We start from the raw sequence: 55,384 nt of genomic DNA, 5'->3' as shown, positions 1-55,384 counted from the left end.
ATCGTGACATCGTTGGCAGCAATGACCCAGCCAACGACAGGAACCGCGCGCCCAACGAAAACCCCGATGTTTCTCACCAGAATGAACCTCAAGCGCTTAACGCTGGCGTTGGTCAGCGTTGGGAGGATCTTCTTCTTCAAATCGTAGTCCAGATACTTGCGACTCAATATCGACGCAACAGAAGTACCCGGCGTGGTACCAAAAGGCTTTGCTCGTGTTGGCATCCAATTTTGACCGGCCACAATGGCAACCACCGCTGCTACATCGTCAACACCAAGCTCCTTGCATGTCTCATCGACAAAGACAAGGAAAAACAGCTCCATCGGCGTGAGATCTCGATGTGTACCAAAGGCATAGGTATTGTTCATTATAGTATTCCTCTCTCAGGCTATCGACGAGGCTGAAACCTCGAAGAGAACGATCCCCTGCCTATCGTCTCGGGTGCTGCCTCCCAGCGAAGGCGGGGGATTTGATCACTTCTGCTTTGCCCGATCGCTGGATATTGGTGGCCACGTTGCCCCCAATCGTTCGCGCAACTTTCTCCGTGGAATTTATCGGCGCATAAATGCGCATTGCTGCTGCCCATGCGGCTGAAAAGCGTGGTCTAGGCATATCCCTCTCCGCAAACTGGATGAACGTGATGCTGTCGATGCCAATCGGGGTTCTGCGAGAAACGCGTCATTTCTCGCGTCGAACCGGGATGGCCGCATCACGGGGAGCGAAGGAAGTTACCGAGCCTGGGCAACTGCTGACAATTGGACTTGTTCGAAAATAGGGGCGTGTACGAACGTATGAGTCACGCGCAGCCCTCGGCAGACGGCATCGTCGATGCCTGCCGGGCCGCTGTGGTGCGGGGCGGTGCCGCACATGTGAAACACCCCGAACGCCGGGCTTGAATCCAGCATTCGGGGTGTCGTGTATCGACGGCGTTTCGCCGAAGCGTCAATCCCGCGCGACGTCCTTCGCCGCCGGTGACGCGCCGTGGCTCAGCCAGTCGAGCACGTCGGCCGTTTCGTCGTCGCTCGCCCGTGCGCGCGCCTGCGCGACGGCCTCCGGCAGCTCGCCGTTGGTCGACGCGCGACGGATCGCGACGCCGACCGCGAGGATGTCGATCATCAGCAGATGCAGGATTCGCGAGATCATCGACAGCTGAGATTCGCGCATCTCGATGTGATCGGTCTCGAGCGCGACGGTCGCGCGCTTCGCGAGCGGCGTGTTGCTCGACGTGATCGCGATCACCTTCGCGCCGGCCTGCATCGCGACCTCCAGCACACGCAGCAGCTCCGGCGCGCGTCCCGACTTCGACACCGCGACGATCACGTCGCCCTTGCCGAGCAGCGCGGCCGATGCGGCCTGCATGTACAGGTCGCCGTACGCGATCGTCGGGATTCCGAAGCGGAAGAACTTGTAGTGCGCGTCCTGCGCGACGATGTTCGAGTTGCCGAGCCCATAGAACTCGATGCGGCGCGCACCGTTCAGGATCTCGATCGCGTTCTCGACGTGCTCGAAGTTCAGGTGTTCGCGCAGCTGCAGGATCGCGGACACCGTGTTGTCGAGCACCTTCGCGCCGAAGTCGGTGGCCGTGTCGCCGAGATGGACCTGGCTGTGGCTCATCGGAATCGTGCCGGTGAGGCCGGTCGCGAGCTTCAGCTTGAAGTCCGACAGCCCCTGGCAGCCGAGCGAGCGGCAGAAGCGGATCACCGTCGGCTGGCTCACGTCCGCCTTGCGCGCGATGTCGACGATCGGGTCGTTGATGATCGAGCGCGGATGGTTCAGCGCGAGATCGGCGACGCGGCGCTCGGCCGGCGTCAGCGCGTCGCGCATCTGGCGGATCCGCTCGAACACGGCCGACGACGCGCCGCCCGAACGGTTCGACAGCTGCTCCGCGAGGATCGCCGATACCCCGAGGAACGCCGGATATTCGGCGGTGATCAGGTAGGTCGGGATGTTCTGGAGATACTGCGTGAAGCGGCCCTTCGCCTCGAAGCGTGCGCGGAACGACGAGCGCGTGAACAGTTCGCCGAGCTTCAGCGCGACGCCGCCGCCGATGTACACGCCGCCGAGCGCGCCGAGCGTCAGCGCGACGCTGCCCGCGAACGCGCCGAGGATCCCGCAGAAGCATTCGACCGTCTCGAGCGCGAGTGCGTCGCCCGCATGCGCACGCTCGACGATCTCGGCCGTGTCGACGGTCGCGGCGACGCGCTTCTTGTCGCGCGCGGCGAGCGCACGATAGATGATCTCGATGCCGGGCCCCGCGCACACGCGCTCGAACGACACGTGCGGAAACTTCTTGCGCGCGTACTGCAGCACGAGATCCTCGCGCTCGTCCTGCGGCGCGAACGACGCGTGACCGCCTTCGCTGCCGAGCGCGATCCAGCGGTCGTCCGCCGGAATCAGGCCGGACACGCCGAGCCCGGTGCCGGGCCCGAGCAGCCCGATCACGCTGTTCTGGCGGCGCGCGCCGCCGCCGATCTGCACGCGCTGCGCATCGGTCAGGCCCGGCAGCGCCATCGCGAGCGCGGTGAAGTCGTTGACGACGAGCAGCGTGTCGAAGCCGAGCGCGCGGCGCGTCGCCTCGATCGAGAAGCTCCAGTCGTGATTGGTCATCGTCACCTGGTCGCCGTCGACCGGGTTCGCGATCGCGATCGCCGCGTGGTTCACGCGGCTGATCTTCACGTCCTTCAGATACTTGCGGATCGCGTCGGTGAGCGTCGGGTAGTCGGCGCCGGGATAGACGCGGATCTGCGTGATCTCGCCGGGGCCGGTTTCCAGCGCGAATCGCGCGTTGGTGCCGCCGACGTCCGCGAGCAGGCGCGGGCCGTCGGCATGCTGGCCCGCGACGACAGCCTTACTTTGCGCACCAGTAGACATCGAGCTGGGTCCCCTTGTCGTTGGCCAGTTGGGAAATCGCGTTCTTCTGCAGCGTCGCGGCCGCGGCGTCGAGCACGTCGCGCTTGGCGGGGCCCGCGATCAACAGGAACAGCCGCTCGACGCGCTTCAGCGCATCGAGCGAAAAGCTCACGCGCGCATGCGGCGCGGCGCCGGGATGCACGGCGACGAAGCGCTCGGGCGTCGTGATCGCGTAGTCCCATTCGGGCGCGTCCGCGAAGATCGATGCCGTGTGGCCGTCCTCGCCCATGCCGAGCACCGCGACGTTCGGCACGCGGTAGTCGGCGTTGGCGTTGAGCGCGGCGACGTGCGCATCGAGCGATGCGCGCGTGTCGACGAGCGGCAGGAAGCGGGCAGGGGCCGCCGCGTGCTGCAGCAGCGTGTCGCGCACGAGCTGCGCGTTGCTGGCCGCGTCGTTCTCCGGCACCCAGCGGTCGTCGACCAGCGTGACGTCGACGCCGGCCCAGTCGAGCGCTGCGTGCGACAGCGTGTGCAGGAACGGGCGCGGGCTCGTGCCGCCGGACACCGCGAGCGTCGGGCGCGCGGGGCCGGCGAGCGCGGCGCGCAGCGCATCGCCGACGGCGCGCGCGAGCGCTTCGCTTTGCGCTTCCTGGGTGTCGAAAGCGTGGATCTCGATCACATCTCCTCCGGACTGCTTTGTCTGTTCAATTCGTGCGAATCGTGGGGCACGTTGCCGCGCGCTGGCGCGCACGGCAACGGTTTGCATCAGTTTTCTTCTTCGAGCCAGCAGGTGCCGTGCTGCGCGAGCATCGCGCTCGCCGCGGCCGGCCCCCACGTGCCTGCCGCGTACGGCTTCGGCGGTTTCAGCGAGCGTGCCCATTCGTTCAGGATCGGCTCGACCCAGCGCCACGCGGCTTCCTGCTCGTCGCGACGCACGAACAGCGCGAGGCGGCCGTTGATCACGTCGAGCAGCAGGCGCTGGTACGCCTCCATCTGCCCTTCCTTGAAGAACTGGTCGAACGCGAGGTCGAGGTGCACGCTCGCGAGGTTCATCCCTTCGCCGGGCTGCTTCGCGAGGCAGTACAGGCGAATCGTCTCGTTCGGCTGCAGCCGGATCACGAGGCGGTTCGAACCGGGGCGCAGCGCGGTCGGGCCCAGCGCCGAGTGCGGCACCGGCCGGAAGTTCACGACGATCTCCGCGACGCGGTCGGCCAGACGCTTGCCGGTGCGCAGGAAGAACGGCACGCCGGCCCAGCGCCAGTTCTCGATCTCGACCTTCAGCGCGACGAAGGTTTCGGTCGGGCTGTCGGGTTTCACGCCGGGCTCGGTGGCATAGGCCGGCACCTGTGCGCCCTTGATCACGCCCGCATGATACTGGCCGCGCACCGCGACCTTGCCGATGTCGCGCGGATCGATGGGCTTCAGCGCACGCAGCACGCGCAGCTTTTCGTCGCGCACCGCGTCGGAATCCATCGAGTGCGGCGGCTCCATCGCGACGATCGACAGCAGCTGCAGCAGGTGGTTCTGCACCATGTCGCGCAGTGCGCCCGTATTGTCGTAGAAATCGCCGCGCGCCTCGACGCCGAGCTCCTCGGCGATCGTGATCTGGATGCTCTCGACCCATTCGCGGCGCCACAGCGGCTCGAACAGCGCATTGCCGAAGCGCAGCGCGAGCAGGTTCTGTACCGGCTCCTTCCCGAGATAGTGGTCGATCCGGTAGATCTGGTCTTCCGCGAAGATCTCGCCGACCGCGTCGTTGATCGCGTTCGACGATTTCAGGTCGTAGCCGAGCGGCTTCTCGAGCACGATGCGCGCGCCCTCGTTCAGGCCGACCGACGCGAGCGCCTTGCAGATCGGCACGAACAGCGACGGCCCTGTGGCGAGATAGAACACGCGGATGCCGGACAGCTGCGCGACCGCGTCGCGCAGCACGACGTAGTCCTCCGCACGGCCGAGGTCGAGCTTCACGTATTCGATGCGCTCGAGGAAGGATTTCCACACGCTTTCGTCGAATGCCTTGCCGGCCGCCTTCGCCGCATGCGGCTTCACATGCGTGTCGACCCACTCGAGATAGCCGGCCCGATCCGATTCGTGCCGCGCGACGGCAACGATCCGGCCGCTTTCCGCAAGCATGTTGCCGCGGTGCGCTTCGAACAGCGCGGGCAGGATCTTGCGCATCGACAGGTCGCCGGTGCCGCCGAAAAGTACGAAGGTAAAGCTGGAATCGGTATGCATGTGTCTCCGCCGATTGGGGTGCTGGGAAGCGATCCGTAGTGCGATAAAAATATTTTTGACACTGAATTGTAGTTTAACTACAATCCGCCGCAAGGGGTAGCACCTGGGCGAAGAAAAAAAGAAGCGCGGTCGATGAACTGCGCGAGCTTCGCCTTCGGGAGCGCCTTGTGCCGAATGTTATCGGACATTGACGGTGCGCATCGTCCGCGCATCGTCGCCCCCGGGCTCGCGCCGCGGCATCGCGGCGGGCCAGAAACACAAAGAGGAGACACGCCGTTGAATCTCGATTCACGCTTTCTGTAAGAGCCCGGCCGGTCATCGGCCCCGTACGCTGCAATGCGTCCCGCGGCTCGATTTCCCCGTCGTTTATCAAGAAGCCGGTTCCCCGTCAGGGAACCTCACGAGTTGATTCAGTCTGGAGGAGATAAGTAATGAAAGTTCGCTCGATCATGGGCGCGCTCTGCGCCGCGGGTCTGATGGCTGGCGCCGTGGCGGCGCAGGCGGCCGAGAACGTAACCGTGCTGCACTGGTGGACCTCGGGCGGCGAGTCGAAGGCCGTCGGCGTGCTGAAGGACGACGTGCAGAAGCAGGGCTACGTGTGGAAGGACTTCGCGGTCGCGGGCGGCGCCGGCGCCGCGGCGATGACCGCGCTGAAGACCAAGGTGATCAGCGGCGACGCACCGTCGGCCGCGCAGATCAAGGGCCCGCTGATCCAGGACTGGGCCGACCAGGGCGTGCTCGTCAACATCGATTCCGCCGCCGGCGACTGGAAGCAGAACCTGCCGCCGGAAATCGACAAGATCATCAAGTACAAGGGCCACACCGTCGCCGCGCCGTTCTCGGTGCACCGCGTGAACTGGCTCTATATCAACAAGGCCGCGCTCGACAAGGTCGGCGCGAAGGTGCCGACCACCTGGCCCGAATTCTTCGCGGTGGCCGACAAGCTGAAGGCTGCCGGCATCCAGCCGGTCGCGATGGGCGGCCAGCCGTGGCAGGACCTGACGCTGTGGGAAGACGTCGTGCTGTCGCAGGGTCCGGCGTTCTACAAGAAGGCGCTCGTCGATCTCGACCAGGCCACGCTGACGTCGCCGCAGATGCTGTCGGTGTTCGACACGGTGCGCAAGATCCAGGGCTACTTCGACACGGGCCGCAACGGCCGCGACTGGAACCTCGCGACCGCGATGGTGATCAACGGCAAGGCCGGCATGCAGTTCATGGGCGACTGGGCGAAGGGCGAGTTCGAGAACGCCGGCAAGAAGGCGGGCAAGGACTACATCTGCGCGGCGGTGCCGGGTACGGCGAATTCGTACACGTTCAACGTCGACTCGTTCGTGTTCTTCCAGCAGAAGGGGCAGAAGGACGCGACGCCGGGCCAGGTCGCACTCGCGAAGACGATCATGACGCCGGACTTCCAGGAGCAGTTCAGCCTGCTGAAGGGCTCGGTGCCGGTGCGCCTCGGCGTGAAGATGGACAAGTTCGACGACTGCGCGAAGAAGTCGTATGCCGACGAGCAGACCGCGATCAAGTCGGGCGGCTTCGTGCCGTCGCTCGCGCACGGGATGGCGCAGGGCGATGCAACGGCCGGCGCGATCACCGACGTCGTGACGAAGTTCATGAACTCGCAGCAGGATTCGAAGAGCGCGGTCGCCGCGCTCGCGAAGGCCGCGAAGGTGAAGTAAAGCGCGACAGGCGCCCGGCCGGAAGCGCAGGATCGGCCGGGCGTTCCTGCATGTGCAGCAAACGGGCTCGCTCGCGGGCCCGTGTCGTACCCGGCGCCGGCCCGGCCTGCGTCACCCTCGTTCCAGGAGTCGAATCAAGTGGCTGCCCCTCTTAGCGGAAACGGATCCGGCGCTGCCGCCGCACGGCGCACGTCGCCGATGTCGGCCTTCGCCGATCGCTGGATTCCGAAGCTCGTGCTCGCGCCGAGCCTCGCGATCGCCGTGGTGTTCATCTACGGCTTCATCCTGATTACCGGCTATCTGTCGCTGACCAATTCGCGGCTGTTGCCGAACTACGAATTCGACGGCTTCGGCCGTTATTCGGATCTGTTCCAGAACGACGTGTGGTGGACATCCGCCGCGAACCTCGGCTGGTTCGGGATTCCGTTCATCGCGATCTGCGTCGCGCTCGGGCTGTTCCTCGCGATCCTGCTCGACCAGCGGATCCGCAACGAAGGCGCGCTGCGCGCGATCTTCCTGTATCCGATGGCGCTGTCGTTCATCGTCACGGGCACCGCATGGCAGTGGATCCTGAACCCGGGCCTCGGCCTGGAGAAGGTGATGCACGACTGGGGCTGGACGAGCTTCTCGTTCGGCTGGCTCGACGATCCGGACAAGGCGATCTTCTGTATCGTGATCGCCGCCGTGTGGCAGTCGACCGGCTTCGTGATGGCGCTGTTCCTCGCCGGGCTGCGCGGCGTCGATGCGGAGATCTTCAAGGCCGCGCAGGTCGACGGCGCGACGCTGCCGACCATCTACCGCAAGATCGTGATCCCGAGCATGCGCCCGGTGTTCTTCTCGGTGCTGCTGATCCTCTGCCACATCACGATCAAGACCTTCGACCTGGTCGTCGCGCTGACGGCGGGCGGCCCCGGCACGTCGTCGTCGCTGCCGGCCATGTTCATGTACACGTTTTCGTTCAACCGCGGCCAGCTCGGGCTCGGCGCGGCGTCGTCGGTGATGATGCTCGCGACCGTGGTCGCGGTGCTGGTGCCGCTGATGTATATGGAATCGAGGAGCACCCGCAATGCAGCCTAAAGTGACGATCAGCCGGGCAGTGATCTATGCGGCGCTGATCCTGTTCGCGCTGTATTTCCTGTTCCCGATCTACGTGATGCTGTCGACGTCCTTCAAGGACCTCGACCAGCTGCGTACCGGCAACCTGTTGACGCCGCCGACGCACTGGACCTTCGATCCGTGGGTGAAGGCGTGGAGCGGCGCGTGTACCGGCGTGCGCTGCGACGGCATGAAGCCGTTCTTCCTGAACTCGCTGCAGATGGTGATTCCGGCCGTGCTGATCTCGTCGCTGATCGGCGCGTTCAACGGCTACGTGCTCACGCACTGGCGCTTTCGCGGCGCGGATGCGCTGTTCACGATGATGCTGGTCGGCTGCTTCATCCCGTTCCAGGTGATCCTGCTGCCGATGGCGCGCCTGCAGGGGATGCTCGGCCTCGCCAACACGATTCCGGGCCTGGTGTTCGTGCACGTCGTGTACGGCATCGCGTTCACGACGATGTTCTTCCGCAACTTCTACGTGAGCGTGCCGGCCGAGCTCGTGAAGGCCGCGCGCATCGACGGCGCGGGTTTCTTCACGATCTTCACGAAGATCCTGCTGCCGGTGTCGCTGCCGATCTTCATGGTGTGCCTGATCTGGCAATTCACGCAGATCTGGAACGACTTCCTGTTCGGGATCGTGTTCTCCGGCGTCGACTCGATGCCGATCACGGTTGCGCTGAACAACCTCGTCAACACGTCGACGGGCGTGAAGGAATACAACGTCGACATGGCCGGCGCGATCATCGCCGCGCTGCCGACGCTGCTCGTCTACGTGGTCGCCGGCCGCTACTTCGTGCGCGGGCTGACGGCGGGCGCGGTGAAGGGGTAAGCGCGGCTTCATCCGATACGAGGAACCGGCCGCGCACGACGCGCGGCGCATCGAAACGAACCCGACGCGGCGCCGTGGCGCCGCGCGAGACGAGACAGAGGATTCACAGCATGGCAAGCCTTTCCATCCGTGACGTGTACAAGACCTACCCGAACGGGGTGCCGGTCCTGAAGGGTGTCGACATCGAGATCGAGGACGGACAGTTCCTGATCCTGGTCGGCGGCTCGGGCTGCGGGAAGTCGACGCTGCTCAACATGATCGCCGGTCTCGAGACCGTGACGAGCGGCGAGATCTGCATCGACGGCAAGGTCGTCAACGACCTGTCGCCGAAGGATCGCGACATCGCGATGGTGTTCCAGTCGTACGCGCTGTACCCGTCGATGACGGTGCGCGAGAACATCTCGTTCGGCCTGAACATCCGCAAGGTGCCGAAGAGCGAGCAGCAGCAGATCGTCGAGCGCGTGTCGGCGATGCTGCAGATCCAGCATCTGCTCGACCGCAAGCCGGGCCAGCTGTCGGGCGGCCAGCGCCAGCGCGTCGCGATGGGCCGCGCACTGGCGCGCGATCCGTCGCTGTTCCTGTTCGACGAGCCGCTGTCGAACCTCGACGCGAAGCTGCGCATCGAGATGCGCGCGGAAATCAAGCTGCTGCACCAGCGCCTCGGCACGACGATCGTCTACGTGACGCACGACCAGATCGAGGCGATGACGCTCGGCGACCGGATCGCGGTGATGAAGGACGGCGTGGTCCAGCAGTTCGGCGCGCCGCAGGAAATCTACGATTCGCCGTCGAACCTGTTCGTCGCGGGCTTCATCGGCGCGCCGCCGATGAACTTCATCAACGGCCGCCTGGTCGAGCAGGGCAGCGGGGTCGCGCTCGAGATCGATACGGGCCTCGCGCGCAGCGCGCTGAACCTGCCGTTCGACGCGAAGCGGATGAACGGCCACGTGGGCCGCGAGGTGATCCTCGGCCTGCGTCCGGAGCGCATCACCGACGCGCGCAATGCGCACCACGGCGAGGCGTCGAAGCTGCAGCCGATCGACGTGCGCGTCGACGTGACCGAGCCGACCGGGCCGGACACGCACGTGTTCGCGCAGGTCAACGGCAAGCGGATCGTGAGCCGCGTGCACCCGGCCGCGAACCCGCAGCCGGGGCAGACGCAGTCGCTGCTGTTCGACGTGTCGAAGGCGGTGCTGTTCGATCCGGCATCGGAAGAGCGGATCGCGTGAGGCCGCGGTTGCGCTGAATGAAGAAGGGGCCGTCTCGAAGGAGCGGCCCCTTTTGTTTCTGGCGGTGCGTCCGGTGTTGCGGCGGCGATCAGTGCGGCAACCGCACGTCGAACTTGAAGGTCGCGAGCCGCGCGACGAGGATGAAGCCGGTCGCGAGCAGCACGCTGTACACCGAGTCGAACTGCAGCCACGCGAGCAGCAGGTAGAACCAGCAGCCGACGAACGCGCAGGTCGCGTACGGCCGCGAATCGCGCAGGATCAGCGGGATGTCGTTGCACAGCACGTCGCGGATGATCCCGCCGACCACGCCCGTGATCACGCCCATCATCACCGCGATGAAGCGCGGCATCTCGGCATCGAGCGCGATCGCGGTGCCCGAGATGCTGAAGATGCCGAGCCCGATCGCGTCGGCCACCAGCAGCAGTCGCTCGGCCGACAGCCGCGACAGCATCCGCAACACGAACGGCGCGAACAGCGCGAGCACGAAGATCGCGATCACGTAGTCGTCGTGCACGACCCAGTAGAACGGCCGGCGTTCGAGCAGGATGTCGCGCAGCGTGCCGCCGCCGAATGCGGTGGCGAGCGCGACGACGAACGTGCCGACCGAGTCGAGACGGTTCTTGCGCGCCTCGATGAAGCCCGAGATCGCGAACGCCAGCGTCGCGATCGCCTCCAGTACCGCGATCGCGAGCGTCAGCCTAGGATGCGGCACGCGGCCCCCGATCGGCGGGCGCCGCGAGCGGCTGCAGCAGCACGAGCACCGCGCCCGCGCCGCCGTCGTGGCTGCGCGCCTCGCAGAACGCGATCACTTCTTCCTTCTGCACGAGCCACGCGCGCACCTTGCCTTTCAGCACGGGTTCCTTGCCGATCGAGCCGAGCCCCTTGCCATGGATCACGCGCAGGCAGCGCAGCCCCTTCTTGCCGGCTTCGCGGATGAATTCGGCGAGCGCATCGCGCGCCTCGTCGCGCCGCATCCCGTGCAGGTCGATCTGCGCCTGCACGATCCACGCGCCGCTCCTCAGCTTGCGCACGACGTCGCGACTGATGCCGGGGCGGTGGTAGTACAGCGATTCGTCGCTGTCGAGCAGCGTCTCGGGATCGAATTCGTCGGACAGCGTCGCGTTCAGCACGGCTTCCTCGTCGCGCTGCGTCTGCTTCGGCACCGGGTCGGGCAGCGTACGGCCGGATTTCGCGCGCGGCGGCGCGTTCAGCGGCTGGATCGCGCCGATTTCGTTGCGGAACAGGTTCGCGTCGGCTTCCGCCTTGCGTTCGGCCTTCGCGGTTTCGATGCGCTCGCGGTCGCGGCGATCGGCTTCGCCTTGCAGCGACTTGCGCAACGCGCCGAGGCCGGCCAGGCCCTGGCCGCGCAATGCGGCGGCGTCGGGCGCGGGCGGCGGCGCCGCGGGCGCCGGGTTTGCGGGACGGGCGGCGATCTTCCGCTTCGCGGGATCGCTCGGATGGGGCTGGTTCTTCGCCATGATTCGGTAACCGGGCAGGCGCGTTCGGGCGCGCGGGCACAAAAAAAGCCGCTGCGCGACGGCAGCGGCTTTCCGGTCAAGCCCGCTTCGCGGCAGCGGACGCCATTGTAGCGCCCGGCGCGCGAAGGCTCGACGCTTACTTCTTGTCGTGCAGGCTTTCGAGGTAGCGCTGCGCGTCGAGCGCGGCCATGCAGCCCGTGCCGGCGCTCGTGATCGCCTGGCGGTACACGTTGTCCTGTACGTCGCCGGCGGCGAACACGCCCGGCACGCTGGTCGACGTCGCGTTGCCCTGCAGGCCGCTCTTCGTCAGGATGTAACCGTCCTTCATCTCGAGCTGGCCCTGGAACAGGTCGGTATTCGGCTTGTGGCCGATCGCGACGAACACGCCCTGCACGGTGAGGTCCTGCTTCTCGCCGGTCTTCACGTTCTTGATGCGCAGGCCCGTGACGCCCGAATCCTCGCCCGTCACTTCGTCGAGCACGTGATCCCACTTGATGTCGACGACGCCTTCCTTTTCCTTCTCCAGCAGGCGGTCGATCAGGATCGGCTCGGCGCGGAACTTGTCGCGGCGGTGGATCACCGTGACCTTCTTCGCGATGCCCGTCAGGTAGAGCGCTTCCTCGACCGCCGTGTTGCCGCCGCCGATCACCGCGACTTCCTGGTTGCGGTAGAAGAAGCCGTCGCAGGTCGCGCAGGCCGACACGCCCTTGCCCATGAACAATTCTTCGGACGGCAGGCCGAGATACTGTGCGGATGCGCCGGTCGCGATGATCAGCGAGTCGCACGTGTATTCACCCGAATCGCCGATCAGCCGGATCGGCTTTTCGTGCAGTTTCGCGGTGTGGATGTGGTCGAAGACGATTTCGGTGTTGAAACGCTCGGCGTGCTCGAGGAAGCGCGCCATCAGTTCCGGGCCTTGCACACCCTTCGCGTCCGCCGGCCAGTTTTCGACGTCGGTCGTGGTCATCAGCTGGCCGCCCTGCGCGATGCCGGTGATCAGCACCGGGGACAGGTTGGCGCGAGCCGCGTAGACGGCAGCCGTGTAGCCGGCGGGGCCGGAACCGAGAATCAGGACTTTGGCGTGTTTGGGCGTGGACATGTGCGAATCCGTAAAGGGCGGCCGCGGCGGGCGGGGTAAGGCTCGCCGGACGGTCTGGGTTGACCGGGATGCCGTCGTAGATGGGTATCAGACGCGCATTATAAAGGCCCCGTTGCTGCGCTGCCGAACGAGAGTTTCAATCGTGGCGATAGCGTTCGTCGGCGGATCGCCAGCAGTGGCGGGGCAGGTTGGGCGGGTCGGGTTGGGGGCGGGCGGCTGCGGCCCGTGGCGGCGCATTGCCGCGGCCGGGCGTCACGGGCCGACCGGCGGCCGGATCGCGTGCGCGGGTATCGGCTTCGGCCGCCCCGACCCTCTTATGTAACCGTCATTTACACTTGGCGCCCCGGTGCAGCGTTTACAATAAGCGCGATCGAACGACAGGCGGGCGCGCGGCCCGTCCTCTTTATACGGATTCATGGCAAAAGCTCCTTATTCCGCCCAGGCACAGGCGTTGCCGCACCGGATGTCGAAGCTCCTCACGGAGATCCGCTGGATTCTCCAGGTCGCGCTCTGCGCTTTTCTGGTGATGGCCCTGTTGAGCTACAGCCGGCGCGATCCGAGCTGGACGCACGCCGCGCAGGTCGACCACATCTCGAACTGGGCCGGCCGCGTCGGCGCGTGGACGGCCGACATCATCCTGCTGCTGTTCGGCCTGTCGGCCTACTGGCTGATCGTGCCGCTCGGGCGGCGCATCGCGGTCAACTACCGGCGCATCACGCGCCACGAGGCGGTCGCCGACGAACCCGAGCGGCCGATCGGCTGGCTCACCGAGATCCTGGCGTTCGTGCTCGTCGTGCTCGCGTGCGACGGCATCGAGGCGCTGCGCATGTGGTCGCTGAAGGTGCAGCTGCCGCGCGCACCGGGCGGCGTGATCGGCGAGGCCGTGGCGGGTGCGATGTCGCACGCGTTCGGCTTCACCGGCGGCACGCTGCTGCTGCTGATCCTGCTCGCGATCGGCCTGTCGCTGTATTTCCGCTTCTCGTGGCTGTCGGTCGCCGAGCGCGTGGGCGGGGCGATCCTGTCCGCCGTCAACGTCGCTAAGCTGCGCCGCGAGGCCGAGCGCGACCGCAAGCTCGGCGAGGCCGCGGCCGTGCGCCGCGAAGGCAAGGTCGAAGAGGAGCGTGTGCGCATCGAGGATCACGAACCCGTGACGATCGTGCCGCCGGTCGTCACGCCGGCGAAGTCCGAGCGCGTCGAGCGCGAGCGCCAGGTGCCGCTCTTCACCGACCTGCCGGGCGATTCGACGCTGCCGCCGGTGTCGCTGCTCGATCCCGCGCCGAAGACGCAGGAAGCGATTTCCGCCGATACGCTCGAATTCACGTCGCGCCTGATCGAGAAGAAGCTGAAGGACTTCGGTGTCGAGGCGAGCGTCGTCGCTGCGTATCCGGGCCCGGTCGTCACGCGCTACGAGATCGAGCCGGCCACCGGCGTGAAGGGCAGCCAGATCGTCAACCTCGCGAAGGATCTCGCGCGTTCGCTGTCGCTCGTGTCGATCCGCGTGGTCGAGACGATCCCCGGCAAGAACTACATGGCGCTCGAGCTGCCGAACCAGCGCCGCCAGACGGTCCACCTGTCCGAGATCATCGGCTCGGAAGTCTATGCGGCCGCGTCGTCGGCGCTGACGCTGAGCCTCGGCAAGGACATCGGCGGCAAGCCGGTCTGCGCGGACCTCGCGAAGATGCCGCACCTGCTGGTCGCCGGCACGACCGGTTCGGGCAAGTCGGTCGGGATCAACGCGATGATCCTGTCGCTGCTGTACAAGGCCACTGCCGAGCAGGTGCGCCTGATCCTGATCGATCCGAAGATGCTCGAAATGAGCGTCTACGAAGGCATTCCGCACCTGCTGTGCCCGGTCGTCACCGACATGCGCCAGGCCGGCCATGCGCTGAACTGGACGGTCGCGGAGATGGAGCGCCGCTACAAGCTGATGAGCAAGCTCGGCGTGCGCAACCTGGCGGGCTACAACAACAAGATCGACGAAGCGGCGAAGCGCGAGGAAAAGATTCCGAATCCGTTCAGCCTGACGCCGGACGATCCTGAACCGCTCGGCCGCCTGCCGAACATCGTCGTCGTGATCGACGAGCTGGCCGACCTGATGATGGTCGTCGGCAAGAAGGTCGAGGAACTGATCGCGCGGATCGCGCAGAAGGCGCGCGCGGCCGGCATCCACCTGATCCTCGCGACGCAGCGTCCGTCCGTCGACGTGATTACCGGCCTGATCAAGGCGAACGTGCCGACGCGGATCGCGTTCCAGGTGTCGTCGAAGATCGACTCGCGCACGATTCTCGACCAGATGGGCGCCGAATCCCTGCTCGGGATGGGCGACATGCTTTACCTGCCGCCGGGCACCGGGCTGCCGGTGCGCGTGCACGGCGCATTCGTCGCCGACGACGAAGTGCATCGCGTCGTCGAGAAGCTCAAGGAGCAGGGCGAGCCGAACTACGTCGAAGGGCTGCTCGAAGGCGGCACGGCCGACGGCGACGAGGGCTCGGCCGGCACGGGAACCGGCGAAGGCGGCGAGGAGTCTGATCCGCTGTACGACCAGGCGGTCGAGATCGTCATCAAGAACCGCCGCGCGTCGATTTCGCTCGTGCAGCGCCATCTGCGGATCGGCTACAACCGCGCGGCGCGGCTGCTCGAACAGATGGAACAGTCGGGGCTCGTGTCGGCGATGTCGTCGAGCGGCAACCGCGAAATTCTTGTGCCGGCGCGCGACGCGGAATGAGTCCGCGGCGCCCGCAGCGCCGGCCACCCAGGGAGAAAACCGCAATATGCAGCAACATTCGTTCGCAGTGTCCCTTCGTTCGACGCGGCGCTGGCTCGGCGCGGCGCTCGCCGGCGCATCGCTGATGCTCGCGGCGACGCACGCGTTCGCGGGCGGCACCGAGCAGCTGAAGGCCTTCGTGTCGCAGGTGCGCTCGGCGAAAGGCGATTTCACGCAGCAGATCGTCAAGGCGCCGGCGAAGGGCGCGAGCGCCGTGCAGGCCGCGCCGAAGCCGAACGACAACTCGAGCGGCACGTTCGTGTTCTCGCGTCCGGGCAAGTTCATCTGGACGTACCAGAAGCCGTACCAGCAGGTGCTGCAGGCCGACGGCGACAAGCTCTACGTGTACGACCGCGACCTGAACCAGGTCACCGAACGCAAGCTGAACGGCGCGCTGGGCGCGAGCCCGGCCGCGATCCTGTTCGGCAGCAACGATCTCGACAAGAACTACACGCTGCGCGATGCCGGCGAGAAGGGTGGCATCGAGTGGCTCGAGATGCTGCCGAAGGCGCAGGACACGCAATTCCAGCGGATCGGCATCGGCTTCCGCAACGGCACGCTCGCCGCGATGGAATTGCACGACGTGTTCGGCAACGTCACGCTGCTCACGTTCACGAACATCCAGACGAACCCGCCGCTGAAGAGCGATACGTTCAAGTTCGTCGTGCCGAAGGGCGCGGACGTGATCAACGGCTGATCGGCACCACGCCGTTTTCCCGACACGGGCCTGCCGGCGACGGCAGGCCCGTGTTGTTTTTTGGGGCGCGGGCATCGGGCGCGGGCATCGGGCGTCGGGATCGGGCGCAAGCACCAGGCGCGGCGGTGCAGTCGCGCGGCTGTCATAATGTCGGGTCCGGCGGCCCGTTCGGCCGCCATCGTTTGATCTGGAGCGAGGGTTCATGTCCGACCTGTTTCAAGTCGAGCCGCGCCGGCCGCTCGCCGAGGCGCTGCGGCCGAAGACGCTCGCCGAGGTGATCGGCCAGACGCATCTGCTGGGCGAAGGCAAGCCGCTGCGGCTCGCGTTCGAATCCGGCAAGCCGCATTCGATGATCCTGTGGGGGCCGCCCGGCGTCGGCAAGACGACGCTCGCGCGCCTCACCGCGCTCGCGTTCGACTGCGAGTTCATCGCGCTGTCCGCGGTGCTCGGCGGCGTGAAGGACATCCGCGAGTCGATGGAGCAGGCGAAGGACACGCTGAATCGCACCGGCCGCCACACGATCCTGTTCGTCGACGAAATCCACCGCTTCAACAAGGGGCAGCAGGATGCGCTGCTGCCGTTCGTCGAGTCGGGGCTCGTGACCTTCATCGGCGCGACGACCGAGAACCCGAGCTTCGAAGTCAACTCGGCGCTGCTGTCGCGGGCGCAGGTGTACGTGCTGCAGTCGCTGAACGACGACGAGATGCGTCAGCTGCTCAAGCGCGCGCAGGAAATCGCGCTCGACGGGCTCGCGTTCGACGACAAGGCGATCGATACGCTCATCGGTTATGCGGACGGCGACGCGCGGCGCTTCCTGAACCTGCTCGAGCAGGCGCAGACGGCCGCAGCCTCGGCCAAGGTCACGACCATCGATGCCGAGTTCGTCAGCAGCGCGATGACGCTGAACGCGCGGCGCTTCGACAAGGGCGGCGACAACTTCTACGACCAGATCTCGGCGCTGCACAAGTCGGTGCGCGGTTCGAGCCCGGACGGTGCGCTGTACTGGTTCTGCCGGATGATCGACGGCGGCGCGGATCCGAAATATCTCGCGCGGCGCATCGTGCGGATGGCGTGGGAAGACATCGGCCTCGCCGATCCGCGCGCACTGCAGGTGGCGAACGACGCGGCCGAGACCTACGAGCGGCTCGGCTCGCCCGAAGGCGAGCTGGCGCTCGGGCAGGCGGTGATCTATCTCGCGTGCGCGGCGAAGAGCAATGCGGGCTACAACGCGTTCAACCAGGCGATGGCGTTCGTGAAGCAGGACAAGTCGCGCGAGGTGCCCGTGCATCTGCGCAATGCGCCGACCAAGCTGATGAAGGAACTCGGCTACGGCCATGCGTATCGCTACGCACACGACGAGCCGAATGCCTATGCGGCCGGCGAGTCGTATCTTCCGGAAGGGATGCGCGAGCCGCGTTGGTACAAGCCGGTGCCGCGCGGGCTCGAATCGAAGATCGCCGACAAGCTCGCGTGGCTGCGCGAGCTCGACCGCGAGGCCGGCAAGAAGGACTGACCGGCTGCGCGCGGCCCGACGGCCGGCGCTGCCGGGGGGCGTGTCAGCGCCGGCGGCCCGGCTGCTTCTTCCAGTACTCGAACGGCTCCTCGTGGCAGTCGATGTCGAGCTCGGCGACCCGTGCGTGCAGGCGCGCCTGCGCATCGGCGATCGCGAGGTTGTAGATTGCCGGCGCGATTTCCTCGACGAAGAAATGCAGCAGCGCACCGGCCTGGATGTTGCCGATCGGCTCGTCCATGTTTTCTGTGAAATACCGTTGCAGCGACGCGATCGCGCGGTCGCGAACATCCTTGTCCAGTTCGATGGCCATCGGGTTCCCTCGGGTGATGGTGATGCGAAGACGGGTGCGTTGCCCGCCGCGTTGCGCCCGGCCGGGGCGGCTGTCGCGCGCTGCGCCGCGGCGTCGCGCAACGCGCTTCGCCGGCTGCGGGCGCGCAGGCCGGCAATGCGATACTGCCACGCCCGTCGCGCGTTTGCGGCACTGTCCATCCGGCCAATGCCGTGGCGGCCCCGCGGTGCGTTAGAATTCCCGTCTTACACAACGATTTTCCAAGTCCTCCCATGCTCGACATCCAGTTGCTGCGCAAAGACCTCGACGGCGTCGCGAAGCGCCTCGCCGATCGCGGCTACACCCTCGACGTCGCCGCGTTCTCCGCCCTCGAAGCGGAACGCCGTGCGATCCAGACCCGTACCGAAGAGCTTCAGGCGCGCCGCAACAGCCTGTCGAAGCAGATCGGCGCGATGAAGGGGAAGGGCGAGGACACGTCGGCCGTCATGGCCGAAGTCGGCGGGATCGGCGACGAAATGAAGGCGTCGGAGGCCAAGCTCGGCGAGATCCAGACGCGCCTGTCCGACCTGATGCTGGGCATGCCGAACATCGCGCACGAAAGCGTGCCGGTCGGCAAGGACGAAGCCGACAACGTCGAAGTGCGCCGCTGGGGCACGCCGCGCCAGTTCGACTTCGAGGTGAAGGATCACGTCGACGTCGGCACGCCGCTCGGCCTCGATTTCGAAACCGGCGCGAAGCTCGCCGGCGCACGCTTCACGATGCTGCGCGGCTCGATCGCACGCCTGCACCGCGCGCTCGCGCAGTTCATGATCGACACGCACACGCTGCAGCACGGCTACAGCGAGACGTACACGCCGTACATCGTGAATCCCGAGATCCTGTACGGCACGGGCCAGCTGCCGAAGTTCGCGGACGACATGTTCCGCGTCGAGAAGGGCGGCGCCGAAAACACGATCACGCAGTACCTGATCTCCACGTCCGAGATTTCGCTGACGAACACCGTGCGCGAGTCGATCGTCGAAGGCTCCGCGCTGCCGATCAAGCTGACCGCGCATTCGCCGTGCTTCCGCTCCGAAGCCGGCTCGTATGGCCGCGACACGCGCGGGATGATCCGCCAGCACCAGTTCGACAAGGTCGAGATGGTGCAGGTCGTCGCGCCGGACGCGTCGTATGCGGCACTCGACGAGATGGTCGGCCACGCGGAGGCGATCCTGCAGAAGCTCGGCCTGCCGTACCGCGTGATCACGCTGTGCACGGGCGACATGGGCTTCTCGGCCGCGAAGACGTTCGACCTCGAAGTGTGGCTGCCCGCGCAGAACACCTATCGCGAGATCTCGAGCTGCTCGAACACCGAAGCGTTCCAGGCGCGCCGGATGCAGGCGCGTTTCCGCAACGCGCAGGGCAAGCCGGAACTCGTGCATACGCTGAACGGCTCCGGCCTCGCGGTCGGCCGCACGCTCGTCGCAGTGCTGGAGAACTACCAGAATGCCGACGGTTCGGTCACGGTGCCCGAGGCGCTGCGTCCGTACATGGGCGGCATGGAGCGAATCGAAGCGCCGGCGCAGGCGTCGTGAGATCGCTGCGCGATCGGTCTTCGACGGGCTCGCAAAAAAATTTGCAAAAAACGCTTGTGAGTTACGAAGAGATCGTTCTATAATCTTTTCTTTCCCGGACACGACCAACCGGGAAATGAAGCAGCAAGGAAGGAGAGGTGGCAGAGTGGTCGAATGTACCTGACTCGAAATCAGGCGTACGGTTTCCCCGTACCGTGGGTTCGAATCCCACCCTCTCCGCCAAAATACGAAGCCCCGTGATCCGGAAGGATCACGGGGTTTTTCGTTTTGGTCGCCCGGTGGCGAGCGTGGATGCGATGTGCGGTACGCGCGCGCGTACCGATCGGCCGGCACCCGCTTGGGCGTTGTTGCCTCGGTTCCCGCCGCCCACGGATCGCCACGGGCTTCGTGCTCGACCCGCACGGTTCCCGCCGCCGCTTGCCCGCTTCAGCCTTGACCTCGCGCGCCGTTAACAGAGCGGTCGGCGGCTCGCGCTTTTTTGCGCGGTCGCCGTTCTCCGACGATCCAAGGTCCCATGAAGCTGAGCTACAAGATTCCCCTCGCATTCGCCATTGCGCTGCTGCTGATGTTCTGCGGCGCGCTGTACGGCATCCGCATTCTCAATCGCTCGATCGACACGTTCGCGAACGACGTGCAGACGCACGTTGCCGACGAGCGGCTCGTATCGGCCACGCTCGTGCAGTTCAAGCTGCAGGTGCAGGAATGGAAGGACACGCTGCTGCGCGGCAAGCAGCCCGACAAGCTCGACAAGTACTGGCAGGCATTCCAGACGCGCGAGCGCACGGTAGACACGCTCGCCGCGCAGCTCGTCGGCGAGCTGCCGCCCGGCGAGAGCCGGACGCTCGTCGAGCAGTTCATGCGCGCGCATGCGGCGATGGGCGACGGCTACCGGCGAGGGTTCGACGCGTTCAAGGCCGCGGGCTTCGAGCCGACGGCCGGGGACGCGGCCGTGGCGGGCGTCGACCGGGCGCCCGCCGCGCTGCTCGAGCGCGCGGCGAAGGCGATCGCCGACGAGAGTGCTGCCGTATCGTCGCAAGCGAGCCGCGATGCGCGCCACGCGACCGCGGCGAGCGTCGTGCTCATGCTGATCGTGCTCGGCATCGCGATGATCGGTGCGTTCCTGTTCAGCCGCGCGATCCTGCGGCCGCTCGATCGCGCCGTGGCCTGTGCACAGGCGGTGGCCGGCGGCGACCTGACGCGCGACGTCGACGCGGCCGGCCGCGACGAGATCGCCGATCTGCTGCGCGCATTGAAGACGATGCAGGCGAGCCTGTCGGGTGTCGTGCTCGAGGTGCGTACGCATGCCGAAGCCGTCGCGACCGCGAGCGCGCAGATCGCGGCGGGCAATCACGACCTGTCGTCGCGCACCGAGGCGCAGGCTGCTTCGCTCGAGGAAACCGCGGCCAGCATGACCGAACTGACGGGCATCGTGCGCCAGTCGGCCGAACACGCGCAGCATGCGGCGCAGCTCGCACGCGACGCATCGGACATCGCGTCCGCGGGCGGTGGCGTGATGACGGACGCGGTCGGCACGATGAGCGGGATTGCCGCCAGCGCGGCGAAGGTCGGCGAGATCATCGCGGTCATCGACGGCATCGCATTCCAGACCAACATCCTCGCGCTGAACGCGGCCGTCGAGGCGGCGCGCGCGGGCGAGCAGGGGCGCGGCTTTGCGGTCGTCGCGTCGGAGGTGCGCACGCTCGCGCAGCGCAGCGCGGCCGCCGCGAAGGAGATCAAGGCGCTGATCGAGCAATCGACGCGGCGGGTCGACGAGGGCGCCGTGCTGATCGCGCGCGCGGGCGAATCGATCCACGAGATCGTCGGCGCGGTGCAGCGGGTCACGTCGATCGTCGGCGAGATCTCGTCCGCTTCGCAGGAGCAAAGCGGCGGCATCCAGCAGGTGAACGTCGCGGTCACGCAGATGGATGAAGCGACGCAGCGCAATGCGGCGCTGGTCGAACAGGCGTCGGCGGCGACGCAGGCGCTGGCCGAGCAGGCGAGCGCGCTGCGGCACGCGGTCGCCGTGTTCAGGCTGCCGCAGGCCGCGTGACGATATTGCCGACCGCGACCGCGACCGCGACCGCGACCGCGACCGCGCCGTCCTGCGTCACCCCGCGGCCGAATACTGCGCGAGCACGCGAGCGCGGATCGATGGCTTGATGTTCGATTGCGCCATGTTGCCGCCATAGTGCGCGACGACACGCGGATTCATCACGCGATACCAGAGCGGCGGCACATAGGCGAACAGGATCATCGTCGCGTAGCCGGCCGGCAGTTGCGGCGAGTCGTCGAAGTGTCGCAGCGCCTGGTACGAGCGCGTCGGGTTCGCGTGATGGTCGGCGTGCCGCTGCAACTGGTACAGGAACAGGTTGGTGACGACGTGATTGCTGTTCCACGAATGCTGCGGCGTGCAGCGCTCGTAGCGGCCGCTCGGCAGCTTGAGGCGGCCGAGCCCGTAGTGCTCGACGTAGTTGACGACTTCGAGCAGCGACGCGCCGTACACGGCCTGGATCACGAGGAACGGGATCACGATCTTGCCGGCCATCGCGAGCGCGATGCCCCACACGACGACGGTCATCGCCCACGCGTGCAGCACCTCGTTGCGCCAGGTCCACGGCGAATGCCCGAGCCGCTCGAGGCGTGCCTTCTCGAGGCGCCACGCCGAGCGGATGCTGCCCGTCACCGTGCGCGGCAGGAAGGCCCAGAACGATTCGCCGTAGCGCGCGCTCGCCGGATCCTCGGCCGTCGCGACGCGCACGTGATGGCCGCGGTTGTGCTCGACGAAGAAGTGCCCGTACGCCACCGGCGCGAGCGTGACTTTCGCGAGCCAGCGCTCGAAGCGGCTGGTCTTGTGCCCGAGTTCGTGCGCGGTGTTGATCGAGATGCCCGTTGCGGCGCCGAGCGACAGCGCGAAGCCGACGTAGTCGTACCACGCGAGCGCATGCGTGCCGACGATCCGCACGCACATGAAGAACGCGATGTATTCGACCAGCGTCGCGAGATAGACGATGTAGCGGTAGTAGCGCTCGCGTTCGAGATGCGGGACGACGGCTTCGGGCGGATTGTCGCGATCGTCGCCGATCAGCGTGTCCAGGACCGGGATCACGCCGAACGCGAACAGCGGGCCGAACCACCAGAACACGTGGAGGCCCGTCGACAGCGCGAGCTGGGCCGAGAGGATCGGCAGCGTGATCGTCACCGCGCCGAGCAGCCACAGATAACGTTTGCCATCCGACCAGCCCGAGGCCGATGCGTCGGTCATTGCCATTGTCTCCCTCCTTTTCGGGGCCGGCTCCCGCGTGTGCGGGTGCGGCGGCCGAGTGACGCGCTTGTCGTCGTTCGAATCGTCGTGGGTCCGCGGCACGGCGCGCGGCACCGGATCGGTGGTCCGGTTGTGCCAGTTATACGACCGTCGCGCGCGCTTTCCAAACCCCGCCGCTAGGCGGGCGACTCCAAACGGCGGCCCGTGCAGGACGCGGGCCGGGAGGGGCCTGCGCCACGGTGATTGAAACAGGCCGGAGCGGGCCCGATCCGCTCGCGCAGCCGGTATTCTCGTCGGATGAATACGGCAGACCACACGCGCGAGTATGCGGCGGCGGGGTCCGCAACGAATGTTGCAATGCAATAAATGCGACGCGACATCGCGTGGCGGCGCGGCTTTTTGGGATACATATATTACGGATCATTACGGCGCCGCTGCGGGGTAACGTCGGACCTTGACCACATGAATGCCAAGCATGACAAGGCGAGCGGGGCGACGCGTCCGACTTCGCCGTTCGGACTGCCACGCGTCGCGGCCCGTCGACGCGTCGATGCTGCACCCGCACACCCGCGCGTGCGCGACGCGTGCTGCCTTTCGATCCGCGCTGTCATTTGAAAATTACGATTTGACTCATGCCCCGCTTTCGGTTGAAGCTAGTAACTTGCTGTCCGAAGGGGGCTGTGCCTGCATGAGTTCGACCTTGACCGTTCGTCGTATCGCTGCCGATCAGGGCGGCGTGTATCGCGAACTCCGCGCCGCATCGCTGCGTGAGCCCTACGCGCCCGGTGAAGCGCCGGAGGCCGAATTGCTGAACGTCGATTCCGACGCGGCGGCGGCCATCGCCGCGCTGCGTGCCGCGTCCGACGAGTCGACGACTTTCCTGCTGTACACCGAAGGCCATCCGGCCGGCATGATCGGCGCGTATTTCGACACGACGCCCGAGCGGCGCGCATTCGTCAGCGAGCTGTGGGTCGCGCACGCGGTCCGCCACCTGCGCGGCGGCGTGCTGTTGCTCGAAACGGCTACCGCGTGGCTGGCCGAACGCGGGGCGCGGGACGTCTACGCATGGATCGCCGATGCGAACCGCAACGCGATCCGTTTCTACGAACGGGCGGGCTTCGGCAACACGGGCGAGCATGCGCCGATCGCGCGGATGCCCGGCGCGATGAAGTCGTTGTTCGTGTCGCACTTCAACACACCCTGACGCATGAATGCGCGGGCCGCACGGCGTGATGAAGGCCCGGCCGCCCGCCCGACTGCCCGCCTGCCGGTTGCGCGCTCGCCGCGACCGTCGCCCCCTGGCTCCCCAAAAATAATGGCCGCACGCGTGGACGCCTGTAAAATACGCAAAAATTTTTTGCAGAGTGTCCATGTCGCTTAAAAAATCGCCATTCTTCGAGCTGCGCAGCGGATCGGTCGATACGTTGCTGTTCACCGTGAAGACGACCGATCTCGATGCGTTGCGTACCGAACTGGTCAAGCGCTTCGAAGCGACTCCCGAGTTTTTCGCCGATGATGTCGTCGCGATCGACGTCCGCCGCCTCGCGGACGGCGAACGCGTCGCGCTCGCCGACATCCGCCAGATGCTGAACGACGTGCGGATGCGCCCGGTGGGCGTCGTCGCGCTGGCGACGCAGGGCTGGGCGGGGGAAGCCGGCCTGCCGTTGCTCGAGGCGCGCGATCGCCGCGTGTCGGCCGCGAAGCCGGCCGACGAAGCGGAGGCGGCGCCGGCCGCTGCCGCGGCAGCCGAACCGGCGCCGGAACCTGAGCCGACGCCGGTTGCGGCGGGCGGCCAGACGCTGGTGATCGACCGGCCGCTGCGTTCGGGGCAGCAGATTTACGCGAAAGGAGACCTCGTGGTGCTGGCGCCGGTCAGTCACGGTGCCGAGATCATCGCGGAAGGCAACATCCACATCTACGCGCCGTTGCGCGGCCGCGCACTCGCGGGCGTGCACGGCAATCACGACGCGCGCATTTTCTGCACGTGTCTCGAGCCGGAACTGATTTCGATCGCGGGTATCTATCGAACGACCGAGAACCCGTTGCCCGCCGACATACTGGGCAAATCGGTGCAGATCCGGCTCGAAGAGGAAAAACTGATGATCGAACCGCTGCGCCTGACGTGATTCACGCGGCACGCTCCGGGTCGATCGGCTCTCATTGACGAACACAGGGTATTGGGTAAATGGCAAAAATCATCGTGGTGACTTCGGGCAAGGGCGGCGTGGGCAAGACGACGACCAGCGCGAGCTTCGCGTCCGGCCTCGCGCTGCGCGGCCACAAGACGGCCGTGATCGACTTCGACGTCGGCCTGCGCAACCTCGATCTCATCATGGGCTGCGAGCGTCGCGTGGTGTATGACCTCGTCAACGTGATCCAGGGCGAAGCGAACCTGAACCAGGCGCTGATCAAGGACAAGAAGTGCGAGAACCTGTTCATCCTGCCGGCATCGCAGACGCGCGACAAGGATGCGCTCACGCGTGACGGTGTCGAGAAGGTGCTGAACGACCTGGTCGCGATGGACTTCGAATACATCGTCTGCGACTCGCCGGCCGGTATCGAGGCGGGCGCGCTGCACGCGATGTACTTCGCGGACGAAGCGCTGATCGTCACGAACCCGGAAGTGTCGTCGGTGCGCGACTCGGACCGCATTCTCGGCATCCTGTCGTCGAAGACGAAGCGCGCGGCCGAAGGCAAGGATCCGATCAAGGAACACCTGCTGATCACGCGCTACAGCCCGAAGCGCGTGAGCGAAGGCGAAATGCTGTCGCTCGAGGACATCAGCGAGATCCTGCGCATCAAGCTGATCGGCGTGGTGCCGGAATCGGAAGCCGTGCTGCACGCCTCGAACCAGGGCCTGCCGGCCGTGCACATCGACGGCACCGACGTTGCGGAAGCGTACAAGGACGTCGTCGCGCGCTTCCTCGGCGAGGACAAGCCGCTGCGCTTCACCGATTATCAGAAGCCGGGCCTGCTGCAGCGCCTCTTCGGCAGCAAGTAACGGAGGCCGCCCATGTCCATCCTTTCGTTTCTCCTCGGCGAGAAGAAGAAGTCCGCATCGGTCGCGAAGGAGCGCCTGCAGCTCATCATCGCGCACGAGCGGGTCGGCGGCCGGCCGCCGGCCGATTACCTGCCGGCGCTGCAGAAGGAGCTGGTCGCGGTCATCTCGAAGTACGTCCATATTTCGAACGATGACATCCGCGTGAGCCTCGAGCGCCAGGACGATCTCGAAGTCCTCGAAGTGAAGATCGAGATTCCGCAAGCCTGACCGCTGTCTGTCCCCCCGCACGGTGGCGCCTGCCGCCGTGCGCGTCTTACGCCCTGTTGCACTTTCGGTCGCGCCGTAACACGGCGTCTGTCGGCCGTTGGTCGATCTCCCGCATTGAACGAATACGCTCGCGTCATTTGTCAATCAGGAGGTTGTGATGGCTGTCTCTACCGTTCAACGCCGTATCGTTTCGCTCGTACTGTTCGCCGCGGGCCTGTCAGCCGTCGCCGCGCCGCTCGCCGCACGCGCCGACGAAATCCTCGTCGGTACGCCCGTGATGGTGCAGTCGGGCCGGATGGTCGTCGCCGAACCGGTGGCCGCGCCCGCCGAGGAAATCGTCGTCGTCGCGCCGAACGCGCCGCCGCCGGTGCGCTACGAGGTCGTGCCCGACGCACGCGTCGGCTATGTGTGGGAGCGCGGTCACTGGCACTGGGATCATGGCCGCTACGTCTGGATCGGCGGTCGCTGGGAAACCGAGCGTATCGGCATGCACTGGGTGCCGGGCCACTGGGATCAGCGCGGCCCGAACTGGTTCTGGACGCGCGGCCACTGGGCCTGACGGAGGCGCGCGATGAAAAGAACCGCCCTTGCCATTGCGCTCGTCGCGATCACGCTCGCCGGCTGTATCGTCGTGCCGGCGCGGCCCGTCTACTATCGGCCCGCGCCGGTGGTGATCTACTGAGGGGTACGCGGGCCCGTCTGCGCCGGGCCGCTCGTGCCGGAAGGAGTCGTGCCGGAAGCGGTCGTGCCGGAAGCGGACGGTCCGTCGTCGTGCGACGTCGCGGGCGTGTGCGTGGCGGCGTTGCCGGCCGCCGGGGCCTCCGGCTCGCCACCGTCCCGTTCGCGCAGCGTGTCGAGCGGATCGGCGGGCGCGGTGGCCGCGTCCTGCGGCTCGACGACGCCGGCCGCAACCGCCGGCGCCGCGGCGGGTTCAGCGGCGGCCGCGGGCGGCGCGAGATAGCGCTGCGCGAGTGTTTCGTAGAGCGGCGGCGCGAAGAAGCGCGCCATCCGGCTCGACACCAGCGCGGTCGCCATCAGCGAAATCACGAGCGCGTGACCGTTGATCATCTCCATCACGATCACGAACGACGTGATCGGCGACTGCGTGACCGCCGCGAGGTAGCCGACCATCGCGAGCGCGATCAGCATCGGCAGGCTCATGTCGCCGAACACGAGGTGCAGCAGGTTGCCGAACCCGGCGCCGATCGACAGCGACGGCGCGAAGATCCCGCCCGGAATGCCCGGCAGGTACGACGCGACCATCGACACCATCTTCAGGAACGGATAGAGCACCGACAGCCGTTCATGGCCGTCGAGCAGGCCGCGCGCCTCGGCATAGCCGCTGCCGAACGTCGTCCCGCCCGACACGAGGCCGACGACGGCGATCACGAAACCGCACAGCGCCGCGAACGCGATCGGGCGCTCGCGATACAGGCCGAGCAGGCGCGCGGGCAGCCAGCGCCCGGTATTGAGCAGCAGCCAGCTGAAGAGGCCGCCCGCGACGCCGGTCACGAGCGCGGTGACGAGCACGGCGACGGCGAGCATCTTCGGGAAATGCTGGCCGGCGTCGATCGTGCCGAAGTACGTGTAGTTGCCGTTCAGGCCCAGCGCGACGACACCGGCGAGGATGATCGCGGTGATCAGCACGCCGCTTGCGCGGGCGGAGAAGCTGCGGGTCAGCTCCTCGATCGCGAACACGATCCCGGCGAGCGGCGTATTGAACGCGGCCGACAGGCCGGCCGCCGCGCCGGCGAGTACGAGCTGTCGTTCGATCTGCGCGTTCGAGCGCGGGTAGAAGCGCCGCAGGTTGAACATCAGCGACGCGCCGACCTGCACGGTGGGGCCTTCGCGTCCGATCGTGAAGCCGCCGAGGATGCCCATGAACGAGATCAGGACCTTGCCGAACAGGATGCGCAGGGTCAGCAGCCGCGCGCCGAACGCGCCCGGGCTCGCATGCAGCGTCGCAATGACCTGCGGGATCCCGCTGCCCTCGGCGCCGCGGAAGAAGCGGCGCGTGAGCCATGCCGACGCGGCGGCGATCGACGGCGTCAGCAGCAGCGGCAGCCACGCGGCGTGGTCGCGCATCGTGCGGAACGTGTCGTAGCCCCAGTCGATCAGCCGCGCGTACAGCACGGCCGCGAGGCCCACGGCGATCGCGCCGAGCCAGAACACGCCGTACTGGCGCCAGATCCGCAGCGAGCGGCGGGTGAGGGCGGGAAACAACCCGGAAAGCAGGGCAGGAAGGGCGGGGCGTTGCATCGGCGGAAGCCGGGAGGGCAAAGAGCGCATTATAAAAAGAACCTGATGCAGCCGGGGCTCGACAAATCCTCACAAAAGCGTCGCACTTTGTTGCAAATGTAATGTCGGCGTAATGTATCAACGCGGCAACCGTCGTTAGCATCACCAAATGGCCGGCCCACCCCATTCATCATAAGAAAAGTGAAACGCATCCTCATCGTGAAAGTGACGTCGCTCGGCGACGTCGTCCAGACGCTGCCTGTCGTCGCGGACCTCCACCGTGCCTTTCCGGGCGTAACGGTCGACTGGGCCGTCGACGAATCATGCGCCGAGGTCGTGCGCTGGCATCCGGGTGTGAGCAAGGTGCTTTGCGCGCCGTTGCGGCGGTTCAAGAAGCTCCGGAACGGCGGCGACCTGAAGGCGATCTCGGCGTCGATCGGCGCGCTGCGCGCGCACCGCTACGATGCGGTCATCGACCTGCACGGCGTCTACAAGAGCGCGATCATCTCGGCACTCGCGCGTGCCGCGCGCCGCGTCGGCTATCAGACGCAGGATCTCGGCGAGGCGGGTGCCCGCTTCGCCTACTCGCATCGCTTCGGCCCGCGGCCGGACTGCGACGCGTGGCACGGGATGCGCGTGAGCGCCGGCGAGGCGCTGGGCTATGTCCCCGAGGGCAGCGCCGCTTACGGGATCGTCCCGCCGCAGGATGCGAACCTGCCGCCCGCCGTGACCGACGGCGCGCCGTTCATGCTGCTGTTTCACGCCACGTCCAATCCGGACAAGCAATGGCCCGCCGACCACTGGGCCGCGCTGGCTACGCAGATGATGGCGCGCGGCGTGCGCGTGCTCGTGCCGTGGGGATCGGCAGCCGAACACGACGCTGCGCAGGACATTGCCGCGCGTGCGTCGGGCGCGATCGTGCTGCCGGCGATGTCGGTGCGCGAACTGGGTGCGGCCATCGGTCGGGCCGCGCTCGTGGTGGGAGTCGATACCGGGTTCGTGCATATGGCGCACGCGCTGCAGCGGCCGACCGTGATGATTTTCGTCGCGACGTCGCGTCACCATTGCGGCATCGGCGGCGCGCCGAACGCGCTGTCGATCGGCGAACCGGGCGCGCCGCCGTCGGTTGCGCAGGCACTCGATGCGATCGATGCGGTCGGGCCGGCCTATGGCGCGCTGCGTGACCGGCTGACGGCCTAGGGCCAGCGCGAGCCCGCTATCGGCATGAACCGGCCCGGGGGAAGCGGGCCGCGCGTTCTGGCGAGCAGCGCTGCGACCGTCATCACCGCGGCGACGGCGGCCAGGTTGGCGAGAAGCGTCTCGAACAGGACGCCGCGCCAGGTTTTCGGCCGGAAGCGCGCCGCGAGCAGCAGGGCGCCACCCGGCGCGAGCGCCAGGATCAGGACGAGGTCGGCGTTGTCGAGGCGGAGGTCCATTGCGGCGGCTCCTTCAGCGGAGGGAGCCCGGGGTGCGTGACGGCGCCCCCGGATCGAACGTAAGCGGCGGCCCCCGCCGCCCAACCCGGGGCGCCCCGAGGGCTCAGACGAGCGATGCGTCGCGGGTTTCGCGCATCAGCAGCACGCCGACCAGGCTGATTGCCGCCGCAACCGACACGTAGCCGCCGACCCACGACAGGCCGCCGCGCGCGGCGAGCAGCTGCGCGATGTACGGCGCGATCGACGCGCCGAGGATCCCGCCGAGGTTGTACGCGACCCCCGCGCCCGTATAGCGGACGTTGGTCGGGAACAATTCGGGCAGCAGCGCGCCCATCGGCGCGAACGTCACGCCCATCAGGAACAGCTCGATGGTCAGGAACAGCGCGACGAGCGGCATCGAGCCGCTGCCGAGCAGCGGCTCCATCGCGAAGCCGGACGACAGCGCGGCGATCGCGCCGACGACCAGCACCGGCTTGCGGCCGAAGCGGTCCGAGGCCCACGCCGACAGCGGCGTCGCAAGCCCCATGAACACGACCGCGAAGCACAGCAGGCCGAGGAAGCTCTGGCGCGGAATATGCAGCGTCGACACGCCGTACGACAGCGAGAACACCGTCGAGATATAGAACAGCGTGTAGCAGACCACCATCGCGAGCGCGCCGAGCAGCGTCGGCTGCCAGTGTTGCGAGACGAGCGTCGCGACCGGCACGCGCACGCGCTCGTTGCGGTCGAGTGCGGCCTGGAACGCCGGCGTCTCGGTGATTTTCAGCCGCACGTACAGGCCGAGCGCGACGAGCACCGCGCTGACGAGGAACGGGATGCGCCAGCCCCAGCTGCGGAATTGTTCGTCGGACAGCGACAGCGCGAGCGCGAAGAACAACCCGTTCGACATCAGGAAGCCCACCGACGGGCCCAGCTGCGGGAACATCCCGAACCAGCCGCGCTTGCCTTGCGGCGCGTGCTCGGTCGCGAGCAGCGCCGCACCGCCCCATTCGCCGCCGAGGCCGATCCCCTGGCCGAAGCGCAGCACGCACAGCAGCACCGGTGCGAGCGCACCGATCGTGTCGTAGCCGGGCACGAAGCCGATCGCGGTGGTGGACACGCCCATCACGAGCAGCGACGCGACGAGCGTCGATTTGCGGCCGATGCGGTCGCCGAAGTGGCCGAACAGGAACGAGCCGATCGGCCGCGCGATGAACGCGATGCCGAACGTGACGAATGCGGACAGCGCCTGGGCGGTCGCGGAGCCGTGCGGAAAGAACACGGGGCCGATGACGAGTGCCGCGGCGGTCGCGTACACGTAGAAGTCGTAGAACTCGATCGCGGTGCCGATGAAGCTCGCGAACACGATGCGCCGGTGGCTGACGGCGCCGGCCGAACCGGTTGCGTGTGCAACGGCCGGGGGAGATGCGGACATGGATGTCTCCGTTTTGTCGTTGGGCGGTCGGCCGGGTGAGCGCTCGGGCAGGCGGGCGCTTGCCGGGAGCGGCCGAGCGGATGAGGCGGCGGCGTGGACGCGCGGCGTGGCGCGGACGTCACCCGCCGGTCGACGATGGAGACGGATAGGTCGCCGCCGCCCGGTGCCGGCGTGGTCGGCTCGCATGCCGGGTGCGGCGCGCGAACGCGCGCGGGAGGGTGGCCGCGCGATTGCGGAAAATTATAGCCAGCGCCGCGACATGGCGGCAAACGCGGGCGGGCGCGGGCTCAGTCGATCGATTGCGCCTGCGCGGATGCGGTGCTTTGCAACTGGAAGTGGCCGTCGTCGTTGAACAGCCAGCCTTCCATCATCTCGAGCCGGCCATTGCCGTCCAGCAGTTTCGACGGCGGTGGCGGCAGTGGCGCCGAGCGGCGCAGCGACGCGAGCGCGAGCGCTTCCGCTTCACTGTCGCCGTTGCTGCGATAGACGGATGCGTTGACGAGCTGGCCACTGCGATCGACGGTGAACGCGACGACGACGAGCGAGCGCAGCATCGCCTGCGGCATCCCGTGCGACACGGCGGACGGATTGTGCTCGGCGACGCACTGCGCGACTTCCACGCGGTACTGGTCGCGATTCGCGCTGCGGATGACCGACGGAATCGTCAGGATCGAGCGCAGCGACGGGGGCGGCGTGATCGTGCAGGCGGCAAGCATGACGGCGGCGACCAGCGCGGCAATGCGCAGCCGGTCGACGCCCGGGCAGGGAAGAGAAGGCATGGGGGAGTGCCGGAGGGTGACGATAAAAAAATGATAGGCGTCTGCGCGCGGCGCGTTATCGGGACAAACGCATAGCACGCGAAGCGCGATGTGCCGATTCGCGGATGATGGCGATTCGGCGGGGCTTCCGGCGCGCATCGCGACGCGATGTGACATGACACGTGACCCTGCGGGCACGACGATTGCGCACGCGCGGCGCGTGCCGGACGCTACGGCAGCGGCGTGCTCGACCGGCTCAGTAGCCGTGTGTCACGAGCGATAGAACGGACAGGTCCGGATGCGTGCCGTCGATGATGGTCTTGCCGATGTGCACGGCTTCATGCACCGCTTCCTCGACGCTCGCGAAGCTTTCTTCGCCGTCCGCATGGAACGGCACGGCATGATCCGGCAGCGCGGGGTTCACGCCCGGATGGCAGACATAGCCTGTGTAGGTGTAGCGCGCATCGCTGCCGGGGACGAGGCCCGGCACCACATGGATCTCGAAGCCTTCGTAATCGACGTGATCGGGCGCTGTCGACAGTTCGGTCATGGCGGTCTCCGTGTGCCGCACGCACGGATGGTGCGGGCGGCATCGAATTGCGGCGGCGGTCGTGTCGCCGTGCTGATCGAATTCTAGGCGATGGCGGCCCGGCCCGTGAGGGCTGCGCGCGTCGCCTGCGGCAACGTCGAGCGTGCCGCAGGCGGTGCGTGTTACCGCGTGCAGCGCGCGTCCTTGCGCTGCACCACGAGGATCACCGGATACTTCTGGCCGTGCTCGAGTTCCACCGGTGCGACGACCGTCAGCGTCGCCGGGTCGGAATCGTCGTACACGCTGACCTGCTCGTTGCGGATGTAGGTCACGCCGGTGCAGTTCGTCGCGCGTCCGTCATCCGATACCTTGCACTGGAGCTCGTTTTCCTTCAGGTAGTTGTACGGCGTCGGGCTCGCGAGATATTCGCGCAGGCCGCGCGGCGAGCCGCCGACGCCCTTCACGTACGCGATCGCGCACGACGGTGTTTGCGCGTCGGTGCCGGAGGCGGAATCGGCGGCCGCTGCGTGCGTGCCGACGGCGGCCAGCAGGGCGACGAGCGACGAGGCGATGAAGGGCTTCATGACGTGGATTTCCCGTTTCGCGAATCGGAGCGCCGGATTGTAACGGCATCGGGCGAGATGCGTCGGCAGGCAGAGGCGGGCAGCGTGCGCGGCGCGCCGCGGACAAACAAAAACCCCGTCATTCGATGAATGGACGGGGTTGGGCGAACTTCCTGGCGGAAGCGGTGAGATTCGAACTCACGGACAGTTTCCCGTCGCCGGTTTTCAAGACCGGTGCCTTAAACCGCTCGGCCACGCTTCCACACGAGGCGGCATTGTAACCGAAATGCCGCCTCGTTCCGCTTCAATCGTCACGCAGGAACAATTCCTGCAAGTCGTTGAGGAAACGCTGGCCGAGCGGCGTCGGCGCGATCTGCGCGAAATCGCGCGTGATCAGCCCGCGCCGTTCCGCTTCCTTCAGTGCCGGCTCGATCGTGCTGATCGGCAAACCCGTGCGTTCGACGAAGCCGTGCACCGGGAAGCCCTCGACGAGCCGCAGCGTGTTCAGCATGAACTCGAACGGCAGGTCGCGCGCACCGACTTCGCGCTCTTCCTGCACCGGCGTGCCGGCCATCGCCTGTTCGATGAAGGTGGCCGGATGCTTGTAGCGCGCCTGCCGCAGGATCCGGTTGGGGAACGACAGCTTCGTGTGCGCGCCCGCGCCGATTCCGAGATAGTCGCCGAAGCGCCAGTAGTTCAGGTTGTGCTTGCACTGATGATTCGGCTTCGCGTACGCCGACACTTCGTAGCGGTCGTAGCCGGCCTCGGCCGTGCGCGCGTGGATCCATTCCTGCATGTCGGCCGACGCGTCGTCGTCGGGCACCGCGGGCGGAAACTTCGCGAACAGCGTGTTCGGCTCGAGCGTCAGGTGATACAGCGACAGATGCGGCGGCGCGTACGACAGCGCGGTCTCGATGTCGGCCCGGCATTCGTCGAGCGTCTGGTTCGGCAGCGCGAACATCAGGTCGAGGTTGAAGTTGTCGAACGTCTTCGCGGCGATCTCGACGGCCGCGCGCGCCTGCGCGGTGTCGTGAATACGGCCGAGCGCTTTCAGATGGCCTTCGTTGAAGCTCTGGATGCCGACCGACAGGCGGTTCACGCCGCTCGCGCGGAATTGCGCGAACTTCGCGGCCTCGAACGTGCCCGGGTTCGCCTCGAGCGTGATCTCGGCGTCGGCATCGAGCGGCAGCAGCGCGCGCAGGTCGGACAGCAGCCGGTCGAGGCCGGCCGCGGACAGCAGGCTCGGCGTGCCGCCGCCGATGAACACCGTATGCACCTGCCGGCCCCAGACGAGCGGCAGCGCCTGTTCGAGATCGGCGCGCAGCGCATCGAGGTACTCGGTTTCCGGAAACCGCTCGCCTTTCCACTCGTGCGAGTTGAAATCGCAGTAAGGGCACTTGCGCACGCACCACGGAAAATGCACGTACAGCGCGAGCGGCGGCAGCGACGTGAGCCGTACCTGCCCGGGCGACGTGAAGGTCGCGACGACGCGCGCGCCGGTTTCCGCCGCCTGGCTCATGCGGCCTCCGGTTGCAAATGTGTGACGAAGACGATCATGCCGGTTCCTCCGCGAGCCGCGCGAGCAGCGCCTTCAGCGCGAGCGCGCGATGGCTGTGCGTGTTCTTCACGGCCGGCTCGAGTTCGGCCGCCGTCGCGCCGAGCGACGGCAGGTGGAAATACGGGTCGTAGCCGAATCCGTGCTCGCCGCGCGGCGTGTCGACGATCTCGCCCACCCAGCGGCCTTCGGCGAACAGCGGTTCGGGATCGTCCGCGTGGCGCACCAGCGCGAGCACGCAGCAATAGTATGCGCGTCGGTCTGCGACGCCGCGCAGCTGCTCGACGAGGTACGCATTGTTGGCCGCGTCGCCCTTGGCGCCGCCCGCGCGCTGCGCGTAGCGCGCCGAATAGACGCCCGGTGCGCCGCGCAGCGCGCGCACGCACAGCCCCGAATCGTCGGCGATCGCCGGCAGGCCGGTGAGCCGCGACGCGTGCCGCGCTTTCGTCAGCGCATTCTCGATGAACGTGCCGAACGGTTCTTCCGCCTCGGGCACGGCCAGCTCGCCCTGCGGCACGATCTCGATGCCGACCGTCGAGAACAGCGCGGTGAATTCGCGCAGCTTGCCGGCGTTGTTCGACGCGAGCACGATGCGCGACAGCGGCGCGAGGGTGCGATCATCAGACATGGCCGGCGCCCAGCACGTCCTTCTGCAGCTGCACGAGCTGGCCGATCCCGTTTTGCGCGAGGTCGAGCAGCGCGTTCATCTCGGCGCGCGAGAACGGCACGCCTTCGGCGGTGCCCTGGACTTCGACGAAGCCGCCGGCGCCCGTCATCACGACGTTCATGTCGGTATCGCACTGCGAATCTTCGGCGTAGTCGAGATCGAGCACGGGCGCGCCTTCGTACACGCCGACCGAGATCGCGGCGACGTGGTCGGTGATCGGCGAGCGCGCGAGCTTGCCGGCCGCGATCAGCTTCGACACGGCGTCGTGCGCGGCGACGAAGGCGCCGGTGATGCTGGCCGTGCGCGTGCCGCCGTCGGCCTGGATCACGTCGCAGTCGATGTGGATCGTGCGCGGGCCGAGCGCCTCCAGATCGAACACCGCGCGCAGCGCACGGCCGATCAGGCGCTGAATTTCCTGCGTGCGGCCCGTCTGCTTGCCGCGCGCCGCTTCACGGTCGCTGCGCGTGTGCGTCGCGCGCGGCAGCATCCCGTATTCGGCCGTCAGCCAGCCCTGGCCGCGATCGCGCAGGAATTCGGGCACGCGCTCGGCGACGCTCGCGGTGCAGATCACCTTGGTATCGCCGAATTCGACGAGTACCGAGCCTTCGGCGTGTTTCGTGTAGTGGCGCGTGAGGGCGACCTTGCGCAGTTCGTCGGCGCGGCGGCCGCTCGGGCGGGACAGGGAAGACGTCATGGGGGAATCGTGGACGGAAGAGGAAACCCCGATTTTAGCGCCGAACGGCAGGCATGCCCGGCGGGGTGGGACGCAAAAATGGGATAATGCGCGCTTCCCGCCCCGCGCCTTGCAATGCGCCGGGCGCCTCGACATATTCCCGCCCGTGAAGGGCACCCAGACGGCGAGACGAACCATGATCTACAGCATGACGGGCTATGCGAGCGCGACGCGCGAACTCGCGACGGCCACCGGCAACGGCGGCACCAGCGTGTCGGTCGAACTGCGCACCGTGAACTCGCGCTTCCTCGACCTGAATTTCCGCATGCCGGACGACGTGCGCGCGTGCGAACCCGCGCTGCGCGAAATGCTGATGAACAAGCTGTCGCGCGGCAAGGTCGACGTGCGCATCAACCTGCAGCGCGGCGAGCAGAGCATCGGTGCGGGCGCGCTGAACCAGACGGCGCTCGGCCAGCTCGCCGAGCTCGAGCGTTCGGTGCTCGATTCGTTCCCGGGTGTCGGCCGCCTGCGCGCGGGCGAGATCCTGCGCTGGCCGGGGGTGCTCGCCGAGAGCGGCGTGTCGTCGGACGCGATCCGCGACGCGGTGCTCGCGTGCGGCAAGGAAGCGATCGGCGAGCTCGTCGTCGTGCGTTCGCGCGAAGGCGCGCAGCTGGCGACGATGCTGCTGTCGAACGTCACCGAAATGGAAGCGATCGTCGCGCGCATCACGCCGCTCGTGCCTGAGCTGATCGCGAAGCATCAGCAGAAGATCGTCGAGCGGCTGCAGGAAGCGCTCGGCATTGCGGCGCCCGAAGGCAGCGCGCCGATCGTCACGCGCGAGGAAGCCGCGGAACGCATTCGTCAGGAAGTGACGATGTACGGCATCCGGATCGACATCGCGGAAGAGCTGTCGCGACTCACCGCGCACCTGAACGAAACGCGTCACGTGATCGAGAAGGGCGGCCGCGTCGGCAAGCGTCTCGACTTCATGATGCAGGAACTGAATCGCGAAGCAAACACGCTCGGCTCGAAGGCGGCGGCGAAGGAACTCGCCGACGCATCGATGGCGCTCAAGCTGTTGATCGAGCAGATGCGTGAGCAAGTGCAAAACCTGGAGTAAAGCAACATGACCGACCTCAACCGCGACGGCCACGCGTCGCATGCGCTGCACGGCGGCGTCTATCCCGGCAACCTGTTCATGGTCGTCGCGCCGTCGGGTGCCGGCAAGTCGACGCTCGTGAACGCGTTGCTGTCGAAGGACAGCGACATCTGCCTGTCGATCTCGTACACGACGCGCAAGCCGCGCCCGGGCGAGCAGGACGGCCAGCACTACCACTTCACGACCGTCGAGGATTTCCGCGCGCGTCACGCCGCGCACGAATTCCTCGAGAGCGCGGAAGTGCACGGCAACTATTACGGCACGTCGCGCGTCTGGATCGAAGAGCAGATGATGAACGGCCACGACGTGCTGCTCGAGATCGACTGGCAGGGCGCACTGCAGGTGAAGAAGCAGTTCCGCAACGCGGTCGGCATCTTCATCCTGCCGCCGTCGCTCGACGCGCTCGAGGAACGTCTGAAGAAGCGCGGCCAGGACGAACCGAACGTGATCACGCGGCGCCTGCTGGCTGCCGGCAGCGAGATCGCGCACGCGTCGGAAGCGGAATACGTCGTGATCAACGAGAATTTCGATCGTGCACTCGCCGAACTCGAATGCATCGTCGCGGCCACGCGCCTGCGCTTTGCTTCGCAGTACGCGCGACACGCGGAGCTGTTCATCGAGCTCGGCATCCATCTGCCCCACGCGGAATGACGCGAGGGTAGAGGGACATAAGGTAGAATAACGACTATATTCAGAAGGAATTTCCAACATGGCTCGCATTACCGTCGAAGACTGCCTGAAGCAAATCCCCAACCGCTTCGAACTGGCGCTCGCCGCCACCTACCGCGCGCGGCAGCTCGCGCAAGGCCATACGCCGAAGATCGAGAGCCGCGACAAGCCGACCGTCGTCGCGCTGCGCGAGATCGCCTCCGGCCAGGTCGGCGTCGAGATGCTGAAGAAGGTGCCGGTGTAACGCGCATCCGGCCCGTTCCAGCCATGTAGTCCACGCGCGCAACGACTCGACCTGGAGGCGAATATGAGCACCACCCCATCGTCCGCCTCCGCGGATTCGACCACCGAAGCCACGGCCCAGTCGCCTGCGCGCCAGTACATCGACGCGGTCCTCGAACAGTCCTTTCGGCACCTGTTCGGGCCGACCGCCACGCCGGAGCAGCCGCGCAAGCACGGCGTCGTTTCGATCGCGAAACTGACGGGCGTGCTTGCCGAGTATCTCCCTCCGGAAGAAATCAAAGAGGTCAAGGCGGCGTTCCACTTCAGCGACGAAGCCCACCTCGGTCAATATCGCCAGAGCGGCGAACCCTACATCACCCATCCCGTCGCCGTCGCGGAAATCTGCGCCGGCTGGAAGCTCGACGCGCAAGCCGTCATGGCGGCGCTGCTGCACGACGTGATGGAAGACCAGGGCGTGACCAAGAGCGAGCTGGCCGAACGGTTCGGCCCGAAGGTCGCCGAACTGGTCGACGGCCTGTCGAAGCTCGACAAGATGGAGTTCCGCAGCCGCGAGGAAGCGCAGGCGGAAAACTTCCGCAAGATGCTACTCGCGATGGCGCGCGACGTGCGCGTCATCCTCGTCAAGCTCGCCGATCGTCTGCACAACATGCGCACGCTCGGTGCGGTGCCGATGGAAAAGCGCCGCCGCGTCGCCCGCGAGACGCTCGACATCTATGCGCCGATCGCGCACCGCCTCGGGTTGAACAACACGTATCGCGAGCTGCAGGACATGAGCTTCGCGAACTTCAACCCGCATCGCTACGCGACGCTCGAGAAGGCCGTGAAGGCCGCGCGCGGCAACCGCCGCGAAGTGATCAGCAAGATCCTCGAGGCCGCCCAGCGCGCGATGGGCGACGCGAAGCTCGACGCCGAGATCACCGGCCGCGAAAAGACGATCTACAGCATTTATCGCAAGATGCGCGACAAGCAGCTGTCGTTCTCGCAGGTGCTCGACGTGTACGGTTTTCGCGTCGTCGTCGACAGCCCGCTCGACTGCTACACGTGCATCGGCGCGCTGCACGCGCTGTACAAGCCCGTGCCCGGCAAGTTCAAGGACTACATCGCGATCCCGAAGATCAACGGCTATCAGTCGCTGCACACGACGCTCGTCGGCCCGTTCGGCGCGCCGATCGAGTTCCAGGTGCGCACGCGCAAGATGCACGAGATCGCCGAGGCCGGCGTGGCCGCGCACTGGCTGTACAAGAACGGCGGCGCGGACCTGAACGACGTGCAGAAGCGCGCGCACCAGTGGCTGAAGTCGCTGCTCGACATCCAGAGCGAAGCCGGCGATTCGAGCGAGTTCCTCGAACACGTGAAGATCGACCTGTTCCCGGATGCGGTCTACGTGTTCACGCCGAAGTCGAAGATCATGGCGCTGCCGCGCGGCGCGACGGCGCTCGATTTCGCGTATTCGATCCACAGCGATCTCGGCAACCAGTGCGTGGCCGTGAAGATCAACAACGAGTTGCTGCCGCTGCGTACCGAGCTGAAGAGCGGCGACATCGTCGAGGTGATCACCGCGCCGTATTCGAAGCCGAACCCCGCATGGCTCGGCTTCGTGCGCACCGGCAAGGCGCGTTCGGCGATTCGTCACTACCTGAAGACGATGCGCCTGAACGAGTCGGTGCAGCTCGGCGAGCGGCTCGTCGACCAGAGTCTGAAGGGTTACGGGCTCGCGCTGGCCGATGTGGGGCCGGAAGTGTGGGAGAAGCTCGTCCAGTGGACGGGCAACAAGAGCCGCCAGGAAATCTTCGCGGACATCGGCCTCGGCCGCCGCGTCGCCGCGGTGATGGCCAAGCGCATCGAGGTGCTGATGAGCGGCCGCGATGCGGACGACGATCTGCCGAAGTCCGAGCGGCACCCCGCGCATAATGCGCCGCCGGTCGTGATTACCGGCACCGAAGGGATGTCCGTGCAACTGTCGGCGTGCTGCCGGCCGATTCCGGGCGACGCGATCATGGGCTATATCGGCATCGGTCTCGGGATGGCGATTCATACGACGGATTGCCGCGTCGCGCAGCGCATCCATCGCCGCGATCCGGGCCGCTGGATCGACGTCGAATGGGCGCCGCAGCCGGGTCGTCTGTTCGACGTCGCGGTGAAGGCGCTCGTGAAGAACGCGAAGGGCATCTTCGCGCGCGTCGCGGCGGATATCACGTCGGCGGACGCGAACATCGTTCACATCGCGATGGACGAGGATCTGACGCACGAATCGACGGTGCTGCGCTTCGTGATCCAGGTGAGCGACCGCGTGCATCTGGCGAACGTGATGCGGCGCGTGCGGACCAATCCGGACGTGATGCGGATCATGCGCGAGCGCTCGACCGACGACAGCGTGCACGCGCGTCATGACGGCGGCATGCGCATCGAGCGCGAGCGGCAGGATTACTGACGCCGCGCGCGGGTTCGCGGCAGGCAGGATGCGACGGCGGCCACGGGCCGCCGTTTTCGTTCGTGCTGCGGGCCGGGCGGTGTTGTGCAGTGGCGATCCGGCTCGAGTCGAGCGGGGCGCGGGCCAAAGAGAAGCGGGGAGGCGGAAAAGAAAAAAGGGCCTTCCCGGAGGAAGGCCCTTCTGAGGTGGCGCGGCTGGCAGGATTCGAACCCACGACCCCTTGGTTCGTAGCCAAGTACTCTATCCAACTGAGCTACAGCCGCACGCAAAGCGGTACTACTTCAACTGTCGGAACCTTCTACGGTGGGAAGGTTCCCAAAAAGGTGGCGCGGCTGGCAGGATTCGAACCCACGACCCCTTGGTTCGTAGCCAAGTACTCTATCCAACTGAGCTACAGCCGCACGCAAAGCGGTACTACTTCAACTGTCGGAACCTTCTACGGTGGGAAGGTTCCCAAAAAGGTGGCGCGGCTGGCAGGATTCGAACCCACGACCCCTTGGTTCGTAGCCAAGTACTCTATCCAACTGAGCTACAGCCGCACGCAGAAGCGGAAGTATAGCAGGGTTGTATAAAAAGGGAAGCCTTATTCGCAAAAAATGTCACCCGATCTTGGGAAGGCCGCCTTCGTGTACCCTTGAAGCATCAGTCATCCATGCGTTGAATCTGCATCATGAACAAGGCGTTTGTCAAAGAGTCGGACGGCGACGACGACGATCTCGACCCGGGTCAGCCCGCGATTCCGGCGGGCACGAAGAATTACATCACCCCGGCCGGCCACAAGCGGCTCAGGGACGAGCTCCTGAACCTGATCGACGTCGAGCGTCCCGAGGTCGTGCGGCTGGTGTCGTGGGCCGCGTCGAACGGCGACCGGTCGGAGAACGGCGACTACATCTACGGCAAGCGGCGGTTGCGCGAGATCGACCGCCGGATCCGCTTCCTGACGAAGCGGCTCGATCTCGCCGAAGTCGTCGACGCGAGCCGCCAGGAGAACGTCGACCAGGTGTTTTTCGGCGCGACCGTCGATTACGCGACGCCGGACGGCGAGGATCATACCGTTACCATCGTCGGGATCGACGAGGTCGATCTCGATCGCGGTTGCGTCAGCTGGATCTCGCCGGTCGCGCGGGCGCTCATCAAGGCGAAGATCGGCGATACCGTCACGCTGATGACGCCGGCCGGTCCCCAGCCGATCGACGTGCTCGACGTTCGCTATCCGGCGTCGGGCAGCGCGTGAGCATGGCGCGGCGCATGCGTGCGGTGCAGCGCTGAAACGAACGAGCGCCCCGGGTGGGGCGCTTCGTCATGACGGTCCTGGCCGAACGGCCGGGCTCACGCGCATCGCTCAGAAGCGATGGCGCATGCCGGCCGTGACGGCGATCTGCTTGTTGGTGGACGACGCGGTGCCGAGCCCGTTGATGTTCGCGCCGATCGCCAGGCCGTCCGCATTGACCCGCTGGTATTCGCCCTGCAGGTACAGGTCGGTGCGCTTCGACAGCGCATAGTCGGCCTGCAGGTTGAACTGGTGCCAGCTCGGCGTCTGGCCGTCGAGGCGGCTGTCGGTGTACGTGTACGAGCCAGCGAGCGAGAACGCCGGCGTCAGCGCGTAGCGGCCGTTCACTTCGTAATTGTTGAACCGCGTGCCGCCGATGAGCGGGATGCCGCCCGACACGCCGGACTGCCCGGCGCTGATCCTGGCCGAATCGGTCAGGCGTGTCTGCGTGAACACGAAGCCGGCCGTCGCGGGCCCGAACGCGTAGTTGAGGCCCGCGCCCCAGGTGCGCTGACGGCTGGCCCCGAACGTCCAGTCGCCGGCTACCGCGCCCGGGTCGCTGGCCGCGAGCGCCAGCGCGTTGACGTTGTTGTTCAGCTGCATGTACGCGGCCGCGACGTTGAAGCCCATGTAGCTGTACGACGCGCCGACGCTGTACGCGCGGTTGTTCGAGAAATTGCTGGAATTCGAGAAGCCGTACAGCGCACCGAATTTCAGGCCGCCGTAGTTCGCGCTCTGGTACTTGACCGCGTTGTTGATCCGGAACGAGTTGTTCAGGTTGTCGTTGTCGAACGGGTGCGCGAACTGCGTGCCGCCGTACTGGGTGCCGGTCAGCGACAGCGGGCCGAGGAAATCGACGACGCTGTCGTACTGGCGGCCGAGCGTGAGCGAGCCGTAGCTCTCGTGCGCGAGCCCGACGAACGCCTGGCGGCCGAATTCGCGGCCGTTCTGCTTGAGTGAACCGTTATTGATGCCGAAGCCGTTTTCCAGCGTGAAGATCGCCTTCAGGCCGCCGCCGAGATCCTCGGTGCCGCGCAGGCCCCAGCGGCTGCCGTTGATCGAGCCGCTCGTCTCCTGCCACGCGCTGTGACCACCCTGGTTGTTCGTGTAGGTGATGCCGGCGTCGATCAGGCCGTACAGCGTGACGGCGCTTTGCGCATGGGCGCCGGTGGCGTACGCGCCCGCCAATGCCGCGACGATCAGGGTCTTTTTCATGATCTGTCTCCAAACAGGATGATGTCGATCGAACCTGCTGCGGGCATCGGCGGCGTCGCAGGCTGGCGACGCCGTGCGCATTGGGCGCGGCACCCTCGTCGGATATCCATTTGCAGTGTACGGATCGGTCCGGGCGTAGAAGAAAATTGCTTCCCGCAATACTGTATTTTGAATCCGGCAAGAATCAGCATATGCGCCGAGAGGCCCGGCCATCAAGACTTTGCGGCAATGCAGCACGCGAAAAAAGCAATCAGGACTGCGTATCGGGTGTCGCGGGCGTTGCGCGATCGCGACAGGCGGTCAATGACGGGCGAGAGCACGCCTAGCGTGATTATTGACACATCGGCAATAGAGGTTTGTGCGGGGCATGGATAATGAAAGGATGTTCTCTCGCTATACTGCGATCTCTGCTTTCCGAAGCAGACTTTTTCGTTGACGGAAAAGATCTCCAAACCTTTGTCGGCGCGACTTCCCAGTCGCGCTTTTTTTTTGCCCTGTCGTTCCGATCCCTACTGCGCGTACGAGCGCCGCTTGCGCTTGCGCTTGCCGGTCGGCTGCGTGTCGTCGGCTTCGGCCTGCGGCGGCGTGTACGTCCAGTCTTCCATTACGTAGTGACGGGCGTCCAGCGGTGACGCCAGCAGGTTCTGCCAATGATCGCCGTGCCAGGTCGGGTCGAACTCGGTGTCGCACGGCGCTTCACGGGTCTCGGCCAGCGCGCGGGACTTGCGGCGTACGCGTGCAAGCCGGCTCGCGAAGCGCTTGAATCCGTCCAGCCACATGGCCTTCTCCTTCCATTTCCTTTGCACCAGCATCGCAACGTCCCCCGTTTTCCGCAACCCGGAAAAAACCCGAGGATTTACCGAAGCGATTCGTCCCCGGTATGTTTTTCACGATTTCGATTATTAGTGATCCGATCCCGGTAATATTGACAGGTTGTTGATGCGGATCAATTAATAAAAGGCGATCGTGTATCGATTCCAGCGGCATTAGCGTTTTTTTGATAAAGCAAGCCCTAAAAATTCCCTTGACGCACCCGGATTGTCCAATTTATAAAGTCAGCACTCCGTCCCCGGGCGGAGCGCTGGGGGGAGTGTCGGCGCGCCGTTGCGGGATTTCGGGAAGCGGCTATAACAGTAGCTTTTTTGATCTAAACGAGTGGGGAACGAAGGTATGGATACCGGTATCGTAAAATGGTTTAACGATGCTAAAGGTTTCGGCTTTATTACGTCCGACAATGGCGGCGAAGATTTGTTTGCGCACTTTTCCGAAATCCGGATGGACGGCTTCAAAACGCTGAAGGAAAACCAGCGCGTTTCCTTTGACGTGAAAGTCGGGCCGAAAGGCAAGCAGGCAGCGAATATCCAGGCGGTCTGACGCGCCACGCTTCGCCGATCACGTCCGGCCCCCGCATCGCGGGGGCTTTTTGCTTTCCGGGGCACGAAAATCGGCGGCCGGCGAATCGATTCGGGTTCGGACTGGTCGCGAACGCATCTGCCGGTGCATACTCACGAAAGCATCGTTTCCCCCGTCTTTTCATGTCCGATTCCCGTCTGTCCGATCCCGCCTGCGACCAGCCGCTCGTCTTCGTCGACCTCGAAACCACCGGCGGCTCGTCTGCCGAGCACCGCATCACTGAAATCGGCGTGGTCGAACTCGGTCCGCTCGGCGTATCGACATGGACGACGCTGGTCAATCCGGGACATTCGATTCCGCCGTTCATCCAGCAGCTGACGGGCATTTCCGACGAGATGGTGCGCGACGCGCCGTCGTTTGCGTCGCTCGCGCCCGCGCTGTTCGAGCGGCTCGACGGCAAGCTGTTCGTCGCGCACAACGCGAGCTTCGACCGTGGCTTCCTGCGCGCCGAATTCGAGCGCGCCGGCATCGCGTTCAATCCGGACGTGCTGTGCACGGTGCGCCTGTCGCGCGCGCTGTTTCCGCGCGAGGCGCGGCACGGACTCGATGCGCTGATCGAGCGGCACGGCCTCGTTCCGTCCGCCCGCCACCGGGCACTCGCGGATGCCGATCTGCTTTGGCAGTTCTGGCGGCAATTGCACGAGATCGTGCCGCTCGAGCGTCTGCGCGACCAGATTGCGCGTACGACGCGCCACTTCCGTCTCGCGGGCGGCATGACCGAAGCGTGGCTCGATACCGCGCCGGCCGGATGCGGTGTGTACGCGCTGTTCGGGGAGGACGACCAAGCGCTGTATGTCGGCCGCAGCGTGCGCGTGCGGCAGCGCTTGCGCGCGCTGCTGACCGGCGAGCGGCGCTCGTCGAAGGAAATGCGGATTGCGCAGCAGGTACGGCGGGTCGAGTGGCGGGAGACCGGCAACGAACTGGGCGCGATGCTCGCCGAAGCGCAGTGGATCGCCCGCCTGCGTCCGTCATACAACCGGCGTCCCGCAGCCGATCACGCCCGTGCGGGCAATGCGCCCTGGCCGTTCGACGGTGCGGTCGCTTTCGAAGCGAGCGGCGAGCGCCGCCTGTTTCACGTGATCGACGGCTGGCGCTACCTCGGTACGGCCGAATCGCTCGACGCGGCCGTGCGGCTCGTGGCCGACGGCGCGGACGGCGCGTTCGAACCCCATACCCATCGTCTTCTGCAGACGCATCTCGCACGCGGCCTGCAACTCATTCCGCTCGCGGCACTGACGCCTGCCGACTGAGCAGCGCAGGCCGCGGCGCGCGACGCCGCCGTCAGCCGATCGCGCTGGCGCCGCCTGCGGCGCAAACGTGCGACAGCGCGGTGCCGAGCGCCTGCGTCTGGGTGGAGTCGTAGCGGGTGAGCGTCTTCCAGTTCGCGATGCTGCGTGCGAGCCGCGCCTGGCAGTCGGGTGCGTCGCGCAGCGGTGCGACTTGCGCGAGGCCCGTCAGCATCTTTTGCGTGAGCTGGTCGAGCGCCGGCCGCGTGCTGGTTGCGAGGTCGGGCGGCGTGCCTTCCGGCGGCTGCGTCGCGCGCCACTTTGCAAAGAGCGCGTTCTGCACGTCCTTGCTGGCCGCGATCTGATCCTCGAAAAACGTGCGCGCGAACGCCGGATCCACGCCGGACTGTGCGGCGCGCTTCTCCACCGATGCGAGCAGTGCCGCTTCGCGCGGCCGATCCTCGATCGCCTGGTGGTTTGCCCACTTCCATCGTGCGACGGGTTCGGCAAGCGCGAGCCGCTGCGATGCGAGCGCGACGAGATTGGTGAGCGCCGTGTCGTCGCCGTCCGCGCGCGCGATATGCGGTGACGAAAAAAGGGCGACGCCGAGCGCGGCGACAGCGACGCTGGCACGAATGGCTTGTTTCATCGGAACGATCGGGAGAAGGGAGAGCCGGACAGGCCGGAGGTGGAAAACCAGAAGGATAGACGAAGACAGTCGCGCGGCGGAACGACGCGACAGAAGAATCAGCGGACGCGCTGATCCGGCACCGTCAGGCCGTTGCAGCCGGGGTGCGAAGCGATCTGCGCCGAAAACGCAGCGATGAACCGCACGATATCGATCGACACGTGGCGGTTACAGGACGGAACGTAGGTTCACTTCGGCGAGTACAGCTTGTGCTGCTCGTCGAAGAATGCCCGGACGTGCTCGGGCAATTCGGCGAGGAATTCCACGCCGACGGGTTCCGGATCCGGGCTCATCACTTGCTCGGGCGGGGGCATGCGGGTTGGTCTTTCGTCCATGTTCGTTTCTCCAGCGGGTTCAATGATTATCAACCTCGCGCTTGGATTTATGCCAGTGGCGAATCGTTAGATTTTGTCTCTGTTGTATTAACGGCACATGCGCTGCTGCGCGCCGAGCAATGCCGACTATCACACCCTGCACAATCGGCAACAATCGGGCCGCTTGCTATACTTGCGCGCACTTTTTCCTGGACCGCGATGAAACGAACGACGCGATGGATCGGCCTCGTATGGCTGGCGCTGGTACTGAACGTACTGTCGCCCGTCGTCGGCTACGCGCGTCTCGCATCGAGCGGTTCCGGCGGGCTCACGCTCGAGTTGTGCAGTGCGGCAGGCGCTCGTGAGGTCGTCCTCGCGCAGTCCGGCGACGACCGCGGCGCGGCGTCGTTCGATCATGCCGGCGTGCCGCACTGCGTGTACTGTCCCGGCTTCGCGGCGAACGTCGCGCTCGGCACGAGCCTGCCCGCGTTGCCGGGTTTCGTGCGCGCGTTCGCGTACCGGGCGGCCGCCCCGGCCGTTCCCGATGTTCCCCGCACGGGCATCCGTCTCGCGCAGCCGCGCGGTCCGCCTGAAAACGTCCCGATCTGATTGATATCGTTCGCGCGCCGCGGTGGCGCGCGTGCCGCCCGCGGCCCGGTCCGCGCGCCGTGCCGTCTGCGCGCGGCGCGTTGGCTTGCGTGCGGCGGCGTCCGGTCACGTTTTCAGGAATTCATCCATGTCGTTCACCTTCGCCGCGCGGCCCTCGCGCGGCCGGCTCGCGCTTGCCTGCGCGGCCGCTTTTGCCTGGCCGGCCGCGCAGGCGGCTTCGATCGATGGCGCATCCGCCGCGCCGGTGCCCGCCGGCGCCGGCAACCCGGCCGGCCGTGCCGCACCGGTCGCCGCGCTCGCCTCTGCGGGCGACACGCTGACCGCCGTCAGCGTCACCGCAAGCCGGCAACCCGTCGATCCGGATACGCCGGCCGTCGTCGAGTCGATCACGCGCGAGCAGATCGACGCGCATACCAACGTCACCACCGAGGACGCGCTGAAGTACGCGCCCAACCTGATGGTTCGCAGGCGCTACATCGGCGACCGCAACAGCGTGTTCGCCGGCCGCGACTTCAACGAACTGCAGAGTGCGCGCGGGCTCGTGTACGCCGACGGCCTGCTGCTGTCGAACCTGCTCGGCTCGAGCTATGCGTATCCGCCGCGCTGGTCGCTGATCGCGCCCGACGATATCGCGCGCGTCGACGTGCTGTATGGCCCCTTTTCCGCGCTGTATCCCGGCAATGCGATCGGGTCGACCGTGCTGCTGACGACGCGGCGTCCCGACAAGCTCGAGGCGTCCCTGTCGACGCAGTTCTTCACGCAGCGCTATCACGACGGCTACGGGTTCGCGGACAGCTTCGGTGGCAATCACCAGACCGCTCGGATCGCGAACCGCGTCGGCAAGTTCTGGTTCTCGCTGTCGCTCGACCGGCTGGAGAACGACGGCCAGCCGATGCAATATGCGAGCCCCAACGCCGCCTACAACCCGCGGCTGGGGGCCGCGGTGCCCGTGACGGGCGCGGCCACCGACATCGGCCCCAACGGCAAGCCGCGCACGATCGTCGGTGCGCAGAACATCGAGCGGACCGAGCAGCTCAACGAGACGGTCCGGATGGGCTATGCGTTCACGGACCGCGTCGACGCGACGCTGACGCTCGGGCACTGGGAGAACCATTTCCGGCAGCACGGCGAAACCTTCCTGCGCGACGCGGCCGGCAATCCCGTGTACGGCGGCAACGTGTCGCTCGGCGGCCGGAACGTGACCGTCGCGCCGAGCGCGTTCGCGCCGCAGCGCGGCGACCAGGAGAACTGGCTGTACGCGCTCGGGCTGAACGGCCGGCTCGATTCGGGCTGGCGGCTGTCGGGCGTGGTTTCCGCCTACGACGTGTCGCGCGACGTGCTGCGCGCGGCATCGACCGTGCAGGGCGGGGCGGGCACGCTGTTCCAGGGCGACGGCACGGGCTGGCGCACGCTCGACCTGAAGGCCGAGGCGCCGGAAGTGACGGGGCACACGCTCACGTTCGGCTATCACTACGACAACTACTTCCTGCGCAACGTCACGTACAACACGGCCGACTGGCTGGCCGGGCCGACCACGTCGCTCGCGAGCGTCTACCGGGGCGACACGCGCACGCAGGCGCTGTTCGCGCAGGACGCGTGGCGTTTCGCGCCCGGCTGGCTCGCGACCCTCGGCCTGCGCTACGAGCGCTGGGGTGCGTACGGCGGCGCGCTCGGCAACGCGAACGGCACGCTCGGCTACGCGGACCGCGGCGCGAATGCGCTGTCGCCGAAAGTCGCGCTGCAATGGGACGCGACGGACGTCTGGCGTTTCCGGCTGTCGTTCGCGACCGGCACCCGCTTCCCGACGGTCGGCGAGCTGTTCCAGGGCACGATCTCGAACAACGCGATCGTCAACAACAACCCGAACCTGCGGCCGGAAAAGGCGATCGACTGGGACTTCACGGCCGAGCGCGACGTGGGCGTCGGCGTCGTGCGCGCGAGCGTGTTCCAGAGCGACCTGCGCGATTCGATCTACAGCCAGACGACGGTGTCGGGCGCGTCGACCGTCACCAACATCTCGAACGTCGATCGCGTGCGCGTGCGCGGCGTCGAGCTCGCGTTCAGCGGCCAGAACGTCGGGCTGCGCGGGCTCGACATCGACGCGAACGTGTCGGCGAGCAACGCGCAGACCCTGGCCGACACCGCGAATCCCGCGTACGTCGGCTCGCGCTTTCCGCGCATCCCGCGCATGCGCGCGAACCTGCTCGCGTCGTACCGCTTCGACGAGCACTGGCTCGCGAGCGTCGGCGTCCGCTACTCGGGCCGCCAGTTCAACACGCTCGACAACAGCGACGTGAATCCGGACGTGTACGGCGGCACGAGCATCTTCACGGTCGTCGACCTGAAGGCGCGTTACCGGTTCGATCGTCACTGGACTGCGTCGGTCGGCATCGACAACCTGACGGACCGCCGCTACTACGTGTTCCATCCGTATCCGGGCCGCACTTTCTTTGGAGAACTGAAATGGTCGCTGTGAAATCGCTCGCGGCAGGCTGCGCGCTGTGGCTCGCGGCGCTGTCGCCTGCCGGCGCGCACGACGCGCCGAAAGCCGCCGATCCGCATGCGGCGCACATGAGCATGCAGGCCGCACCGGCGCAACAGAAGCAGCCGCTCGCGACCGGCGCCGCGTTCGACGCGCGGCACCGGCTGTGGGTCGCATGGGTCGAAGGCGCGCACGTCGTCGTCGCGCACTCGGACGATGCGGGCCGCACGCTGTCCGCGCCCGTGACCGTCAACGCGATGCCCGAGCCGATCTACACGAGCGCGGAGAATCGCCCGAAGATCGCGACGAGCCCGGACGGTCGCGCGGTGTACGTATCGTGGTCGATGCCGCTGGATGCGCCGTACACCGGCATGGTGCGCTTCGTGCGTTCGCTCGACGGCGGCGCGACCTGGAGCGTGCCGGTCACCGTGCATCGCGACCGGCAGGCGATCACGCACCGCTTCGACATGATGGCGGTCGATCCGGCCGGCAACATCGCGATCGCGTGGATCGACAAGCGCGATCTCGTCGCGGCGAAGGCGGCGGGGCAGGCGTACGAAGGGGCGGCCGTCTACTACGCGGTGTCGCGCGACGGCGGTGCGTCGTTCGAGCCCGAGCGCAAGGTGACGGATCACACGTGCGAATGCTGCCGCATCGCGATGGCGATCGATCCGGCCGGGCACATCGAAGCCGTGTGGCGCAACGTGTTCCCGGGGCAGATCCGCGACCATGCGCTCGCGGTGTTGCCCGTTTCGGCATCGGAGTCCGTCGTGCCGGTGCGTGCGACGTTCTCGAACTGGCATGTCGAGGCTTGCCCCGAGCACGGGCCGGCGCTCGCGATCACGCCGGACGGCACGCGCCATCTTGCGTGGTTCGGCGTCGTCGACGGCCGCGCCGACGTGTTCTATTCGCGCATCGGCGCCGATGGCCGGCCGAGCGGCACGCCGTGGGCGTTCGGCGCGAGTCCGGCGGTGCCGGCCGAGCAGGCATCGCATGCGGCACTCGTCGTGCGCGGCGAGGTCGTCTGGCTCGCATGGAAGGCGTTCGACGGCGACACGATGCAGATCAAGCTGCGCCGCTCGGACGATCGCGGCGAGCACTGGTCGGCGCCGCGCGTGATCGCGTCGACGTCGGGCGCGAGCGACAACCCGCAACTGCTCGACGATGCGGGCCGCATCTACCTGTCGTGGCGTACGCGTAACGACGGCTACCGGCTGATTGCCGTGGAGGGGGCGCAATGAAACGGCTGATCGTGTTGATCGGCGCCGTGTTCGCAAGCCTGCCGGGATGGGCTGGCGGACTGCAGCCGCTGCGCGCGGCCGAGGTCGCGAAGGTGTACGCGACGGCGCACGAACGGCCGCTCGCGGTCGAGATCTGGTCGCTCGATTGTGGCTACTGCCGCGAGAACGCCGCGCATCTGGTCGCGTGGCAGCGCCGCCATCCGGACGTGCAGCTCGCGATGGTCTCGATGGACGCGTACGACGACAACGGTGCGGCAATCGCACAGGCGCTCGCGCAAATGAACCTGCCGCCGCAGGTCGCGCAGTATGCGAACGCCGAGCCGATGCCCGAGCGTCTGCGGGCGGCGCTCGATGCGGGATGGCGGGGAGAGATGCCGCGTACCGTGTGGGTTGGCCGCGACGGCGCACGCGATGCGCGCAGCGGCTTGCTGACGACCGACGTGCTCGACGGCTGGTTGCAGCGCGGCAAGCGCCGCTGAAACGGACGGCGGCGGGGATGCCCCGCGCGCCGCTTCGATGCGACAAACGAAAGCGCGCCCGAAGGCGCGCGAGAAGATCGTCAGGCCGCGCGCCTGAACAGCCGGATCACGAACAGCAGGATCACGGCGCCGATGACCGCGACGATCACCGAGCCGATGAAGCCGCTGCCGAGGGTGATGCCGAGCAGCCCGGCCAGCCAGCCGCCGATCACCGCGCCGACGATACCGACGATGATGTCGACGATCAGGCCGAACCCGCCGCCCTTGACGAGCACGCCCGCCAGCCAGCCGGCGATCGCGCCGATGATGAGCCACATAATCAAGCCATGAGTCATGGTGATCCTCTCCTTGTGTTGAGTCGAAATGACCGGACGTCGGCTGTTTCACCGCAAGCTGCATGAAGCGGCATGCGACCCGCCGCGCCGCCCACGCAATGTAACGCGATAGACGGGTCGGAATCGTTAAGTAATGTTATGCACCCTTAACGGGTTTTTCCAGAGGATTCGTCTGTCATTCGAAATGAATCTGTAAGGAGGGGCCGCACGATTGTGCGTCATGCGTCCTGCGTCATCGTCCGTGCGTCGGCGCCGGTGTGCCCGTGCCGGGCAGGCCGTCGCCGGCGTCGGCAATCAGGCGGGTGACGGTTGCCGTATCGCCGATCGCCTCTATCGCCAGCAACGCGAAGCGGGCGAGAAAGAGCGCCGCATCGGTTTCGCCGATGCCGGTCATCGTGCGGCACAGGTCGGTGTAGAGGATGTCGCGTTCGGTATCGGTGATCATGCGTGCTCCTGAATGTTGGCCGACGTGCGCGGGTGCAGCGCGCGTTCGAGTGCGGCGGTCACGTCGGCGGCGCGTGCATCGTGCCAGCGGCCGAGCACGTGTCCGTCCGGACGTACGAGATAGACGGTGCCGTCGCGCGCGCCGTACAGGTCGAACAGCCGGCCGTCGGCATCGTAGCCGCCGCATCCTGGCTGTTGCGGTGCCGCGTGCCGTGCAAGCGTGACCAGCGCGAACGGTATGCCGGCGTCGTGCAGGTTTCGTTCGAGATCGGCGAACGACGGATCGGGCGCACCGTCACGCATGAAGCGGAACGCGGTGAAACGCGGACCGACGAGATCCGTCAGGTGGCCGCGTCGCATGCCTTCGTCGGTGCCGATGTCGCCCGACGCGTGCAGCATCAGCGGACATTCCGCGAGTACCATGCCGGGCGACGGCCCGGCCGAAAACGCATCGCGCTCGTCCGCATTGAGCGGTGACGCCGTGTAGGCGATGGCCGACGTCTGGCGCGGATTGATCAGCGAACGCAACGCCGGATGCCGGACCGCGAGCGTCAGCACGGCCTTGCGCATCAGGTCGAACGCGAACGACGGCGGCGCCATGAACTCGGTGCTCTTGGTGCCGTAGCGCAGGTTCTCGTGCGTCGCGAACACGCGCTCGTCCGAATAGCTGTCGAGCAGCGCGTCCGACGCGAGGCCGCGAATCGCGTACGCGAGTTTCCACGCGACGTTGTCGGCGTCGTCGATGCCCGAGTTCGCGCCACGCACGCCGAAGATCGGCACGAGATGCGCGGCGTCGCCGCAGAACAGCACGCGGCCGTGCCGATAGCGTTCGAGCGTCAGCGCGTTCGCCTTGTAGATCGTGATCCAGATCGGCGACCAGTCGCCGCGCTCGCCCATCATGTCGAGCAGGCTCTGCACGCGCGGGATCACGTTCTCGGGTTTCACGGCCGCTTCGGGATCCTCATCGTCGCGCAGCTGATAGTCGATCCGCCATACGTTGTCCGGCTGCTTGTGGACGAGTACCGTCGAGCCGGGGTTCGACGCCGGGTCGAAGTACGCGAGCCGCTCGGTCGGCCGGTCGCTGTCGAGCGCGATGTCGACGATCACGTAGCGGCCTTCATAGCTTGTGCCCTGCAGCGACAGCCCGAGCGCATCGCGTATCGTGCTGCGCCCGCCGTCGCTTGCGACGACCCAGTCGGCATCGAGTGCATAGCGGCCGAGCGGCGTATCGACGTCGAGGCGCGCGCCGGCCGGGTGCTGCGTGACGCCCGCGACTTTCGTTTGCCAGCGGATCTCGATGAGCTCGGGGCGGCGCAGCGCGGCATCGAGCAGGAACTGCTCGATGTGATACTGCGCGAGGTTCAGCATCGGCGGCAGCTTCTGGTTCTCGTCCTGCGGCATCGTGAAATGCAGCACTTCGTCGTGACGATGGAAGCTGCGTCCGCTGCTCCACGGCAGTCCGACGCGCATGAAGCTGTCGAGCGCGCCGAGCCGCTCGATGATCTCGAGGCTGCGTCGCGAGATGCAGATCGCGCGGCTGCCGTGACAGACCGAATCATCGGCTTCGAGCAGCACGCTGCGGATGCCGTGATTGGCGAGGCCGAGTGCGACAGCGAGGCCCACCGGGCCGCCGCCGACGATCGCGACGCGGTGCCGCTGCGTATCGACGCCCGCGCTGCAGGTCGGCAGGTGCGGGGGATGACGCACGGCGACGAACGGGTAGGGTTTGAATTCGATGCCCATCGTTGGCTTCCAGGTTGCGCTGATCGAACGCGCACGCTCGGCGACGCGATGCGTGCGGCAGGTTGGATGCAGTATGGAAGCCGCGCCGGACACCGCTGTCCCCATTCCGGGTACGGCGAACGGCTGGCGGCGGGCCGGGATTTACCCCGACGCGTTCAGGATCGGCAATCGAAGTTCAGGGTTGCAGGCACAGCGCGAACAGCTGGCGCTGGCTCGAGATGCCGAGGCGCCGGTACGCGCGCTTCTGATAGGTGACGACACTCGAAGCCTTCACGCCGATCGTCTCGCCGATCTCCTGTGCGGTCTGGCCTTCGAGCACGCCGCGCAGCACGTCGAGCTCGCGCTTGGACAGTGTCGGGCATGCGCCGCGCAGCCGCGCGAGCATCTGTAGCGGGATGCCGATCTGCGCCGAGCCCGCGAGCGCATAGTGATGCTGCGCGGCCTGCGCGATCAGCGGTGCGAGCGTTTCGATGGCCGTGATCTCGCGCGGCTGGAACGTGCCGCTGCGGTGCGCGCGATACAGATTGATCGACAGCCAGGTCGAGTCGTTCGGCTGCATCAGCAACGCGAGGCGATCGGAGACGTCGGGGCCACGGTAGCAGGCCGTGCGATACGCGTCGTGGCCGATCTCGTCGCCGGCCTGCTGATGCAGCAGCACGTCGCGGCGCTGCGTGCGGCGACCGGCGGCCGAGACGATTCGCTGGTTGCCGTCGAGCGCATAGAAATGGCGCGCATAGGTGTCGGCAACGTCGCGCAGGTAGCGGCCGCCGCGATGGTCGGCGACCGAGACGGTGCGCGGCCGGTTGCCGAACTCGTACGCGAAGATCGTGCACTGCGTGACGGCCAGCGCATCGTCGAACAGCTTCAGGATTTCTGCGGCGAACGCGTTCGGCTCGCTGCCGCCGATCGCGGCGACGAGACCGGTTGCACGGGACACGTCCAGTTGTCCGCTGAGGTTCGGTCGCTCGAGACGCCAGGTGCGCATGATGCTGGGGAGGGGCGGGTGGTCCGGCGATTGTAATCGGCGGCGTGCGGTGCGGGAGTCGGGGGATGCCCGCAAGCGGAAATGACGGTGAGGGTGGCGCACGACTTCGCGCATCGGAGATCGTGGCTGGAATTGCGGCCGGAAAAGAGAAAAGGCCTGACAAGCGATGCTTGTCAGGCCTTTATATCTTGGTGCCGGAGATAGGAGTCGAACCTACGACCTTCGCATTACGAATGCGCTGCTCTACCAACTGAGCTACACCGGCAGCAGAGAAATGAAATTATATGGTCAAATCCGAGATCTTGGCAATAGGTTTTGCGAAATTTTTTTCAGCTTGCTGCTGCTGCTTCGCGAAACCCTCGATCCGGCGGACTTCCCGCTTTCACTTCACTGCGATGCAGCCTGTCAGGGCCACATCGCGAAGGCGCGATTGTACTGACGTCTCGCACCTCCGTCTAGTGCTGCAGTGCAAATTTATTTGCCTTCGTTGTGATAGCCGGTCACGCGCTCGACTTCGTTCTTCGAACCGAGGAATACCGGCACGCGCTGGTGCAGGCCGGTCGGCTGCACTTCCATGATGCGCTGCGTGCCCGTCGTCGCGGCGCCGCCCGCCTGTTCGACGATGAACGACATCGGGTTCGCTTCGTACATCAGGCGCAGCTTGCCCGGACGATCGGGCGTGCGCTTGTCGGCCGGGTACATGAAGATGCCGCCGCGGTTCAGGATCCGGTGCACGTCGGCCAC

General features: G+C 66.7%; 53 protein-coding genes and 6 tRNA genes (2 of these 59 only partly in view). 27 read left to right on the top strand and 32 right to left on the bottom strand.

What is annotated here, in order from left to right:
• The 4 genes from DIE04_RS10460 to zwf form a co-directional block, all read right to left on the bottom strand.
• Positions 1-368: the 5' portion of an STM2901 family protein gene (locus DIE04_RS10460; protein ID WP_124487774.1), read on the bottom strand. The gene continues 64 nt to the left of window position 1, outside the view; 368 of the gene's 432 nt are visible here — the first part of the coding sequence; its start codon is at positions 366-368; its stop codon lies beyond the left edge, outside the window.
• A 574-nt stretch (positions 369-942) separates the two neighbouring features.
• Positions 943-2,871 carry a bifunctional transcriptional regulator/glucokinase gene (locus DIE04_RS10455; RefSeq protein ID WP_124487775.1) on the bottom strand — a complete coding sequence of 643 codons (1,929 nt, stop codon included), beginning with the start codon at positions 2,869-2,871 and terminating at the stop codon, positions 943-945.
• The gene (gene pgl / locus DIE04_RS10450; RefSeq protein WP_124521640.1) at positions 2,849-3,529 is read right to left on the bottom strand and encodes a 6-phosphogluconolactonase; all 681 of its coding nucleotides are present in this window, start codon (positions 3,527-3,529) and stop codon (positions 2,849-2,851) included. The genes DIE04_RS10455 and pgl overlap by 23 nt, the downstream gene beginning before the upstream one ends.
• Positions 3,530-3,615: 86 nt before the next feature.
• A complete protein-coding gene (zwf, locus tag DIE04_RS10445; RefSeq protein WP_124487777.1) occupies positions 3,616-5,085 on the bottom strand; it encodes a glucose-6-phosphate dehydrogenase in 1,470 nt (489 codons plus the stop codon).
• Between the two features lie 431 nt (positions 5,086-5,516).
• Between zwf and DIE04_RS10440 the strand changes: the two genes are divergently transcribed.
• From DIE04_RS10440 to DIE04_RS10425, 4 genes are all read left to right on the top strand, one after another.
• Entirely contained in the window at positions 5,517-6,764 is a 1,248-nt protein-coding gene (locus DIE04_RS10440; RefSeq protein ID WP_124521642.1) for an ABC transporter substrate-binding protein, read from the top strand.
• A 138-nt stretch (positions 6,765-6,902) separates the two neighbouring features.
• Positions 6,903-7,841 (top strand): carbohydrate ABC transporter permease, encoded by a 939-nt coding sequence (locus DIE04_RS10435; RefSeq protein WP_124487779.1) that lies wholly within the window; start codon positions 6,903-6,905, stop codon positions 7,839-7,841.
• Positions 7,831-8,688, top strand: a complete 858-nt coding sequence (locus DIE04_RS10430) for a carbohydrate ABC transporter permease (RefSeq protein WP_044846210.1) — start codon at positions 7,831-7,833, stop codon at positions 8,686-8,688. Before DIE04_RS10435 ends, DIE04_RS10430 begins: the two co-directional genes overlap by 11 nt.
• Before the next feature lie 110 nt (positions 8,689-8,798).
• Positions 8,799-9,917: an ABC transporter ATP-binding protein gene (locus DIE04_RS10425; RefSeq protein WP_124521644.1), complete on the top strand. Its 1,119-nt coding sequence runs from the start codon at positions 8,799-8,801 to the stop codon at positions 9,915-9,917.
• An 88-nt stretch (positions 9,918-10,005) separates the two neighbouring features.
• Here the strand turns inward: DIE04_RS10425 and DIE04_RS10420 are convergent, their stop codons facing one another.
• The 3 genes from DIE04_RS10420 to trxB form a co-directional block, all read right to left on the bottom strand.
• Positions 10,006-10,629: a trimeric intracellular cation channel family protein gene (locus tag DIE04_RS10420; RefSeq protein WP_044846208.1), complete on the bottom strand. Its 624-nt coding sequence runs from the start codon at positions 10,627-10,629 to the stop codon at positions 10,006-10,008.
• Positions 10,616-11,395, bottom strand: coding sequence for a Smr/MutS family protein (locus DIE04_RS10415; protein ID WP_124521646.1), 780 nt, complete (start codon positions 11,393-11,395; stop codon positions 10,616-10,618). The genes DIE04_RS10420 and DIE04_RS10415 overlap by 14 nt, the downstream gene beginning before the upstream one ends.
• A gap of 136 nt (positions 11,396-11,531) precedes the next feature.
• The gene (trxB, locus tag DIE04_RS10410; RefSeq protein ID WP_044846206.1) at positions 11,532-12,494 is read right to left on the bottom strand and encodes a thioredoxin-disulfide reductase; all 963 of its coding nucleotides are present in this window, start codon (positions 12,492-12,494) and stop codon (positions 11,532-11,534) included.
• 415 nt (positions 12,495-12,909) lie between these two features.
• On the opposite strand from trxB, the gene DIE04_RS10405 reads away from it, so the two are divergent.
• From DIE04_RS10405 to DIE04_RS10395, 3 genes are all read left to right on the top strand, one after another.
• A complete protein-coding gene (locus DIE04_RS10405; RefSeq protein WP_124521647.1) occupies positions 12,910-15,219 on the top strand; it encodes a DNA translocase FtsK in 2,310 nt (769 codons plus the stop codon).
• 46 nt (positions 15,220-15,265) lie between these two features.
• Positions 15,266-15,955 carry an outer membrane lipoprotein chaperone LolA gene (gene lolA, locus DIE04_RS10400; protein WP_044846204.1) on the top strand — a complete coding sequence of 230 codons (690 nt, stop codon included), beginning with the start codon at positions 15,266-15,268 and terminating at the stop codon, positions 15,953-15,955.
• 202 nt (positions 15,956-16,157) lie between these two features.
• A complete protein-coding gene (locus tag DIE04_RS10395) occupies positions 16,158-17,468 on the top strand; it encodes a replication-associated recombination protein A (RefSeq protein WP_044849211.1) in 1,311 nt (436 codons plus the stop codon).
• A gap of 43 nt (positions 17,469-17,511) precedes the next feature.
• Here the strand turns inward: DIE04_RS10395 and DIE04_RS10390 are convergent, their stop codons facing one another.
• Positions 17,512-17,778 carry a DUF2164 domain-containing protein gene (locus tag DIE04_RS10390; protein WP_124521649.1) on the bottom strand — a complete coding sequence of 89 codons (267 nt, stop codon included), beginning with the start codon at positions 17,776-17,778 and terminating at the stop codon, positions 17,512-17,514.
• 251 nt (positions 17,779-18,029) lie between these two features.
• Between DIE04_RS10390 and serS the strand changes: the two genes are divergently transcribed.
• The 3 genes from serS to DIE04_RS10375 all read left to right on the top strand — a co-directional run bounded on the left by serS (position 18,030) and on the right by DIE04_RS10375 (position 21,381).
• Entirely contained in the window at positions 18,030-19,331 is a 1,302-nt protein-coding gene (gene serS / locus DIE04_RS10385; protein WP_044849213.1) for a serine--tRNA ligase, read from the top strand.
• Positions 19,332-19,462: 131 nt separating this feature from the next.
• Positions 19,463-19,553, top strand: a tRNA-Ser gene (locus DIE04_RS10380).
• 292 nt (positions 19,554-19,845) lie between these two features.
• A complete protein-coding gene (locus DIE04_RS10375) occupies positions 19,846-21,381 on the top strand; it encodes a methyl-accepting chemotaxis protein (RefSeq protein WP_124521652.1) in 1,536 nt (511 codons plus the stop codon).
• A 57-nt stretch (positions 21,382-21,438) separates the two neighbouring features.
• Here the strand turns inward: DIE04_RS10375 and DIE04_RS10370 are convergent, their stop codons facing one another.
• Positions 21,439-22,599 (bottom strand): alkane 1-monooxygenase, encoded by a 1,161-nt coding sequence (locus DIE04_RS10370; RefSeq protein WP_124521654.1) that lies wholly within the window; start codon positions 22,597-22,599, stop codon positions 21,439-21,441.
• A gap of 544 nt (positions 22,600-23,143) precedes the next feature.
• On the opposite strand from DIE04_RS10370, the gene DIE04_RS10365 reads away from it, so the two are divergent.
• The 5 genes from DIE04_RS10365 to DIE04_RS10345 all read left to right on the top strand — a co-directional run bounded on the left by DIE04_RS10365 (position 23,144) and on the right by DIE04_RS10345 (position 26,420).
• Entirely contained in the window at positions 23,144-23,797 is a 654-nt protein-coding gene (locus DIE04_RS10365; RefSeq protein ID WP_260426262.1) for a GNAT family N-acetyltransferase, read from the top strand.
• A gap of 166 nt (positions 23,798-23,963) precedes the next feature.
• Entirely contained in the window at positions 23,964-24,719 is a 756-nt protein-coding gene (gene minC, locus DIE04_RS10360) for a septum site-determining protein MinC (protein ID WP_124521656.1), read from the top strand.
• A gap of 59 nt (positions 24,720-24,778) precedes the next feature.
• On the top strand, positions 24,779-25,594 hold the full coding sequence (gene minD, locus DIE04_RS10355) for a septum site-determining protein MinD (RefSeq protein ID WP_044849298.1): 816 nt from the start codon (positions 24,779-24,781) through the stop codon (positions 25,592-25,594).
• Positions 25,595-25,606: 12 nt separating this feature from the next.
• Positions 25,607-25,861 carry a cell division topological specificity factor MinE gene (minE, locus tag DIE04_RS10350; RefSeq protein WP_006486661.1) on the top strand — a complete coding sequence of 85 codons (255 nt, stop codon included), beginning with the start codon at positions 25,607-25,609 and terminating at the stop codon, positions 25,859-25,861.
• A gap of 157 nt (positions 25,862-26,018) precedes the next feature.
• Positions 26,019-26,420 (top strand): YXWGXW repeat-containing protein, encoded by a 402-nt coding sequence (locus DIE04_RS10345; protein ID WP_124487787.1) that lies wholly within the window; start codon positions 26,019-26,021, stop codon positions 26,418-26,420.
• Between the two features lie 116 nt (positions 26,421-26,536).
• On the opposite strand, the gene DIE04_RS10340 is transcribed toward DIE04_RS10345, so the two are convergent.
• Entirely contained in the window at positions 26,537-28,120 is a 1,584-nt protein-coding gene (locus DIE04_RS10340; RefSeq protein ID WP_260426261.1) for a chloride channel protein, read from the bottom strand.
• Positions 28,121-28,300: 180 nt separating this feature from the next.
• On the opposite strand from DIE04_RS10340, the gene waaC reads away from it, so the two are divergent.
• Positions 28,301-29,299: a lipopolysaccharide heptosyltransferase I gene (waaC, locus tag DIE04_RS10335; protein ID WP_124487788.1), complete on the top strand. Its 999-nt coding sequence runs from the start codon at positions 28,301-28,303 to the stop codon at positions 29,297-29,299.
• On the opposite strand, the gene DIE04_RS10330 is transcribed toward waaC, so the two are convergent.
• From DIE04_RS10330 to rph, 9 genes are all read right to left on the bottom strand, one after another.
• Entirely contained in the window at positions 29,296-29,535 is a 240-nt protein-coding gene (locus DIE04_RS10330) for a hypothetical protein (RefSeq protein ID WP_124572986.1), read from the bottom strand. The two genes, waaC and DIE04_RS10330, sit on opposite strands and share 4 nt — an antisense overlap.
• Before the next feature lie 103 nt (positions 29,536-29,638).
• On the bottom strand, positions 29,639-30,949 hold the full coding sequence (locus tag DIE04_RS10325) for an MFS transporter (protein WP_124521660.1): 1,311 nt from the start codon (positions 30,947-30,949) through the stop codon (positions 29,639-29,641).
• Positions 30,950-31,236: 287 nt separating this feature from the next.
• Positions 31,237-31,728 (bottom strand): energy transducer TonB, encoded by a 492-nt coding sequence (locus tag DIE04_RS10315; protein ID WP_044848527.1) that lies wholly within the window; start codon positions 31,726-31,728, stop codon positions 31,237-31,239.
• A gap of 235 nt (positions 31,729-31,963) precedes the next feature.
• Positions 31,964-32,257: a hypothetical protein gene (locus DIE04_RS10310; protein WP_044848553.1), complete on the bottom strand. Its 294-nt coding sequence runs from the start codon at positions 32,255-32,257 to the stop codon at positions 31,964-31,966.
• 161 nt (positions 32,258-32,418) lie between these two features.
• The gene (locus DIE04_RS10305) at positions 32,419-32,820 is read right to left on the bottom strand and encodes a hypothetical protein (RefSeq protein ID WP_044848554.1); all 402 of its coding nucleotides are present in this window, start codon (positions 32,818-32,820) and stop codon (positions 32,419-32,421) included.
• Positions 32,821-32,973: 153 nt separating this feature from the next.
• A tRNA-Ser gene (locus DIE04_RS10300) sits at positions 32,974-33,061 on the bottom strand.
• A gap of 42 nt (positions 33,062-33,103) precedes the next feature.
• A complete protein-coding gene (hemW, locus tag DIE04_RS10295; RefSeq protein WP_124521662.1) occupies positions 33,104-34,318 on the bottom strand; it encodes a radical SAM family heme chaperone HemW in 1,215 nt (404 codons plus the stop codon).
• A 34-nt stretch (positions 34,319-34,352) separates the two neighbouring features.
• Positions 34,353-34,982, bottom strand: coding sequence for an RdgB/HAM1 family non-canonical purine NTP pyrophosphatase (rdgB, locus tag DIE04_RS10290; protein ID WP_124521664.1), 630 nt, complete (start codon positions 34,980-34,982; stop codon positions 34,353-34,355).
• Entirely contained in the window at positions 34,975-35,715 is a 741-nt protein-coding gene (rph, locus tag DIE04_RS10285) for a ribonuclease PH (protein WP_124487793.1), read from the bottom strand. The genes rdgB and rph overlap by 8 nt, the downstream gene beginning before the upstream one ends.
• A gap of 175 nt (positions 35,716-35,890) precedes the next feature.
• On the opposite strand from rph, the gene DIE04_RS10280 reads away from it, so the two are divergent.
• The 4 genes from DIE04_RS10280 (at position 35,891) to DIE04_RS10265 (ending at position 40,196) form a co-directional block, all read left to right on the top strand.
• A complete protein-coding gene (locus DIE04_RS10280; protein WP_124521666.1) occupies positions 35,891-36,814 on the top strand; it encodes a YicC/YloC family endoribonuclease in 924 nt (307 codons plus the stop codon).
• 6 nt (positions 36,815-36,820) lie between these two features.
• Positions 36,821-37,504 carry a guanylate kinase gene (gmk, locus tag DIE04_RS10275; protein WP_124487795.1) on the top strand — a complete coding sequence of 228 codons (684 nt, stop codon included), beginning with the start codon at positions 36,821-36,823 and terminating at the stop codon, positions 37,502-37,504.
• A gap of 58 nt (positions 37,505-37,562) precedes the next feature.
• Positions 37,563-37,766, top strand: coding sequence for a DNA-directed RNA polymerase subunit omega (rpoZ, locus tag DIE04_RS10270; protein WP_044848533.1), 204 nt, complete (start codon positions 37,563-37,565; stop codon positions 37,764-37,766).
• Positions 37,767-37,829: 63 nt separating this feature from the next.
• Positions 37,830-40,196 (top strand): bifunctional (p)ppGpp synthetase/guanosine-3',5'-bis(diphosphate) 3'-pyrophosphohydrolase, encoded by a 2,367-nt coding sequence (locus DIE04_RS10265; RefSeq protein ID WP_124521668.1) that lies wholly within the window; start codon positions 37,830-37,832, stop codon positions 40,194-40,196.
• A 186-nt stretch (positions 40,197-40,382) separates the two neighbouring features.
• Here DIE04_RS10265 and DIE04_RS10260 read toward each other — a convergent pair.
• The 3 genes from DIE04_RS10260 to DIE04_RS10250 all read right to left on the bottom strand — a co-directional run bounded on the left by DIE04_RS10260 (position 40,383) and on the right by DIE04_RS10250 (position 40,735).
• A tRNA-Arg gene (locus tag DIE04_RS10260) sits at positions 40,383-40,459 on the bottom strand.
• 61 nt (positions 40,460-40,520) lie between these two features.
• Positions 40,521-40,597 (bottom strand) — tRNA-Arg (locus DIE04_RS10255).
• A gap of 61 nt (positions 40,598-40,658) precedes the next feature.
• Positions 40,659-40,735: transfer RNA gene (locus DIE04_RS10250), tRNA-Arg, on the bottom strand.
• 131 nt (positions 40,736-40,866) lie between these two features.
• Here DIE04_RS10250 and greB point away from each other — a divergent pair.
• Entirely contained in the window at positions 40,867-41,430 is a 564-nt protein-coding gene (greB, locus tag DIE04_RS10245) for a transcription elongation factor GreB (RefSeq protein WP_124496799.1), read from the top strand.
• A 108-nt stretch (positions 41,431-41,538) separates the two neighbouring features.
• Here the strand turns inward: greB and DIE04_RS10240 are convergent, their stop codons facing one another.
• Together DIE04_RS10240 and DIE04_RS10235 are read right to left on the bottom strand one after the other, a co-directional pair.
• Positions 41,539-42,681, bottom strand: a complete 1,143-nt coding sequence (locus tag DIE04_RS10240) for a porin (protein ID WP_044848536.1) — start codon at positions 42,679-42,681, stop codon at positions 41,539-41,541.
• 509 nt (positions 42,682-43,190) lie between these two features.
• A complete protein-coding gene (locus tag DIE04_RS10235; protein ID WP_044848537.1) occupies positions 43,191-43,460 on the bottom strand; it encodes a hypothetical protein in 270 nt (89 codons plus the stop codon).
• Positions 43,461-43,851: 391 nt separating this feature from the next.
• Here DIE04_RS10235 and DIE04_RS10230 point away from each other — a divergent pair, with 391 nt between their 5' ends.
• Together DIE04_RS10230 and DIE04_RS10225 are read left to right on the top strand one after the other, a co-directional pair.
• Positions 43,852-44,055 (top strand): cold-shock protein, encoded by a 204-nt coding sequence (locus DIE04_RS10230; protein WP_006476615.1) that lies wholly within the window; start codon positions 43,852-43,854, stop codon positions 44,053-44,055.
• A gap of 161 nt (positions 44,056-44,216) precedes the next feature.
• Positions 44,217-45,344 carry an exonuclease domain-containing protein gene (locus tag DIE04_RS10225; RefSeq protein ID WP_124521670.1) on the top strand — a complete coding sequence of 376 codons (1,128 nt, stop codon included), beginning with the start codon at positions 44,217-44,219 and terminating at the stop codon, positions 45,342-45,344.
• A gap of 31 nt (positions 45,345-45,375) precedes the next feature.
• Here DIE04_RS10225 and DIE04_RS10220 read toward each other — a convergent pair whose 3' ends face one another.
• Entirely contained in the window at positions 45,376-45,969 is a 594-nt protein-coding gene (locus DIE04_RS10220; protein WP_124521672.1) for a chorismate mutase, read from the bottom strand.
• 227 nt (positions 45,970-46,196) lie between these two features.
• The gene (locus DIE04_RS29725; protein WP_009690993.1) at positions 46,197-46,343 is read right to left on the bottom strand and encodes a hypothetical protein; all 147 of its coding nucleotides are present in this window, start codon (positions 46,341-46,343) and stop codon (positions 46,197-46,199) included.
• 198 nt (positions 46,344-46,541) lie between these two features.
• On the opposite strand from DIE04_RS29725, the gene DIE04_RS10215 reads away from it, so the two are divergent.
• From DIE04_RS10215 to DIE04_RS10200, 4 genes are all read left to right on the top strand, one after another.
• A complete protein-coding gene (locus DIE04_RS10215; RefSeq protein ID WP_044848540.1) occupies positions 46,542-46,931 on the top strand; it encodes a DUF2946 domain-containing protein in 390 nt (129 codons plus the stop codon).
• A gap of 127 nt (positions 46,932-47,058) precedes the next feature.
• The gene (locus tag DIE04_RS10210; protein ID WP_124572984.1) at positions 47,059-49,407 is read left to right on the top strand and encodes a TonB-dependent receptor; all 2,349 of its coding nucleotides are present in this window, start codon (positions 47,059-47,061) and stop codon (positions 49,405-49,407) included.
• The gene (locus DIE04_RS10205) at positions 49,395-50,654 is read left to right on the top strand and encodes a sialidase family protein (RefSeq protein ID WP_124521676.1); all 1,260 of its coding nucleotides are present in this window, start codon (positions 49,395-49,397) and stop codon (positions 50,652-50,654) included. The genes DIE04_RS10210 and DIE04_RS10205 overlap by 13 nt, the downstream gene beginning before the upstream one ends.
• The gene (locus tag DIE04_RS10200) at positions 50,651-51,133 is read left to right on the top strand and encodes a TlpA family protein disulfide reductase (protein WP_124521678.1); all 483 of its coding nucleotides are present in this window, start codon (positions 50,651-50,653) and stop codon (positions 51,131-51,133) included. Before DIE04_RS10205 ends, DIE04_RS10200 begins: the two co-directional genes overlap by 4 nt.
• 80 nt (positions 51,134-51,213) lie before the next feature.
• Here DIE04_RS10200 and DIE04_RS10195 read toward each other — a convergent pair whose 3' ends face one another.
• The 6 genes from DIE04_RS10195 to DIE04_RS10170 all read right to left on the bottom strand — a co-directional run.
• Positions 51,214-51,468: a GlsB/YeaQ/YmgE family stress response membrane protein gene (locus DIE04_RS10195; protein WP_044848544.1), complete on the bottom strand. Its 255-nt coding sequence runs from the start codon at positions 51,466-51,468 to the stop codon at positions 51,214-51,216.
• A 232-nt stretch (positions 51,469-51,700) separates the two neighbouring features.
• Positions 51,701-51,913, bottom strand: coding sequence for a hypothetical protein (locus DIE04_RS10190; RefSeq protein ID WP_124521680.1), 213 nt, complete (start codon positions 51,911-51,913; stop codon positions 51,701-51,703).
• The gene (locus DIE04_RS10185; protein WP_124521682.1) at positions 51,910-53,655 is read right to left on the bottom strand and encodes an FAD-dependent oxidoreductase; all 1,746 of its coding nucleotides are present in this window, start codon (positions 53,653-53,655) and stop codon (positions 51,910-51,912) included. The genes DIE04_RS10190 and DIE04_RS10185 overlap by 4 nt, the downstream gene beginning before the upstream one ends.
• A gap of 175 nt (positions 53,656-53,830) precedes the next feature.
• On the bottom strand, positions 53,831-54,640 hold the full coding sequence (locus DIE04_RS10180; protein WP_124487805.1) for a LuxR C-terminal-related transcriptional regulator: 810 nt from the start codon (positions 54,638-54,640) through the stop codon (positions 53,831-53,833).
• Between the two features lie 189 nt (positions 54,641-54,829).
• A tRNA-Thr gene (locus tag DIE04_RS10175) sits at positions 54,830-54,905 on the bottom strand.
• 209 nt (positions 54,906-55,114) lie between these two features.
• Positions 55,115-55,384, bottom strand: the 3' end of a protein-coding gene (locus tag DIE04_RS10170) for a class 1 fructose-bisphosphatase (RefSeq protein WP_124487806.1). The gene runs 744 nt beyond the window's last position; the window shows 270 of its 1,014 coding nt (coding positions 745-1,014); its start codon lies off the right edge, out of view; its stop codon occupies positions 55,115-55,117.

Source organism: Burkholderia sp. Bp8994, from assembly GCF_003853805.1.
Taxonomy (GTDB): Bacteria; Pseudomonadota; Gammaproteobacteria; order Burkholderiales; family Burkholderiaceae; genus Burkholderia.
Note: the sequence above shows the minus strand (reverse complement) of the source record. Positions and strands in the feature narration are given on the sequence as shown.

Bases quoted from the DNA above. Each gene is read 5' to 3' on its own strand.
- DIE04_RS10200 (WP_124521678.1), top strand. From the start codon at position 50,651: ATGAAACGGCTGATCGTGTTGATCGGCGCCGTGTTCGCAAGCCTGCCG.
- rdgB (WP_124521664.1), bottom strand. From the start codon at position 34,982: ATGTCTGATGATCGCACCCTCGCGCCGCTGTCGCGCATCGTGCTCGCG.
- DIE04_RS10225 (WP_124521670.1), top strand. From the start codon at position 44,217: ATGTCCGATTCCCGTCTGTCCGATCCCGCCTGCGACCAGCCGCTCGTC.
- DIE04_RS10365 (WP_260426262.1), top strand. From the start codon at position 23,144: ATGCTGCACCCGCACACCCGCGCGTGCGCGACGCGTGCTGCCTTTCGA.
- minC (WP_124521656.1), top strand. From the start codon at position 23,964: ATGTCGCTTAAAAAATCGCCATTCTTCGAGCTGCGCAGCGGATCGGTC.
- DIE04_RS10305 (WP_044848554.1), bottom strand. From the start codon at position 32,820: ATGAAGCCCTTCATCGCCTCGTCGCTCGTCGCCCTGCTGGCCGCCGTC.
- minD (WP_044849298.1), top strand. From the start codon at position 24,779: ATGGCAAAAATCATCGTGGTGACTTCGGGCAAGGGCGGCGTGGGCAAG.
- DIE04_RS10455 (WP_124487775.1), bottom strand. From the start codon at position 2,871: ATGTCTACTGGTGCGCAAAGTAAGGCTGTCGTCGCGGGCCAGCATGCC.
- DIE04_RS10265 (WP_124521668.1), top strand. From the start codon at position 37,830: ATGAGCACCACCCCATCGTCCGCCTCCGCGGATTCGACCACCGAAGCC.
- DIE04_RS10210 (WP_124572984.1), top strand. From the start codon at position 47,059: ATGTCGTTCACCTTCGCCGCGCGGCCCTCGCGCGGCCGGCTCGCGCTT.
- DIE04_RS10340 (WP_260426261.1), bottom strand. From the start codon at position 28,120: ATGCAACGCCCCGCCCTTCCTGCCCTGCTTTCCGGGTTGTTTCCCGCC.
- DIE04_RS10425 (WP_124521644.1), top strand. From the start codon at position 8,799: ATGGCAAGCCTTTCCATCCGTGACGTGTACAAGACCTACCCGAACGGG.
- lolA (WP_044846204.1), top strand. From the start codon at position 15,266: ATGCAGCAACATTCGTTCGCAGTGTCCCTTCGTTCGACGCGGCGCTGG.
- DIE04_RS10185 (WP_124521682.1), bottom strand. From the start codon at position 53,655: ATGGGCATCGAATTCAAACCCTACCCGTTCGTCGCCGTGCGTCATCCC.
- serS (WP_044849213.1), top strand. From the start codon at position 18,030: ATGCTCGACATCCAGTTGCTGCGCAAAGACCTCGACGGCGTCGCGAAG.
- zwf (WP_124487777.1), bottom strand. From the start codon at position 5,085: ATGCATACCGATTCCAGCTTTACCTTCGTACTTTTCGGCGGCACCGGC.
- greB (WP_124496799.1), top strand. From the start codon at position 40,867: ATGAACAAGGCGTTTGTCAAAGAGTCGGACGGCGACGACGACGATCTC.
- rph (WP_124487793.1), bottom strand. From the start codon at position 35,715: ATGACGTCTTCCCTGTCCCGCCCGAGCGGCCGCCGCGCCGACGAACTG.
- DIE04_RS10235 (WP_044848537.1), bottom strand. From the start codon at position 43,460: ATGTGGCTGGACGGATTCAAGCGCTTCGCGAGCCGGCTTGCACGCGTA.
- DIE04_RS10310 (WP_044848553.1), bottom strand. From the start codon at position 32,257: ATGACCGAACTGTCGACAGCGCCCGATCACGTCGATTACGAAGGCTTC.
- DIE04_RS10375 (WP_124521652.1), top strand. From the start codon at position 19,846: ATGAAGCTGAGCTACAAGATTCCCCTCGCATTCGCCATTGCGCTGCTG.
- DIE04_RS10430 (WP_044846210.1), top strand. From the start codon at position 7,831: ATGCAGCCTAAAGTGACGATCAGCCGGGCAGTGATCTATGCGGCGCTG.
- DIE04_RS10205 (WP_124521676.1), top strand. From the start codon at position 49,395: ATGGTCGCTGTGAAATCGCTCGCGGCAGGCTGCGCGCTGTGGCTCGCG.
- DIE04_RS10440 (WP_124521642.1), top strand. From the start codon at position 5,517: ATGAAAGTTCGCTCGATCATGGGCGCGCTCTGCGCCGCGGGTCTGATG.
- DIE04_RS10390 (WP_124521649.1), bottom strand. From the start codon at position 17,778: ATGGCCATCGAACTGGACAAGGATGTTCGCGACCGCGCGATCGCGTCG.
- DIE04_RS10220 (WP_124521672.1), bottom strand. From the start codon at position 45,969: ATGAAACAAGCCATTCGTGCCAGCGTCGCTGTCGCCGCGCTCGGCGTC.
- DIE04_RS10230 (WP_006476615.1), top strand. From the start codon at position 43,852: ATGGATACCGGTATCGTAAAATGGTTTAACGATGCTAAAGGTTTCGGC.
- DIE04_RS10180 (WP_124487805.1), bottom strand. From the start codon at position 54,640: ATGCGCACCTGGCGTCTCGAGCGACCGAACCTCAGCGGACAACTGGAC.
- DIE04_RS10315 (WP_044848527.1), bottom strand. From the start codon at position 31,728: ATGCCTTCTCTTCCCTGCCCGGGCGTCGACCGGCTGCGCATTGCCGCG.
- DIE04_RS29725 (WP_009690993.1), bottom strand. From the start codon at position 46,343: ATGGACGAAAGACCAACCCGCATGCCCCCGCCCGAGCAAGTGATGAGC.
- DIE04_RS10215 (WP_044848540.1), top strand. From the start codon at position 46,542: ATGAAACGAACGACGCGATGGATCGGCCTCGTATGGCTGGCGCTGGTA.
- gmk (WP_124487795.1), top strand. From the start codon at position 36,821: ATGACCGACCTCAACCGCGACGGCCACGCGTCGCATGCGCTGCACGGC.
- hemW (WP_124521662.1), bottom strand. From the start codon at position 34,318: ATGAGCCAGGCGGCGGAAACCGGCGCGCGCGTCGTCGCGACCTTCACG.
- DIE04_RS10325 (WP_124521660.1), bottom strand. From the start codon at position 30,949: ATGTCCGCATCTCCCCCGGCCGTTGCACACGCAACCGGTTCGGCCGGC.
- DIE04_RS10405 (WP_124521647.1), top strand. From the start codon at position 12,910: ATGGCAAAAGCTCCTTATTCCGCCCAGGCACAGGCGTTGCCGCACCGG.
- DIE04_RS10345 (WP_124487787.1), top strand. From the start codon at position 26,019: ATGGCTGTCTCTACCGTTCAACGCCGTATCGTTTCGCTCGTACTGTTC.
- DIE04_RS10395 (WP_044849211.1), top strand. From the start codon at position 16,158: ATGTCCGACCTGTTTCAAGTCGAGCCGCGCCGGCCGCTCGCCGAGGCG.
- DIE04_RS10190 (WP_124521680.1), bottom strand. From the start codon at position 51,913: ATGATCACCGATACCGAACGCGACATCCTCTACACCGACCTGTGCCGC.
- DIE04_RS10330 (WP_124572986.1), bottom strand. From the start codon at position 29,535: ATGGACCTCCGCCTCGACAACGCCGACCTCGTCCTGATCCTGGCGCTC.
- DIE04_RS10195 (WP_044848544.1), bottom strand. From the start codon at position 51,468: ATGACTCATGGCTTGATTATGTGGCTCATCATCGGCGCGATCGCCGGC.
- DIE04_RS10415 (WP_124521646.1), bottom strand. From the start codon at position 11,395: ATGGCGAAGAACCAGCCCCATCCGAGCGATCCCGCGAAGCGGAAGATC.
- DIE04_RS10280 (WP_124521666.1), top strand. From the start codon at position 35,891: ATGATCTACAGCATGACGGGCTATGCGAGCGCGACGCGCGAACTCGCG.
- DIE04_RS10370 (WP_124521654.1), bottom strand. From the start codon at position 22,599: ATGGCAATGACCGACGCATCGGCCTCGGGCTGGTCGGATGGCAAACGT.
- DIE04_RS10240 (WP_044848536.1), bottom strand. From the start codon at position 42,681: ATGAAAAAGACCCTGATCGTCGCGGCATTGGCGGGCGCGTACGCCACC.
- trxB (WP_044846206.1), bottom strand. From the start codon at position 12,494: ATGTCCACGCCCAAACACGCCAAAGTCCTGATTCTCGGTTCCGGCCCC.
- rpoZ (WP_044848533.1), top strand. From the start codon at position 37,563: ATGGCTCGCATTACCGTCGAAGACTGCCTGAAGCAAATCCCCAACCGC.
- minE (WP_006486661.1), top strand. From the start codon at position 25,607: ATGTCCATCCTTTCGTTTCTCCTCGGCGAGAAGAAGAAGTCCGCATCG.